A 57,671-nucleotide genomic window follows, 5' to 3' on the forward strand; every position below is an offset into this window, starting at 1 on the left:
GACCAGGGTGCAGTCCCACAAACGCAAGGACCTCTATCAACTTTTACCCAACAACTGGAAAAATACCCGCTAAGTTAAGATGCCATCACCAAAATCAACAGATGGGTTCTTCGGATGGATACGATTAAAGTGAAACAAATACTTATTAAGAAGGAGCACTAAATGATTATGTTGACCTTTCATTTGGCTTTAATGCTTTGTTAGTTTATTGTTGAATATAGGATTGACAAGCCTCATGACATGGTTAGCCCTTACTTTATGTTTATCAGGGTTTTAAAAAAGCTTGAGGGCAGTAGCCGAAATCAAAGACTTCTTTGCTCTCAAATCGCATTTATTTGCAAGCTTCAGTTTGAAACTGAAGCCATATTAGGTTAACTCTATTCAATTTGCTCATTTGATTATAAGAAATGGCTGGAATACATTTTAGTCTAATTTGTAAAATAATTCGACTGCCTTATCCAATTGAGCATTGTACAGATCCAGTTCTTGGTGATATTCCTGCAATCTTTCAGGGCTTAATTTCCTATTCGTGTCTCGGAGAAATTTAAGCCTGTTAAGAATACCGTTACGCTTTACGGTCAAATAATGCATTTGTTCCAACAGATATCTTTCATTGGAAGTAAGTTTAGGTTCCAGGGGAACCTGTTTGATCTTATCGACCACTATTTCAGGGGTTTTGTTTGGCTTCGAAGCGAGTCCCCTGGCACCTTTGACGATCCACCGGCCTAATCCTGCGGTGGCTCCACCCAGCGTCGCTCCCTTTACAATCTTCATGGGATTAAAACCATTATTGTTTAGAAGGTCATCCGTCGCCGTTGCCATAGCTCCGGCCGCCGCCCCTGCCAATACTACCGTCTGAGCTGCTACCGGAACGACAAATGGGGTAGCGGTTCCCGCACTCAATATGATTGCTGTAAAGGTTGCATCCGCCACAGCCCCCACCAAGGCTCCTTTAAGCGCATTATTCCAGTTCCATTCACCATCAGAAAACCCTCCTACAACTCCTCCAATGATAGTGCCTACGAATCTTCCATCAGGGTCTACAAATATGATAGGATTATTGGCATAGGCTAAGTACGGTGAATCAAACTGACCATCGGGATCAATAGTAGTCCACCTGCCAATAACCGGGTCATACTGTCTGGCCTCAAAATTATTCCAACCTGTTTCGTGATCTTTCTCTGAAAATAACCCTTGGTAGCCAAAACGATAATTATCTTCCTGATCCATTACGGCGCTGGACATCACCGAGCCATAGGGGTAGTAGTCTGTGGAGCGCACTAGTCGATCACCCGTCATAATTACATTCATGTCATCAAAAATGGCGTCTATTCCTACAGATTCATTATTAATAAATATGTAGACATATCCGGGCTCGGTCACATGTAACGAGGTCTCTAGCCTGGTCCATTGATCGTCATCAAGCGTAAGAGGATCCACTATAGCTTCTTCACTCATGTATTCATAGCCTGAATTGATCAGATTAAAATCATTGTCCAGTATTATATAATTTAATGAAGCCAGCGCCATGATTTCTTTACCTGCAAAAAATCCTGTAAGAGAAGCAAGCGGTATCGTGCCATGTGATATTACCTGTTCTCCTACTGCATTGATCGTAGTACTATGTAGCATTGAAGCCAATTCGCTAACGGCTAATTTACCTGAGCTACCACCTTCGGGGCCCAATAATTTTCCATAAACAGATAAGCTTATATTATCTCCGGGTTGCACTTTCAACGCAATGGCAGGACCCATCGATTCCTCTACAATGCCATCGCCAGGTAAAAACGCTGACTTGTTTGGCATAGGCACAGCATTACTGGCCGGCGTGCGATTCCATCCGGTCCTGTTGTCTCCAAGCGCTGTTTCCGCTATGTTATCAAAAAAGGCCACCTCTCCTACACGCGGATTAGAATAAACCGCTTGTCCATTGTCTTCCATAGTGGCCGTAAAACTGTTCACAATGCGTTTCATAACTCCTCTTACATTACCCAGATGATCAGTAAGCTCATATGCTACGGAACCATCTTGCTGTGGATAGTATACTCCTAACTTTTTTGCTCCATAAACGGGTATTTCAGTCTGCGTAACAATGCCATCAGGATCCGGCTTTTCATAAATACTGACCAGCTTACCCGAAGCATCACGGACATACCACGTCTCCCATTCCGTTTCGTGGTTTTTCTTTAATATTCTAAACCCACGGTCATCATATTCAAAACTTACTTTAAGGTCAGCTTCGTTATATATCCAACTGCCATCTGAGGTTTGTACAGCCTTTGAATAGATACCTGTTACTTTACCTTCCATGTTATACTTTACATATTTATCTAATGAATCGAGTTCACTGTCCTCATAGATCATCTCACCTATTTCATTGTAGTGATAATGAGAGTGCCCTGCTATATACTGAAGTTGATTATTTTGTTGAATATCAATAGCAGTATTATATTCGTAGCTAAACTTATCCCGGATCACTCCATTGCTATCAGACCTCCACAAATTAGTGATATTACCATTTTTGTCATAGGTTAAGTTATTCACTCTGAACTCATTGCTATTGACTGAGTACTCTTGAAAAACAGGATCAGGTTGCGCCCACTGAGCTCCTTCCAACTGATATTGCTGATCGTAATCAAAGAGGTATACACCTGAAGATGCTGAATTAGGCACTCCCTCCACTTCACGCGTATGCCAGGCAAGAGCTGTGATATTACCGTCATACATCTGTTTTGGCACATAACCAGGGTCAGGAGCGGATTGACTCATCTTTACGCTCACCGGCGCACTGATAATTTCCAGGCCGCTTATCCATGGGTTTACAGCACGATACCTGTAAAGGCCAGTGGCTTCTTCCCCCGCGTCCGATAAGGTATAAACATGATTTTCCGAAGCTTCGTCCGTGTGGGATATGTCTACCCAATCGCTACCGCTTTTTTTCTCCCAGAATACTTCTGTCAGCTGTCCGATATCCTGCGAAGTGATGATAAGCGTGCCACCTTCGTTGAATATCACTTCTCCTTCGGAGTTGATAGGTACGTTCATTTGGCCGTAAAGTGCTAAGAAACCATAAGGATGGGTATCTACATCGGTAAAATTTGGTTCGATAGTACCAAAGCCGATCTGGTTTTGCTGCAGGCCAAGTTGCAGGTTACGTACATTGGAGTGTGTCCGCAGGTTTGGCATTGAAGTTAACTTATTGTCGGCCACATTAAAAAATACTAAGCGACGGATCCGGAGAATTTCATCTGGGATCGGACCACTTAACTGGTTATTAAAGGCACGAAATGACTCCATTGAAGTGAGGTTACCTAAACTGACAGGCAAATTGCCCGTGAGCCTATTTTCTTGCAGGAATATGCTTTTTAGTTGTGAAGCATTGCCTATGTTTTCAGGTATTTCCCCAGTCAATGAGCAACGGCCAAAATAGATAGACCGAAGGTTGGTGAGGTTGGCAAAAAGACATTCAGAAATGGCACCATTAAAGGCTACGTTGTAAAAAGCAATGCTTTCCAGCGCTGTCAAGTTACATAACCATAAAGGAAATCCTTCAGGAAAGCTTAGCCTTGTATTGCCTCCAAAATCAATGGTTCTCAGCTCTTGCAAGTTGCCCAGGGAGGGTGGTAACGTTCCGGTAAGGTTACGACCATACAGGGATATTGAAACAATATCTCCATATTCAACCGTTACTCCTTCCAGGTCTGTCCAAACTCCTTCTTCCAGACTTTCCGGCCACGTTTCCGGCGAAGGCCACGGGGTAGTCCAACCCGCCCCATTAGTGCTGTTATACAGATCTCTTAAAGCAGTCAATTCTACTTCGTCGGAAACAGTGACTGCATCGGACATTATGGCGTGAGCTTCCCGGCTGGTAATGGTAAGGCCTGGAAGCCATGGGTGTGTAGTATGATAGCGGTACATGCCGGCATGAGCCTCATCCGCCCTTTGAATGGTAAAAGTATTCCGGGCGTTATCAGTGTCCAGGCCAGTCACATCTTGCCACGAACCGTCTCCCAAACGCCGCTCCCATTGTATCACTGTCTGAGGGTCCATTTCATGAGCCACAAGCGTAAGATCCTGTCCCTCTAAAAAGGTGAACTCATTTGATGTACCAAACGGAACTTCCTTTTGAGGAGTAAAACCAAAAACTCCGAATGGATGTGTGTCAACACCTGTTGCATTCTTAACCAAACTGTTAAGGTCCAACCGGTTGTTTATAACACTTAACGCTAATATATTAGGACGGTTGTGCGTTGTAAAATCAGGTAATGCGGTTAAGTCATTATTTGCAACATTGAAGGTCACCAGCCTGGGAGCTTGAACAATTTCATCGGGTATGGGTCCGCTCAGTTGATTGGAAAAGGCCCGGAACGATTCGAGCCCGTTTAAGTTTCCTAAACTGGATGGCAAATTTCCTGTTAGCGCGTTTTCCTGTAAAAAGACTGATTTGAGTTCCGTAGCATCTCCTATGTTTTCCGGAATCTCTCCATTTAATGCACATCTGCCAAAATATATCGACCTCAAGCCAGTTAAATTGGTAAAAAAGCAATCCGGAATAACATCTCTGAGTGGAACATTGTAAAAATCAACGACCTCTAAGGAGGCTAAATTGCAAAGCCATGAAGGAAAACCATTCGGAAACCTTAAACCGACATTACCGCCTAAATTAAGTGATGAAAGTGCTGTTAACTCACCTAATACGTCAGGTAGCTCACCACGGAGACCTTTCCCCTGCAAATTAAGCTGCACTATATCACCGTTCAATACGGTTACACCATCTAACTCTTGCCATACCCCATCTTCGAGACTGCCGGCCCAGGTATCAGGTGAAGGCCAGGGGTTTAACCACTGTGTGCCGTCAGCGCTTTGGTACAAATCTCTCAAGGCTGCTATCTCCCTGTCATCAGGCACAATGTTAATCATCACTCTTTCATCCGCGATTGGCACCGGAGTGCTGAACGTGTAAGATACTAATAATGTTAATGTAATGATAGTTAGTATTTTATGCACAAAGCTCATAGTAGCATTAGGTTAAATCAAGCATATATATTGGGCAGGTCATGGAGTCAGTCCTGAAACTTTACAGTGACATCTGAGGCTTTACCGCTTCCGGCATTTCCAGGGAGTCCATGGAAGCGTCCTGTATCCAGCATCTTCGCCGTTGGAGCTTGTGTATTCCGGATCTGGCGCTCATAATAATCTAACAACAGACCAAAAGCGTCTTCCTGGAAAGAGCCATTTTCACCAGTAGGATCACCATCCTGACCAGGGTCTTTCGCAACATTCGGATGATTTATACCTGTAATCCAGCCGTGGATATTGTAAACGAAATCTATTCCCTGTAAATTCTGTGCTAATTCAATACGCTTCAACGGGCCGTGAAGATAGTACTTGTAGGTAGCTTGTAAGTTAAGAACTTCCGAATTGACTATCTCACCATTTTGACCGTACTCCGGAGCCACTTGGCTTGTATAGGCTTTATACAACCGGCCGGTTTTGTCATAGTCAAAATAGTGATAAAACTGATCAAACTTGCCACGTTGGTACGCTACCTCTCTCACGGAACCAAATATGCTGTAACGATATTCCAAGAGTTTATCTCCCAACCCATCAATCTCTTGGAGCATCCAGACTATACGCCCCAGCTCATCATAACTATAAAAAGTAGTTACGTTCTTATTCTTAGTCCAGGAAATTGCGCCATGGGTGAAACGCTGTTCCATAGTGTCTGGCAAACTTTGCACCTGCATGGGTATATCGAAGTGTGTCATGGTTCTATCATTCTTGTTAGGCTTTCCGTTGATCATTTTATCGGGTAAACCTCCATTCTCCGTAGTGATCTCAAGAATGTTTTTCATTGACTGGCTGCCAAAAGTAATGTCTTGTGTATTTAACGGCAGGTATTCTCCCGACTCTATGACACGCCCTATTTCGTCATAATTCGTATAAGAATAACGCCCCCCATTGGCCAGTTGCTTGGTGTTTTGAGAAAACCTGATGCTACCATCATTCCTGTAAATGAATCGGGTTTCACCGGCATCGGGTTCGGCAGACCGTATAAGCCGGCCATGAAAATCATAGTAGTAAGTGGTTTTATCGATATGGTCATATCCCACTTTTTTTTCCGGTTCCTCATTTTCGAATTGCACAACTCCGTTAGGAGAGACTAACACTTTCAACCGACCTACCAGGTCGTAAAATTGGTAGCTTTTAGTAACTACCTTATCCAGGTCATCGAACAGAACTTCTATCAAAGGGTTTTCTGCCTGGTCATAGATCACTTTTGATCGACGCTTGGTAGTTTCACCAGGGGCAGGAATGCTGCCGTTTATATCGGTATTTTCTACGTAGTAAAAATTTCCCTCCAAACTTGCGGGGGTAGGCAACCCTGCCTCTTCCCTCATTTCAAAATACTTTATTAGCAAAGGATCTTCAGCTTCTACCTCACCACGATCCGTGAAGCTTATGTGTCCACTACCCGCACGGTGCTCATCCCCCGGTTTAGTGACACCTTTTACTTCTTCGGTGCCATCATCATGAAACAATGTTCTGAAATAAGGAAATTGTGTTTGCGGCACGTTCGTTTCATTTAGCTCAGCCACACTTGAAGTGCCATTTTTATCACTATAGTACCAGCCGAGGGTATATTCTTGCTTACCAACAGCATCAGGGTTTTCCATTTTATCTAATGAAAAATTGGTGTAGTCATAGGTTTGACCATTTTGATCTTTCACAAAGCCTTCTTCATAGCTAAAATCCACATATTTTACCACGCCGTTCTCGCCATTATCATCTTTGCACTCATCCGTAATCACTTCGATCTCGCTTAGAACCTTTACAGGCGCTTCCAGGGTTTCTATTACAGGCCTGCCATATTCATCGTAAAGCACTTCTTCGGCAAAAATCACTTCGTTGTTAATGTCAACAGTCTGAGTTTGTGTGGGCCTCCCCATATCATCAAAATATTGGCGTTCATGGGCCATTTTTTGATTGAATTCATCAAATGACAGTGTTTCTATAAAGTTCCTGTCTCTACCTGGGCCAAGGTTTTGAGGAGGAGCTACTTCTAAAAATAATTCAGCACCCTGGCTCAACTTTAAGCCTGGTTTTACAACAATCTGCGTTTGACTTTGAATGGTTGCTGCAAAATGTTTAAAGCCATCATTAGTTGGATCATAATCTGGCAGCCCCTCGGGTAGAATAAAATCACACTGCTTGGCATAGGTCTTATCTGATCCTCCTAAAAACAGTTTGGCACTTATGGTTGGACAGTAGCCGGAAGCGCTAAGCAAATAACTGCCAATACTTTTATTGATCCGGATCGTCTGACGGGTATCATCATATGTCACTTCCGGCCCTCCCGGTGGATTAATGGTATAATCTGTAAAATCGGTAATATCACCATCATTATTTAAGTTTATAGGAACAATGGTGTAGAAGACACCACTATCAAGTAAAAAACCACCTTCTTCCTCTATCAGTTGAGTGCCATCGATTTCAGCTAATGTCAATCTAAAATCATCATCTTCACATGCCGGCTTTACTTCCAGAGATAATGTAGGCCTGTTGTTACTCAACCCACATTTCAAACCATCCCCCCAATCCTGGATAAAATCCAGAGCAATCGTATGCCGACCAGGACCAAGTTTTACAGGCACCGTGCTCCCAGGGTTTGTTACTTGCGATTTATACAAGCCGTTTACATATATTTTTATAAGGTTTACGCGATCGCTATTACTGAACCTGGACGCATTCCAATCCACATTTACGGTAATGTCCTGTTGTCCGCTGTTCAGCACTATGGGCGAGGTGTTTTCCACAGATAGCCCACCGGGATGATCCGCTTTGGGAGGGCTACGAAAAAAAAGAAATGTTCTTGACAGATCAGGAATCATATCGTACGGCGGTCTTACATACACTCTTGCGAATGTTTCATCACTATTACGATTCCATGTAAGGGTAAAACTTTGTACGTAGCCATTGTAACCATTGGTAGTTAATGTTGCCCCGGTTCTACTACCTCCTTCTATCCAAACTCTGAGGTTTTTAGTTGTATCTAAAGGATAACCTACCATAATAGGGCCTACGGATCGGTTGTTCTCATCAAAACAGTCTGCAAAATCAACTGCATAGTCATAGTCCTGAGCGCTTAAATTGAACATTACCACAAATAATGCTAAAGCACTCCCTATTATCTTTTTATTGGCGATATTCATCAGTTCCCAATTTGGCTTGTTTTAAAATTGTATATAATAGCTTCGAGCACCTGGTCATCTTTGAATCCTTCTTTTCCTTTGCCAAAGTCGAAGTTAAAGGCTTCCTGACTGGTCCTGATCAGTCTGCCCATCCCATCGTATTCATAATGTGTGTAAAAGTTTTTTTCATCCAGGATATCAGTCACCCGATCTGTTTTTTCATCATAGTTGAAGCAAGCCATAGAAGCATTCATTGGATGCAGCCTGAAATCATCCAGGAAAACACTCCGTACATTAGCGTTATTTTCAACACCAACATAAAGTTCATTAGCACCATCAGGGTAAATGTTTAGATTAAGCTGGTACCAACTTCCAGATTTATTTTTTTGGGGTGTGGCATGCACGCTGTGACCCGTCTCATCTGAATTGGTCTTGTAATAAAGTTTGACCTTTTTCATATTATCGGCCAGCTCCGCATCTCCAGGGTAGTATATCCATACACTCGCTCGATAGGGCTTATTGAGATCTACTGTTGGTCCAACTCTTAACGTATCAAGAAATGCTGTACCATTAGTTAGTTTCAGACATCTTTTCCCCGAATGTGCCCTATTGCTGATAGCCAGTTTTTCAGTAACTTGTTCATCGCCTTTCATGTAAGTATCAAAAACTTCTTTTTCCACTACCACAGGGATACCCTGACCCCAATGTACTCCTCCCTCCCTGAGGTTCAATTCACTTTTCAAACTTTCTACGCCGCTGTAGGCCATCTCCTCATAACTGGCGTTATGGGCATATGCTAGTATCATTTCCTGATCATTCTTGCGAAGAGAATTGTAGTTGCCGTTAATGTCTTTAGTTTCAAGAGCGGTTGAATATACATCGGTGAGGGTGATCTCAACGTTTTTTTGCCATTGGGGATTATCAACTGGTATAGGTGAGTTCCAGTTAAACATGTTTCCCCTGAAATGTGTCATGGGATATAAGCCCGTAACGCTATTAATTAGCTCGTCTCCATTCCAGTAATATGATGTATGCTTTCTCCATATACCTCTATGGTAGTTATCTTCACTTATACCCTCAAATGGAATGTGATCACTCCATGTCTGTATGCTAGATGAAACTAACCCATCATGAGATTCGGAACCAGTCATCACACTTTTGTAAGTGACATTTTGTGCTGATTGTACAAGCATATTTTTCCCTCCGTTTACAGAGAGTCCCATTCCCGGATAAAAATGATAGGCAGGTGTTGACTCGGAAGTGATTTTATTACCATAGCCATCTGAAGTAATTATTTTTGTAGGCTTACCGGAATAAAAATCAAAAGCTATGTTAGTTTCATCGGTAACAATACCTGATTTATAGTTTCTTACAGTACTGCCGGTTTTTACGACAGGAAAAACTTCATGATTGAACATCAAGGCATTTATCTGATCATTTTTTCTTTCGGCATAGCTGAAGGTCTCTTCAAAAAAACCCTGATGACCAAATTTGCTTTCCAAGGTATCACGATAGGTATCGTATTGGAAGAAATATTTACCTGCCAATATCTCATATTTATAATAAGAACCTGATTCAAAATAATGATGGGTGGTTTCGGTAAGCTTATTGTTACCCTGCTCATCGGTAAATCTTACTACGCTCAGAAGGCGCCCCATCTCTGAGGTAAAATCAGTCAAACGTGTGTGAGTCTTTAACGTACCGGGCCCATTATGAATTCTTCCGCTATCTTCTATGGAAATACTTACCATATCTTCTCTTGGTAAGCTGTATTGGTACCTCGTAAACCCTGGTACTGTCCTTACTTGACCTCTGGTGTCTGTTCTGCTCTCCCTCACTTCCACCTGCGTGTACATTACACCAGGTCCCGGCACAAATTTGGCTAACCTGAACAACTCTACCTTTCCGTAGTTAAAACTGATCTTGTACTTATCTCTAAAATGTCGTGAGATAAGCGGCGCAGGCTCTCTTATGATAGGGTCTTCGGAAAAGTGTGTATCCTCTATCGATGCAAAATCGAACGTAAGTTTATTAAAGTCAGGCCTGTAAAAGGTATATCCTGATGATGATCTAATAGATTCGTTGTCTTTGCCTTTTTTCTTCCGGGCATATGAAAAATGTGTAGTACTCGTGAAACCGTTATCCAACTCAACAGATACATCCTTCACTCTAATACCCCCTCCCTGAGATAAGAATTCACGTATGGCTACATGCCCGGCAACAAAGGAATGATCCGTACTATTGCTTTCGACGAGAATGGTCTTTTGTTCAAGATCTACACCCCTGATCTTTAATTTATAGCCGGTAATTTTTGGTTTAACTTTAGGCCTTCTCCATGCCACATAAGGGCTTTTCATTATGGCCAGCAGTGAGATACTGTCATTACATGACTGCAGGTTTTCAAGGTCTATCCTGGGATGCTCTTTCAATTTAATCACCCCTTCTGCTGGTAGATACTTTTCTACAGGAAATTGATAGCTACCATCAAAAATGGTCTCACTGTAATCATCTGGTTCATAATTGATCTTTATGTTCCCTCCTAAAGGATTTTTAATGGTCTTTAATGACCATTGTGTCGGGTCTTCCTTATACAATCCCCATTCATCGGAAATATCTTTTTCATAGGGCAGGTTATCTTTCACAATGGTTAAGTCATAAAATTTCCCATTTTTAATCGGAAAGTAGCCTACTTTTTCCAACAGGTAATAATTGTCAAACTCTTTTGATATGCGCGCATACCTGGTGCTATTGTCTTCATACCGATATTTTATGATGACACCTTGCTCCAATTGCGCTCTTACATCTTGATTTAAATTGCTTTTATGGAGTAAAACTGTGATAGGTCCTCCTTCAGCTGTATTTACCTGTTCGAGTAAAACCGATTCAGGCGCTGAGTAGCTAAAATAAGTTGGAGGGATCAACTTCGATCCATTATACCCAATTTCCTGAATGGAATTTAACGTAAGCTTTCCCCTCGGTGTGTAATCTGATGGACGATAGGATGGGACCGGTCTGTTGACAGCTTTATAAGAAAAGCTATTGGGTGTACCTGGTACCAAAGAATAATCCGTATTGAAAACGAAAGCATTGATAGCGCTGTTTGTTATATCTTTCTGAATAGGTGGGGTGAGATCATGTACATCAAGTACATTGTCTTCCTTGTGCTGATCAAATACCAGATCGGAATAATCGCATGGCGAACAGTCAGGTTGGTTGCCAGTAGTACTGACCTGCCATTGATAAGTACTGTACTGCCTGAAAACATCTCCACGATCTTTATGTACAGCTATGTTGTTAAGATCCTGATTTTTAATCAGCACAATTTGTTTTAAACGCATCGTACTGGTCGGTTTAGCATAATATGATACCTCTCCTGAGTGTATTGTGAAGGGATTTTGTATGGATGCACATTGAGACCTGACCTTAAAAGGTCTGTACCTTCCCGACTTTTCAAGATTCGTCAGTTTATGTTTAGATATTTCACACTCCGTATAGACCCTGTTCCCAAGTATTGGAATACTACTTTTAGCATCGTCTCTTATATCTTTTATAAAAAGAGCGGTATGTGTGGCCGTTCGAATAGCGTCCAGATAATAGAGCTCTTTTGTTCCTGAAGAAAAATTCTCAAAGCTACTGTCATCATCTTTCATAAGCCCGGTTCCAGGATTACGCCAGTAGTATTGATCTGACCATAATCCATATTCAAACTCAACCCAATATCCCCAATCCCGATCGTCAAACCTTCCACTGGTGCCTCTGTCGACATAGTCCGGACCTGTTATTGCAGTTAGGTACCAGGTATAGGCATAAGCGCTCTTTGTTAACTCATTAAAAGTATCTCCCCTCTTATCGTCTCTATTCTCTGAAAAAAAGTATTCTTCTTTATTGTAAGCCGGAAGTGAAAAATGGTAAGTAACGCCAGACTCATTGGTAACCTGAAATGCTCCGATCTGTTCTCCATATTCAATTTTTCTCTCAAAACCTGTGGTGACAGTTTCTTTAAACCCATATTTCAACACCTTCGAACCAGTGTTAATTATGTCGTCGTTTGAAAACCAAACCACGGATTTTGATCCGGCCAAATTGTTTTCCACAAACCCTTCTATCAGACCATCACCTGTGTCCGTATCACCGTTAAAGCTGTATCTAATTGATTTTTTATCATCTTCATTTGTTTCCACGAACGTATCCTGGCTGTCATCATAAATAAGTTTATTGGAGAATTCATTTAAAAACCTGAATGCTACCGGGGCATTCTGAGGGTCTAAATGTATCTGCTCCCCGAATGTGCTTCGAGACACAAGGCTTTGTTTATAAATATGAGGCCGAATAGAGCCTCCGACACCCTGAGCGTTTACTTGATAGGCATCGTAATCAGGACTTATACCTCCAAGCGCAGAAATAGGCAAAAGCCATCGCAATGGTTCATCATAGGCTCTCATGCCAGGAATGCGGTTGGTGTCAAACTCCCTTTTTTCAAAATAGGCATCATCTTTTTTCACCCTAGGGTAATACAGTGAGCCGTTCACCGTAACGCTTTCCAATTCGTCAATCCAATACTTCTCGTACTTCCTACCGATGTTAAAAAAGAGAGGAGTTTTAGGTATCCATATAGGTATGGAAAAACCTCCTTTGGTTCTTGATACGTTCCCACTTTTACTATTCGTCACTTTAAAAGATGGTAAACTGTTAGCTATGCTTGAGAACTTAAGGCCTTGTGACGATGAAAGTGACGCACTGACCAGTGAGTTCTTTTCTTTGAATTTTAATGATGTTGAAAACTTTGAACCGTTAGAACTGCTCAGGTTCGCAGATAATTCGAACTGGTCCAGCGCTTTAACAGACAGCAAGTTAATACTTTGTTTTACACCTACAGAACTATTTCCATAGCCATCCGTCACCGATGAAACCGATACGGATGCTGGTTCCAGACCAAAGCCAAAACCTGTCGACCATCCAATTCCTACGCCTTGATATGTGTCATTAGAAATGGACAATCCATAGTTAACAGAGGCGATGCCTTTTATGCCTACAGAAACCCCGATAGAGGCAGTTGTTCTCTCACCACCTTCCCAAAAAAACCTGTTTGTCTCTTTTGAAATCGCATCATCTGGGAAGCCGCTTACACTTCTGGTTATTGCTCCCGGATTAAGTGTCCATCCTAAACCAACCCAAGAGGCTTCCTCTTCCGGCTGAATGCCGGCATGATAAGACAGCGAAAGTGGGTACCCCCCTCCTGGTCCCGGAACCGCCAGAAGTGGTATGTTATAAACAAGATCTCCGGTCATTAAATTGACCATATCCGTAGTATCCACCGGCTCAAAACTAGTAGCCTCAGGCGCTGTAGGCCCTGAGGTCAGCGCCCAGCTAACGGTAGGTAACACAATGTCCTGCACAAACGTCAGTAACAAAAAGAGGGCAACGCCTCGGGTTATTTTTCTATTTCTAAACATGTATCGAAACGCTTTCTATACTACCTGATTTAACTATTTTCTATTTTCAGTTCAGGTACTTTCTCCAGGTCTTTCACATTAAACCGAAATCGCTGATTTCCTAACCCAAACCCAAATTCATTAAGATTAACCTGGACCCATTTTTTCCCTTTTGCCTTATTTTTATCAAAAACTACCATTAACTGCGTAGATCCACCCATGCCGTAGGTTCTGGGAAAAGCGAAGTCAGCAACAGGTATTGTATCAGCAGTTGAGGTCGTCATAGTTAGATAATCCGGCATCCTGAAAGCCAGGGTTTGAAGTTGTTGGCTAAAAGCATCATAGCTTGCACCGGTATTGTAGAGCAGCTCTTTATTACCCCTGGAAAAACCAATCACAAAGTAGTAATGATGTCCATATTTCTCTTGAAGTTTTTGAAGGGACTCGTACGAAATTTCTTTACCAGCGTCAAGTTCCTGCGCCAGGAGAAGACCTGTAGGACGATTAATTACGCTTATTTTTACGTCATTCCATTCCTTGGTTATCGATACGCCATGATCAACATCCTGAACATAGTTTTGCAGGGCTTCTTTATCAAGGTAAGCAGGAGTGGTGCATGCCATTACCAGCCAAAAAAGAGCCAAAAAAGCTGGATGAGTACGGTAAGTTTTATAGGCCGGCATATATTTTATTCAATCCTTTCAACACTTCTTCCGTAATATCCAGCCCTTCTTCGGCATACGCCAGGTTTCCGAATTCAGTGGCTGCAATAATGATCCTGTATCCTTTCTTTTGACCATAGTCTTTCAAGTACGTATTCACTTGCTCAACCACTTGCGTAGTCATTTTGCTATCTTCCTGTTTCACCTTTTCCTGGATGGCTTTCAGGTAATCTGATAATTGTTGTCGTTTGGTAAGGAGAAGTTTTTGTGAAAGCTTGCGCTCTTTTACTGTCATTTGCTCTTCCTCCTGTTCAAACTTTTGTTGTTCTGACCACAATTCTGCTTCGAGTGTATCTACATTAGATTGCCACAAGGCAGACTTTTCCTGGAATGAATTCCTGGCATCAATCATGCCCTGGTACTTACTCAATAGCTGCGCAGAATCGACATACGCCAGTTTAGCGTCATTCCACTGGAGGTAAAGTAAGCCTGCCAGGGCTATTGTGACCATACTATTGAAAGAAATTTGAAATATATTTTGTCGAGATTTTAACATACGTGTACGGTGCTATTTAGCCCTTCTGATAAAGACGAAAACCTTTCTTGATGCAGTAAAACTATAAAAGGCTAAAAAAGATAAATGGCAGGTTTTTTACCTGGTCAGGCTAGTTTATCAATGAAAACTTTTTATTTATTATTTGTGCCGATAGCATCAAACAAACCAAGTGTATCAAGCAAAGTATCCTTGTATTTTTTTGAGACTGGAAGCTCTTTTTCTCCTTCCAATATCAATGTCCCCCCGTATCTTTTTTCATAGCGTAGCAAGTAGTCAATGTTAATAAGGTGAGATTGATGCACCCTCAGGAAAGGCAGGTCGTTCAATACATTTTCATATTGTTTTAAGGTACGCGCTGATGTAATTGGTTTGGCACTTTTCAGGTGTATCCTGGTGTAGTTGACGTCGGCTTCACAACGAATAATGTCCTTCTTTTTCACCATATGGCAAATACCGGACGTTTTTATGAGTAGTTTATCAACACTTACGGGACGCTTTTGCTCGCTGAAGTCAGGTCCGTGCAACTGAAGAGTATTTAGAATGAACCTTTCAGCTTGTAAAACATCCTCAACAAGCGTATCTTTTTTTATCTGCTTTATAAGACGCTCCCCGGGCGATGATGTTTTTACGGCTTCCAGTAATTGACCATAGTGATTTACAATAAAAACGATTTTACAATGCACATCTTTCATCCTTTTCAGGGCATTAAACACCGATCTTTTATCTGTTCCAGCACCTAAAGAGTCTCTGTCTATATCGGTACTTCTCAACAATGACACCACCTTATCAAATAAACCGGTTTCAGCCATTGTTTTTACATGTGTGCGGGGAACATTATTTTTTTTTAACAACGTTTTTCCAATATAAGCTTCATTTTCAAATACAGTAGTACGCGGTTTGGACATGGGGTAAATGGTTTTAATTCGGTAAAAACTAGTCTGTTTGAAAGTGCCAGGTAGAATAAGATCCTACGCCTACTGCGTGAAAAACAGCGTATTCGCTTTTCTGGATCACACTAACTTTATAGACACCTAACAACGCAAGATCAGGAAGAAACCGTTTTTATAAAATGACCAAGGTTGGTCATTTTTAATGATTTTATAATCTTATTTAATAAGATTATAAACAAATATATCAATGCATAATAATTAAATAATTATATTTTTTTCTTCAAAACTTAGAACAAAACACATAAGATAGCCTCAAAACAAAGGGAGAATTTCTGCTTAGCTTGCAAAAAAAAGTAAATCGGAATGTATAATAATTATTATTAATAAGCAGACTAATAAATAGTTTCATCTAGTAGCAGCATATTTCTAATTTATCCATTTGAATACCATGATGTCGTATTGTTCCGTCAAACCAAAATACATACCGTCACGGGTGCACAAGCTTATATAGTTGATAAGGGAGACCCTAGCTTGTTACAACATGCTTATTTTGCCATGCCCCCTCATCTGCTACTCAACCTTTGATATTAAATCCAATAAACTAAACGGTACATGAAATTTTCCATCTAAGCCTCCCAAACCTTTAAACGGTTCAGTTTTCTTCCGTTCTTCCCACAATCTTCACATCAGCACGACGATGGCCTTCGGGATCTCCCTCTTCATCAGTGATAGAACCATAACCGCGCGCTACCACCCTGTCTTCATTTAATCCATGACCGATGAGATAATCCAATACGATCAAAGCTCTTTTTTGAGATAATTGAAGGTTATAGCGGGGATTACCATCTTTACTGGCGTAGCCGGCTATGTCGATGTGTAAGACATCATATTTATTCAACAGTTGGATAATACTGTCCAACTCCGCCTGATGTTCGTCTTTAATGGAACTTTGGTCTGTGTTAAAGAATATTTTATGGACATGATCCATGATCTTAAGTTCATAATCCTCAAATGTTGTTTGAGTTGCTTCACTCTGTTTACCTGCTTGTGCTTTTGGTGGCTGCTGCGGATCATCGCTTTGCGTATTGACACGTTGGTTATTGGCAGCTATTAATTCTGCCGGTACATTTCCGCTGCCATGGTATTTTACCATAAAAATATCGGTAAACCCCACACCTCCTTCACGTACAGAAGCAAAGTAACCTGTACGTTGATCTTTAGAGGCATGGAAATAAATCTCATTATCAGGAGTATTAACAGGATATCCCAGGTTTTCAGGTTCCGACCAACTTTGTGTGGTACTATCATAAACCGACTTGAAGATATCAAAACCTCCATATCCTTTATGTCCTGAACTGCTGAAGTATAGCGTTTTACCATCATAAGCCAGAAAAGGGCTATCCTCATCATACTTGGTATTGATCACTGGCCCCAGGCTCTTTGACTTATACCATTTCCCTTTGTTATCCTTAATGCACATATAAATATCGCTGCCCCCTTCTCCTCCTGGTCGATTGCTGGTATAAAAAACCACATCACTGTTTAATGTCTCTGTTAATGAGTTTTCACTATAAACCGAAGAATTGATCTTGTTAGTGAGATATTTGGGCTTAGACCACTTCTCTCCATCAAAATCCGAATAATAAATATCCCCGTTATTTTCATCTTTATATAAGTACAAACGTTTACCATCTGCAGATAAGGCAATATTTGAATCGTGATACGCTGTATTTATAGGAGGGCCAATGTTTTTAGCCTTTTGCCATTCACCATTTACTTTGTGGGATATAAAGACATCTTCAAAATAGAAGTTATCTCTATCTACGTTAGGCGAAGTATTGTCTTCCTGACGTCGCGAAGTAAAGATCATGACATTTTCATCCTTATTTAACACCGGCGCATAGTCAGGCCAGACAGAATTAATATTTTCCCCCAGAGCTTGCATAGAATATTGTGCCGGACGTGTTATGATCTCTTTGCCGTTGTTACATTCCATAATGCGACGACTCACTCTAGTCGGGGGCACCCTGTCTTTACCGCGGTAACTGCGCGCGCTCATCACCTTCTTCTTATAACGTTCATAGTAACTTAATGCCTTATCAAAATCCAATCCGTAGTGGTAGGCACGTCCGATGTAGTAATCCAGATCAAACCGATAATTAGGCTTTTGTTCCTTTACACGTAACAGGTAAGTAACCGCAGCATCTTTATTGATAGTTTCCAGGTAAAGTTTACCTGCCATCCAATTAGCCTTCAAATTGGTAACATCAGCATTTGCCGCCTGAATGTAGAGTTCTTTAGCTATCTCGATCGCTTCCTTTTGCTGACGATAGATCTGATCGGCTTGCTCCATGTACTCCTGGGATATCCTGGCAGAATCCACCTGTGACAAGAGCGTACAAGGCACTTCAAAAAGTAATATAAAAATAAGTGAACGCCTCACTTTATATATAGTTAAAAAAATAGATCAGAAAAATAAGAATATTTTACTCCTTTTTCAAATTGCTAAAATTCTAATCCGTAATGTAAGAACCTAAAGTATTACTTTATCCACAGTTTCCAAACCATTAAGAGTCAAAAGATTCGAACTACCTAATTATCAGGCACTAAGAACTTATTTTCGTCAAAACTAAGGGTATACCCCTAGTGAATAGTCCTATTGAACTACAAAATATAACTATTTAATCACATGCTATTATTTGGATTTAATCTAAATAATACAACTCGTATTTTTTATAATTATTTGATAATCAATAATTTATATTAAAAAAAGAAGTGCTTTAATAAAAAAACACACTAAAAAGCATTGATTCATTACATCTTAAAAAAAAGAATAATAAAACAAATCAATACCTTAAATATTACTATTTGTATGATTTATGTAATTCTATAAGACAAAACTTGCTTTACAGATAGGAATTATGATCTCATAAAAACTTAGCAAACGAGCTAACTTCTGTTTAAGAAATTATCACTATGAAAAACCTTTATTAAAATGAAAAAAATTATTCACCAATATATTAAAGGAATATTAATAATGTGGATAATGCCGGAACTAACAGATATTCACAGATATTCTTTACCCCACCCTCATGACCGAATGCGTCGTGTAGCATGGCGAATGACAAAAAAGTAGTTATCAATTACTTGTCCTGAAATCTCTTGATTTTATATCAATACAAGTGACTTGATTGCCAACGCCACCCCTTCCAGTTTAACCACAATAAAAACTTTCACTCATGTGTGACCCTTTAAGGCGTGAAATTTTGACCATTCTATTCTTAGAAAAAGATGAAAATGATTTTGAAAGAATAACGAATGAACTGTCATCATCTTCTCAAACCTTTGACTTAAAACGTGCCAGATCACACAAGGAATTGGTGGAGGCACTTCAAAAAAACAGCCTGGACCTGATCATTTGCGACGACAACATCGATGGCTTATCCTGTGATGAAGCACTTCGAATAACCCGAAAGGTGGATCATTTAATTCCATTCATCGTCTTGTCTAACGATACCGGAGAAGCCGCTGCCGTAGATGCCATGCGATCGGGGGCTAACGATTACGTACTTAAAAGCAATTTGCGACGCTTGTTACCGGCCATCGAGCGCGAAATAAAAGCCGCCAGATTCAAAGTTAAACAAAGGCGGGACCGCAAGCTTCTTGTCTTATCGGAATTAAGGTATCAATTTCTGGCGGAAAGTATCCAGAATATTTTCTTCGCAATAGATTTTAACATGAGTTTCACCTATTGGAATGATGCTGCCCACCAAGAATTTGGTCAAGAAAATGTAATTCGTAAGCACCTTTATCATGTTTTCCCTGAATGGAAAAATGGACGGATGGTCAATCTTATCCAAAAATCTATTGCAAACCATGAGGTGCTACCCATTTCCTTTGCCAGGGGGGTACGTAAAAAAGACTTTTTCGAAGGAGATATTTACCCTTCCACTCAGGGCGTATCCATTCTGGTACGAAAAGTCACTGAACAGAGGAACAATCAAGATAAACTCGTAAGTCTTAATCAGGAGTTGGAAACGTTACTCTATCGCATTTCTCATGATTTAAAAGGTCCTGTAGCATCTGTGACAGGGTTGCTGAATGTTGCCTCAAAAGACCCTGAGTTCGAGAAACGGGATTTGATAGACAAAATGTATGGTAGCATTCATAGGTTAAATGACACATTAGTTGAATTACTCAACGTCACAAATATCAAACTTGGTGAACTAAATATAGAGGGTATAGCGGTACGTTCAACCATTGAAGATATCATGGAAAGTTTTGAATTTGCAGAAGGGTTCAATGAAATAGATAGTGAACTCGTCATGGATGATGATCTAAAGCTGGTCAGTGACCTGTCCCTGGTAAAAAGCATATGGCAAAACCTTATTGAAAACGCTATCCGGTACAGGAAAAAATCCAAAAGAAACAAGATAAAGATCATAGCGATCAGAAGTAAAGGAGGGGTCTTATTTAAAATATCAGATACGGGCCAGGGTATTCCCAGCAACCTTAGGTCTAAGGTATTCGAAATGTTCTTTCGTGGTAACACCGAGTCAGATGGTTCTGGCTTGGGTTTATACATCGTAAAAAATGCTCTTGACAAACTTAATGGGAGTATTCAGATAGACAGGCATTATACCAGGGGTACAATGTTCAAGGTATTCATGCCCAATCTAAAGGAATCAGTGATGTTGGTAGAAGGGTAAATAGAAACTAAAGCAAGTACATGAAACAATTTTAATATCACATCAAATGAACGCGTCCTTAGCGGTAAACATAATTCAACAAAAACAGCTGAAAGTGCTACAGGTACTGGTAGTTGATAATTCAGAGCAAGACTACAACTTGCTGGTTGACAAAATAAGGGATGAAGGTTTCGACATTATCTCACGTCGGGTAGAAACGCAAAACAACTTCAATAAAGCTTTATCAGAACATAGCTGGGACCTCATCATTAGCAACGATCACCTCCCCTCTTTTGACACTTCCAAGGCATTGTCTTTGGTTAGTGAAATCAATCCATCTCTACCCCTCATAGTGGTGTCTCGCTCTCATGTGGAGGGAACCACCGTTAATACCGTATCATCTGGCACTGATGATCATACCCACCAAAGCAATGTAGCCAGGCTGATACCGGTTGTACATCGTGTTATCAAGAATCATGAACATCGTATGGATAAAGGCATCATCCAAAATCAATTACAGAACAATCAAGATAACTACCAGCTATTAGCCAATCATGTACAAGACCTGGTATGTCTTCATGATACAAACGGAGATTATCAGTGGATAAGCCCATCCGTTACAAAAATACTGGGGTATACACCAAATGAATTGATCAAGGCCGGTGCTTTCTATGGAATTCATCCGGAGGACAAGAACCATTTAACCACCAGAATATTCGGCGCTATAGAAAGTGGTAAAGTACGTAATGTACAACGCTTCAATTATCGAAGGAGGCGTAAAGATGGTATTTACATTTATTTGGAGACGCTTGCGGAGCCAGTTTATGAAAAAAACTGCCTTATCAAAATAGTAAGCACCACACGTGATGTTACTGAACAAACTTTATCCAGTCAGCTGTTAGAAGAAAATCAAGCCCGGTATGAGGGAGTGTTAGAGAGCCTTTCAGAAGGCATTGTTTTGATCAATTATGATGGTATTATCATCACATATAATAAAAGTGCTCAAAAAATGTTGGATATTCCTAATCGGGATTACATCGGTATATCGAATGTATTAGAAACAAATTTTCAGCTCCTACAAAAAGACCATAAACCTTTTGACATTAAACACTTTCCTTCAACCATCACAGCCATAACTGGTTTAGGTCAACATAACAAAGTAATCGGTTTAAAAAAGAATGACCAGATACGTTGGGCATCAGTGACCACAGTACCCTATAAACTTTCTGCTTCCAAAAAGGGGGTAGTACTTTCTATCAACGACATCACCCAGGTATATCAGAGTGAAGAAAAAGCTCAAAAGGTGGCTGCTGAACTTGTAAGCCTGATAGAAACGGCCAATGCCCCTATTTTTGGTATTAACTGGTACGGAAAGATCACCGAATGGAACAACTATGCCACCAAAGTAACCGGATTTTCTAAAGAGGAGGTCCTTGGAAAAAGCCTGTTACAGGAGTTCATTGCCGATGGACATCGGGAAATTGTAAAATCACTGTTCAAGAAGATATTACGTGGTAAAAATGCCACAAACTATGAACTCCCAATGGTAACCAGAGGAGGTCAGACAGTAACCATGCTATTCAACGGCACTCCCAGAAGAGACTATGAGAACAGAATAGTGGGAATGTTAGGCGTCGGACAAGACATTACTGAACTGATTGATTACCGGGACAAACTGGAATCAAAAGTGGAAGAACGTACCATCGAGCTTCAGGAAGCATTGAAAAAAGAAAAAGAACTGGTTTCGCTGAAATCAAAATTTGTTTCCATGGCTTCCCACGAATTTAGAACACCTCTAACTACCATACAATTTGCTTCTGACTTCATAAAAAATTACGGAGAGAAAAAAGGGTGGGATGCTGTACACGTTAAGCTAAATAAAGTAGACGAGCAGATCCGCCACATGACACACTTGCTGGATGACGTGCTTGTAATGGGCAAAAGTCAGGCAGGCATGATCAAAGTAAACAGATCGTTACTATCGGTTTCTGAATTTTGTCATAAAATAATAGAAGAAGTATCTTATCAGACTGGTTATACACATACCGTCGAGGACGTAATAATTAGCGATACAGACACTATTTTTTGTGATGAAAAACTCATGAGAAATATTCTGATCAACTTATTGAATAATGCCATAAAGTTTAGCCCAAAAGGTGACAGAGTTCGACTGGAAGTCACATGTAAAAAAGGTGCGCTTCGTGTATTGGTGAAGGACTGGGGATTGGGAATAGAAAAAGAGGAAAGAGAAAAAATATTTGAAGCATTCCATCGCAGTGACAGAGTAAGTGGTATTTACGGTACCGGATTAGGCTTATCTATTGTAAAAAAGGCGGTGGAAATACTAGACGGAACAATCACTGTAGAAAGCGTGGTAAAGAAAGGAACCACTTTTATTGTAACCCTACCTGTAGATTATGAAAAAGAAAATATTAGTAATTGATGATAAACCTGGTTTGCTTGAAGAACTGGAAGACATTCTCGTGATGGAAGGGTATGAGGTGTTCATCGCTTGTAATTTATTACAAGGCATTAAACAATTACATAACAAATCACCTGATCTCATTATTACTGATTTCATGCTGTCTTATCGATCAGGTAATGATCCTGTGGAGGATATTAATGCGCTGAAGGCTGATAAAAATATTCCTATCATACTATTATCCGGTAATACAGATAAAGAAAGTATTAATAAAGCCAAACAGGTCAGTGTTGATCACTTTTTAAAAAAACCCTCCTCCTCTAACCAACTGGTAAAAACAGTTTATACAACAATCTACAAAGACCATGAACAACCTCAGATTAATTCTTGTCGATGACCACCAGCTCCTGCTGGAAGGAGTTGCTTCTATGTTACAAAACATAGAATATGTCAAAATCATAGCCAAGGCTTCCAGTGGTGAAGAAGCCATTAACCTGGCAGGTGAGCTAAAACCTGACATTATATTAATGGATATTATGATGCAGGGGATGAATGGTATTGAAGCGACAAGATGGATCAAAGAACAAAATGACACCGTCAAGATCATACTCCTATCGAGTGAAGTAAATGAAGAATTTGTGACTACGGCTGTTAAGGCGGGTGTCGATGGGTATCTACCAAAAAACGCAAATAAAAACATGCTACTTCAAGCCATTAACACAGTAAAAACAGGGGAAAAATTCTTTTCACAAAGTATTACTAATATTATTCTGGAATCATTTTACAAACAACAGTCCGGCAAAGGATCTAAGACGACAGGCAAAAGTGACCTTACCCATCGCGAAAAAGAAGTATTAGAACACGTGGCACTGGGCAAATCAAACCAGGAAGTGGCAGATGACTTATTCATCAGTGTTAAAACTGTAGAGACACATAAAACAAATATTTTGTCCAAGTTAGGACTCCGCAATACTGCTGAATTGGTAAAGTATGCGATCAAAAACAAATTCATTGAAATTTGAACCTCCATCACGCATAGTTCGATAATGAGTATGAGAACCGGCATGGACCTTTCTAAAAATCAGAACAAACCCTTAGTACATTTGGCATTCCCTGAAATGAGAATAGATTATAAATCGTGTAATTCATCTCAATGCATTACTATTCTTTGTTCACGCACTACTATACAGGGGTAAAACCTGCACAGGTAAATCAGTATTTCCCCTATAAGTTACATTTATTTTTTTTCTTTCTTCATAAAAGATTTCCTGGCTGTTGTAGAGCCATAACAGAAATCATCAAACAGGAAAAGTCTGTAGGATATATAGAACCTTCAGAGGTGAGCATGCGAAAGAATTAAGTAATGAAAGAAATGAAGCGGGAGAGAGAAGAATACAAGGAAAGTATTTTCAATACGGAAAAGACTAATCACATAAAGAAGGGGCAAGGTGTAACGGGCACTTTCATCGACAGCTATCCAACATCCGATGAAATCAATAAACACCTATCTGCAAAAACAACCCATTGGAATACACATCGCATAGACTTCTATAACTTAATACATACTGCGCTTCACGCGGCGATGAGATATAGAAAAACTGTAGACATAGACTGGGACATACAAATAAACCAACCCTCTGTCTTTTTCTCAGATCGTTTCAGACTTCTGATCCTATTGAACTTTATTTTGAAAAACGTTATCAACACATTGAACTCTGATAAAGAAGAGCAGTTAGTTTCAATTGAAGTAACTGCAACATCAAAAGAAGTCGGTATACAAATTACAGATAATGGAGAAGGCGCTTCAAAAGCTGTAAAGAACTGCATTTATGCTTTGTTCGAACGTGTTGTGAAAAGCTCTCAAGGTTTTGATATGGGATACCATTTGTTCAATGACGGCATAGAATACATTCAAGGGAGTATCAATATTTATTCCTCTCCGGGCATAGGGACACAATACAACATTAAACTCCCAAATAAGCTACCGCAGGAAGGTAATCTTACAATTTAGGCATATCGGCTTACCTGCAGGTCCTGGAAACCCTTTACCCCTCTGTCCGTACATTAAAAACCTAAGTGTATTCCCTTACAAGGGTAACTTGTATTCCCTGGGAAACAATCACGATTTCCAATCACCTAAACCTTTGATAATCAAAAAAACAAGCATTTAAGGATGTTTAACACCATTTTATAAGAGGATTTCCTTAGCCTGTATTTCAGCCTTTTCCTGAGAAAGAAGACCCATTGAATTTTCAACTTTAAGTTATTGGAAGAGAAGAAAATTATGCGCTGATGAAAAAACCAATTTATACCGTTCTGTTACTCTTTATATTGTCAGTTCCGAATAGCCATGCACAAGAACCCAGGTTTTCACAATTTTATGCTAACCCGGTCTTCCTGAATCCCGCCCTGGCAGGTATTGCGAAAAAGGACAGGTTTATTGTAGCTCACCGACAGTTAGGTGCTGATTCCAATCTTTTTACGACATCTTCTGTATCTATGGACGGAACCTTGGGCACCAGTTCAGGCTGGGGAGCACAGGTACTACGCGATAGCCAATTCGGTGGATTGATGAACACCACATCCTATAACATTTCACTCGCTCACAGGATAAAACTGGGTAAAAATAATGAACTGGGTCTAGGCCTTAAAATGGGTATCTATCAAAAGACACTGGATTGGGGTCGACTTACTTTTGAGGACCAATTCGACGAACGTATGGGCCTGACCAATTCGACAAACGAAGCCTTCGGTCGTAATAGTGTGTCTAACGGTGACATATCAGTCGGGCTGCTTTATACCTCAGAACATTTTTTTGGAGGTTATTCCATTAGTCACATCAACCGGCCTAAAGAAGATTTCTTCACGGAATCCGATCAACGGTTAAGTGCAAAATACACCTTGCATGCCGGTGGAATTATAAACCTCAAACACCATAGAAAAGAAGGTCACAAACTTTCACCTAATTTTATTTACGAACGTATCGGCCAATTTGAGCATTTGAACCTGGGCATGTACTATGGGGCTGATATATGGACAGTGGGTACCTGGTACAGGTGGGATGACGCACTGGTCTTTTCGCTGGGAATGAATCTGAATAGTGTCAAACTGGGATATAGTATTGACAAACCTCTATCCGACAGCACAAATACACTGAATACCGCCCATGAAATAACATTTGCCTATTCTTTTACACTGGTAAAAAAGCAAAAGGTTAAAAACACCTATAAAGGTAAATGCCCCTCTTTCCAAAAGTTACTTTTCTAATGCCACTTTTTGAAAATCACACCATGAAAACCATTATTCCAATACTTCTGACCCTCTTATCAGGATTGCATAGCTTCACAACACTGGCGCAAGATGCAACACCGATCATTTATCGTATAGTGGCTGTAAGTGATGCCGACAGTACTGTTCAAAGTATTTCCAATGATATTAACCTGTATCTGCCACTAAAGATTTACCTGCCTACGGCTTTTTCTCCAAATGGTGACGGCCTGAATGACACATTCGGCGCAGTAGGTGAAGGTATTGATAACTACAAGCTTACAGTCTACAACCGTTGGGGTGAGATCCTTTTTTCCTCACAACAACTCGCTCACAAATGGGATGGTCTGTACAAAGGCGCTCCCGTACCTTTCGGAACTTACACTTACGAAGTGCAGGCCCGGGGAAGTGAATTTGGAAAAATATATAAGACCGGCAATGTCACCGTACTCAACTAGATCAGTCTTTCTAACCCATCGTCATCGTGAAAAATTTCTTTGCTCTATTACTATCCGGCTTTTGCTGCTCTGTTTTCGCACAATCCAATACTATAGAAGCCAGTACGGCAGGTGGGTGCTTACCTTTGACCGTATCTTTTCAGTTTTCTTCCCCTGAAGTTCAAAGCTACTCGTGGGACTTTGGCAACGGAAGTTCCTCTAATATAGCAGCGCCTAATGTACTCTATGATGTCGCCGGAGAATATGAAGTGACTTTAACGGTCACTAATACGAATAATCAAACTGAAACTTACAGAATAGAGCATCCCATTACTGTAGTTAACAAACCTACTGCTGATTTCACCTTATCTTCCAATATAGTTTGTAATAACGATATCGTTACATTCCATAACAATTCTTTAGATGCCGATAATTACCGGTGGGATTTTGGTGACGGCACTACCTCTTCAGAAGAAAATCCTACACATCGCTATGAAAAAGCAGGAAGCTATAGCATCACATTAATAGCTACCAGCGCCTTCGGATGTTCAGGTGTAAAAGTATTAAGTAATGCCGTAACTATAAATGATATAGCAGGATTAGGTTTCGAGGCTGACATTACATCTAGCTGTGAAAATGCCCCGGTTATCATGTTCAATTCTGAGGGAGCGCATACTTCGCAGCTCTGGGATTTTGGTGACGGCAACACAACCTACGGCACAACAGTACAACACACTTACGCATCGCCAGGTATTTACACGGTAAGTTTATCTGTAGAAAATAGTGACGGCTGCCAGGCTACAATAGTAAAATCTGACTACATAGAGATATTCAACGCAGCCGGTGGGATTATCACCTATTCGGACTCTATAATATGTGCGGGTAATGAGGTCACTTTCCTTGACGAATCATCCGAACTCACCAGTATTACCTGGACATTTAATGATGGATTCACTTCCACTGAAAATCCTTTGACACGAAGCTTCCGAACATCAGGCACCTATAGCTTCAGTGCTGTCACTACGGATACCAGGGGATGTTCTTCAGTACAAGAATTCACAGAAGCCATACGGGTGGCCAGTGCTTTAACACCTGATATTCAAACATCCACCCTGGAAGGGTGTGCGCCTCACACGATAACATTTAATAATACAACTGCCGATGGGGCTCTTTTTTCCTGGGAGATCGATGGATTGAGTTTTCAGGGAGCCTCGGCCAATTACAAATTCACACGGCCCGGGGTTTATTCGTTTTCAGCAAAAACCATACATACTTCAGGATGTGAAAATATCATAGCATATGACAGTACCATTATCATTCATGATACGGACATTAACATATCCGCCTCAGCCCATTCCGGGTGTGTTCCGTTGGTCACTTCTTTAGCGCTCAATACCTCAAATGTAACCGATGTGAGCTGGGATTTTGGAAATGGGAATATATCAACCGAGCTCGCTCCTAAGGCTTACTTTTCAAATCCGGGGAGATACAATATACAAGTCAGTTTTATTAATGAATATGGGTGTCCCACCACTCTGGCGCTACCTGATCCAATAATCGTATTAGATACTGTTATCCGGTATACTGCCCCACCTCCTATCCAGACCTGTAAATCCGTCAATGTATTTTTTAAAGGGGGTATGGGGCGTGATTCCTGGCATTGGGATTTTGGTGATGGCAATACTTCCTCCGAAACTGATCCGATACATATCTACAACGAACCTGGTATCTATAATGTGTCGTTAACCACAAATAACAGAAACGGGTGCCGTACTACTATCCCTGATTATAATCAGATCATTGTCAATGACCTGCATGCAGCGTTTCAGGCTACGGTAGTTGACACTACCGAACAATGTCCAAATTTTTCTATCCGGTTTCAAAACCTGGTTCCGGAAGCATCGCATTATCTATGGACTTTTGGTGATTATACAACATCAACGGAGGCCAACCCACTCCATAAATACACCAGCACCTCGCAAGTGAATGTGACACTCCAGGTCTGGAATGCAGCAGGATGTCAGGCGTCTACTATCAACATTGTATCCCCTCCCAGGTCTGTATGCACCCTTCCCGAAGATCCGGATACTCCTATGGAGGGGGAAAGTACCATTGATGTTATCAGTAACTATGGACAGGTCCTTAAATTCTGCACTGCCCCCGCCAGCATCCTGATGGCTAACCCCAGGCCTGGCGCTATAAGCTGGTTATGGAGCTTTGGTGATGGAAATACATCCACCCTGAAAAACCCGGATCACACTTTTTTTGCAGAAGGTTCCTACCCTATTGACGTTATCTCTTTTTATGCCGATGGCGACATAGACACACTCAAAGCATACAATACAGTAGTTATTAAGAAGCCGGAAATTGACTTCGAATATTCAAAAAGGTCCGGTTGTAATGGCACAGAATTAACCTTCAACAATACTTCCACATTATTAAACACCTCCTTTTGGGAATTTGGTAATGGTGAAAGTTCTACAGAGACAAACGCAAAAGTAACTTACACCTCCTCCGGAGTATACCAGGTAGCGCTGACGGCATCTGATACGTTGGGATGTGAATCTAAAATTGTAAAGAATATCATCATTGGGAACCCCTACCTCCAATACAACTACCCGAATAACGTCTGTAGTGACGAGCCTGTACACATCACACATAATATTGAAGGGTTTAAAGGCTTTGAATGGGATTTTGGCGATGGCACCTCAAGTTCAGATACCTATCCTACACATGTATACACCAATGCCGGCAGACATAAAGTAAAGGTCGATGCCATAGATATCAATGATTGCAGCACTACATTTATACTCCCATACGCTATCACGGTAAACGACCCTGTGGCGGACTTCGAGGTGTTAGGAGACACCTTAGGATGCAACTTATTAAGCGTTTCCTTCGATAATTTATCATCTGATACAGAAAAGTTCTTTTGGAGTTTTGGCGAAGGGATCTCCTCTTCAGAACCTGATCCGCAAAAAGTCTTTACCAGCGGCACATACTCTATTACTCTTGTAGCTGCTAAAAATGGCTGCAGTGATACATTGAGTATAAAAGACTTTATACAGGTGGATGAAGTAATAGCGGACTTTGCATACTCACAGGACCAGCTTTGCTTGCCCATCACCATAAGCTTTACAGATAAAAGCACCGGTGCCATAAACTGGGACTGGGATTTTGGTGATGGCATGCGTTCTACGGAGCAGAACCCTGTGCATACTTATTATGATTTTCCGGAAAATGATATCACCCTGAAAATTGGAAATGAGAATGGCTGTGCACAAAGTGTCACCAAATCAACACAACATTTTTTTAGAGTGGCATTTTCAGCCAGTACAACGCAGGGCTGTGAACCACTTCCCATAGACTTCACCAGTGATATACGTGATGCCGTAGAATGGTTTTGGGACTTCGGGGATGGTGGCGGCTCTACGGAACAAAGTCCAAATTATGTGTACGATAAAATAGGAGACTACACGGTAACCCTGATCAGTAAATCAGCAACCGGATGTTATGACACTCTCGTTAGACCGGATTATATACACGTCACTAAAGTGGTGGCCGGGTTCTCGGCTGATATCAACGAGATAACGTGCTCGCCTTTATTAGTAAATTTTCAAAACAGTTCCGTCGGGGCCACTAAATACCAATGGGATTTTGGCGATGACGCAGCCTCTTCCAACCTCACTCCTTTTCACACCTATACCTCAGTAGGTCAATTTGATGTAAGGCTGATCGCTGAAAATGACCTGGGTTGTCGTGATACGCTGTCCATGAATAATTTTGTAACTACGGTAGGTCCGGATGCTGGTTTTAGCCTATCAGATTCTACGGTATGTCATCCGCAGCAAATCCAGTTTAAAGATCTGTCTGTGGCCGCAGTGCAATGGGAATGGTTTTTTGGCGATGGCAACAGCTCCAATGAACCGCACCCTTCGTATACCTATGAACAGCCCGGTAGCTATACTGTATCGCTACTGGCTACCGGTACACAAGGGTGCAAACAGTTGGTCAAATATGAAAACCTGAACGTCTTTCCAAAACCAGAGGCAGGGTTCCGGATTGACGATTACACAAACTGTATGCCAGTGACTGTATCAGTGACTAATACCTCCCAAAACTTACAAAACGCTACCTACTCATGGAACCTCGGAAACGGCAATCAATCGGCGGCTTTTGAGCCTGAAATCCTATACACTGAACCAGGTATGTTCCCATTGTCACTTACCGTAGTAAATGAGTTTACCTGCTCAGACACCTATACTCTGGACAGAGAGATCATCGTTTACGATACTACTTTCGTACCTGAGCCAGATGTATCTCAACTGTCTGTAATGGAAAACAGTAGAATTGAAGCGTCCTACGCGCCCTTTTCCTGGAACCATCTCAAATTTCATGTAGTATTCAAAGAGGGTAGTAACGGCTTTGTGGTATATGATACCCTTTATGCCAATGCTTCCACTACCTACAGTGACACTGCTGTAAACCCGGTAGAAAGCGCCTATGCTTACCGTTTTCAAACACATACTTTTTGTCAGCCTTCGGTCAATTTAGCGGATCTCACTAATTACAGGTCAATTCAAATGACGGCCACCGCTTATGAAAATGACATCCGGCTACGCTGGACTCCCTATGAAGGTCATGATTTCAATCAATATGTCATCGTAAGGAAACCGGAAAATGGCCATTGGAATGAGATTGCACGTGTACCAGGAAACCAGCGTACCTTTTCTGACCGGGAAAATCTTTGTCCTTCTACCTACACCTACCTGGTCAAAGCCGTTGACCTGGATGGGTCAACACATTATTCATCGAGCAACACCGCAAAAGCCACCCCGGTAAAGAATGTATTCCTCGAACAGCAAGTGGAAATAATTCGTAGTACGGTAAAAGAAAACACGTTTGTTTATACGGAATGGAAAGCACCTGAAATCGGGCCGGATAAGGTATCTCATTACGAAGTACTGAGGTCCACTGATGCCATAAATTTCAACATTATAGAAGAAGTACCGTCAGGCATAACCAGTTATTTTGACGAGCAGGTAGACGTCGCTGCTCAAAATTATATTTACAAGATAAATGTGGTCAACACCTGTGACATAGGGGCGAAAGAAAGTAACACAGGCTCAAGTATACTACTCCAAAAAAAGACCCGGCAATATCAAAACTTACTATTCTGGAATCCTTACACCGGCTGGACATCGGATGTTAAACATTACTTACTTCAGCGTAAGGATAGCTACGGTACCTGGGAAACCTTACAAGTACTGGACAATGACCAAAACAGTTTTAATGTAGATCTGAATAATGGGGAGAATTAAGGTGAGACCAATTTCTGTTACAATAGTAAAGTACTCGCTTCCTGCCCTGTCAGTAAATAAATAATTGAACTAAATCAAAAAAAACTGTCATGGGAAAACTATATCACTTAGTCTATTCAAGTAAACGAGCTCCCCACTGCTCAGACGAAGAAATTAAAAAAATACTCGCGTCTTGCAAAAAAAACAATCCACTGGAAAACGTTACGGGGATCTTAATACACTCTGATAATAGATTCATACAATATATAGAAGGCGATAAAAACATACTCAAACTATATGACAAAATCAAAGAGGATGATCGTCATTACAACGTCAGGTTACTTGGATATCGCACCATAAAAAATCGAATTTTTCCAAGTTGGCAAATGGGGTTTAAAAACATCGAAAAATTAGGCTTTAACACTGACATTAGTAAAGAAGATATTGTAATTTTTAACAATATGATCAATGGGGACACACCAGAACAAAACATTGGAATATCTCTTTTGAAACGTTTCTTTGAAAAAGCTTAACAATGTCACCAAAGCAATATTTAATTCTTCACACAATTATCTTCACCTGGTATCCAAACACAGGAGGCTGTGTTTCCCATCGTAAATACACCCTGGCAGAAGGGCAATCCTCCAAAAATTGCAATATCTTCGCATAGACCGTGAAAAAAATGGTCCGGAGCATTAAATGCGAGATCAGGAGTTAAAACATTCTACTGATTGTCCGGGATAACCCAGGCTTTTGCACTTTAGCTTTAAACCAAAAGACATTTAAAGACAAATCATTCCAAATTATAATCGTTATGAAAAAATCCCCGTTATGTATCGTGTTTTTTATGCTCAGTTTGTCGCTAATGGCCACCGAAACAAAGGTGACGGTAAGGGCCAAAGCTAAAGACGCAAAATTTATTGGATCATCCATAGGTGGCGCTTACATCATTATTAGAAATACCTTGACTGATGAAATATTGGCCCAGGGAAAAACAGAAGGTTCCACCGGGAATACCACGCTGATCATGAAAACGGACAGAAAAAGAGGTGTGCCAATTTCGGATGAACATTCTGCCAAATTCCTGGCTACGATTGATATTGAAGAGCCCGTATTTGTGAAAATTGAAGCACATGCCCCTCTTAATCGTAAACAGGCCACTGCTGTTGCAAGCACTGAATTATGGCTCATTCCGGGAAAACATCTTTCAGGAGATGGGGTAATTCTGGAGGTCCCGGGTTTTGTCGTAGACATCTTAAACCCAAGAACACATCAATATATAAAACTTGATGATGTTAAGAACACTCCTTTTAACATTCAGGCAAACGTAGTAATGATGTGTGGCTGTACGATCAGTTCAGGGGGGACATGGAACTCCGATGACATGGAGGTTAGCGCTATTGTAAAAAAGGACGGAGTGCTTTTCAATGAACTTCCATTGGCGCTGGCTTCCGTTAATTTGTTTGAAGGGAGCATTAGAATAACCGAACCCGGTCATTACGAAGTGATCGTTTATGCGTATAACGAAAAAAGCGGAAATACAGGAGTCGATAAAGTCAACTACGTGATCTCACAATAAGCATGAGCGGATGAATAACATGGTTACCCAAATCGTGCTTCATTCCTCAAAAGGAAATCGACTTGGATATTACTACTAACACATCAATACTTATTTAAAATGAATTCAATACCGGCATCAATCACGTTGTTCCAGGACTTTCTCAGGGCAGCATCATATTTTCGATCATATATTTCTACTGTATCAAGTAACGCACTTTTCCAAATGGGATAAAGTTTTGGATCAACATTTAGCCCCATCCTGGAATGAGATTCAGCGATACGTTCTAACCCTGATTCTCCTGAGTTGCTACCATCTGCAAACATTATGATAAGACTAATAGCATGTCGCAATGCTTTGTACTGGGCACCAAAATCAGTGGTGATAAATTTTTCAGCAACCTGCACATTACTGGACAGGAATCTATCATAAAATGAAATGACAAAATCACCACTTGCCAGACAACGCCGGTAGCTACTTTGAACATTTAACACCTGATCTTCAGCCAACTTGTGTTTCTTCATTATTTATAACTTTAAATTTGCAAACATACAGATCAGATTAAAAGCAAGATATGAGCCGAATCAAACAATCCATTGATATCAGTCAGACTATTTCCTAGTATGCAAAACACACAAAACGATACGATTGTAGCACTTTCTACGGCACCCGGCGTAGGGGCCATTGCTGTTATACGTCTTTCTGGTAATGAGGCCATTACACTTACCAATAAAGTGTTTCATGGAAAAGACCTGGAAACACAGGAAAGCCATACTATTCACTTCGGTACCATCCGACAGGAGGACCGGGTAATTGATGAGGTATTGGTCTCTCTTTTCATAGCACCAAAGTCATTTACGAAGGAAAATGTAGTGGAAATATCTTGCCACGGATCTCCCTACATTGTTAAGGAAGTGATCAAAGTGCTACTAACTACAGGTGCACGACTGGCCAGGCCCGGAGAGTTCACTCAACGTGCCTTTCTAAATGGTCAGTTTGACCTGGCACAGGCAGAAGCCGTAGCAGACCTGATCAACGCGGACTCAGCCGCGTCACATGAAGCAGCTATTAAGCAAATGCGTGGTGGCTTTTCAGAAAAGATCAAACAACTACGTGAAGAGTTGATCCATTTTGCTTCTATGATAGAGCTGGAGCTGGACTTTGGCGAAGAGGATGTAGAGTTTGCTGACCGTAACGACCTAAAAGCGCTTATCAACAACCTGCAAAGCGCCATTGGTCACCTGATCTCCAGCTTTGACCTGGGTAATGTCATTAAAAATGGTGTACCCACCGTAATTGCCGGAAAGCCTAATGCAGGGAAATCCACATTGCTCAATGCCTTGCTGAATGAAGAAAAAGCCATTGTCTCTGACATTGCAGGTACTACCCGGGATGTGATCGAAGACGAGATTAATATTGAAGGGATCACCTTCCGCTTTATTGATACAGCCGGATTACGTGAAACATCCGATACAATTGAAGCCATTGGAGTGGAACGGACGAAAGAACAAATGAAAAAAGCCTCCCTGATCATTTACCTGGTCGATCTGGCTGCCGACAACATAGTAGATGTTAACCGTGAAGTAAACCGACTCGAAAACCTGGACATCCCCTTCCTGCTTGTAGGCAACAAAACGGATAAAGCCAACCCCGAACTACTGGCAAGTATCAAAAAAATGGACGGCACCCTGCTTATTTCTGCCTTTCTAAAGGAAAACCTGGACGTTTTGAAAGATCGCCTGCTGCAGATCGTCAACCTGGACAGTTTTAAAACGGGAGATACCATTGTCACCAATATCCGCCACTTCGATAACCTGGTAAAAACACGCGATGCCCTACAAGATGTACTCAATGGCCTGGCCAATAACGTAACGGGAGATTTCCTGGCCATGGATATCCGGCAGGCATTGCATTACCTTGGGGAGATTACAGGAGAGATTACTACAGATGATCTGCTGGCGAATATTTTTTCCAAGTTTTGTATCGGAAAGTAATTACTTTTCAGATAGTACGCTAAATACTTCTTTTACTTGCTTTTAGAGGGTTTTTCCTTCTCTTTCTTGTTGCTAATTTTCCCATATTTTCGTATCTTTCGTTACTAATTTGTTGCTAATAGCTCTGATTTTGTTGTTAGCAACAAATATTTGAAGGACTGGGGAGATTATGTTACATACAGATACATCCTGATACAAAGGGATACACTCTGATACATAATCAAGCCTCCAACGGAAACATCATGAGTAGCAACATTCGAGTTCCAAAAATCTGTCAGCACTGCGGTAACGAGTTTATCGCAAAGACTACTGTTACTAAATACTGCAGTGACACCTGTGCCAAGCGTGCCTACAAAAAACGCAAGAGAGATGAGAAGGTACAGGAAGTAGCCCCTACTGTAATTCAGAAAAAGGAATACAATCAGGTACAAGTCAAAGACAAAGAGTTTCTCAGCATTGCAGAAACCTGCAAGCTACTTGGAGCAAGCCGAATGACCCTTTACCGTCAGATCAAAGACGGCAAGATCAATGCAGCTAAGATTGGTAGCCGTACCATCATCAAGAGAGAAGAAATCGAAAAACTGTTTCAGGCATGAAAGTAACACTCAGAAAACGCAATCAGGGAGGCAAGACAAGTTTATACCTTGACTACTACTACAAAGGGAAGCGTAAAACCGAATACCTCAAACTCTACCTTGACCCTAAAGCCAAGACCAGAGAAGAAAAGGACGTCAATAAGAAGACGTTGCAACTAGCAGAGACTATCCGAGCACAGCGACAAATTGAAATCCAAAACGGGGTTTATGGATTCCGAGACAATGAGAAAATGAAAGGCAGCTTTCTGGCTTACATTGAAATGTTGGCAAACCAAAGACAGGACAGCCCAGGCAATTACGGCAATTGGACAAGCATGCTCAAACACCTAAAGGCGTTTTGCACTTATGAGGTTACTTTCTCTGATGTAGACAGGCAGTTTATTCAGGATTTCAAATACTTCCTTGACAAAAAAGCCATAGCACACGGCAATCAGAAACTATCTCAAAACTCCAAGTACTCCTACTTCAATAAACTGCGAGCAGCATTAAAGCAAGCAGTCAAAGACGGAATCCTACCTACCAATCCGAGTGAAGGAGTTGACGCTTTTAAGCAAGGCGAACCAGAAAGAGAATTTTTGACAATGGAAGAGCTGCAAGCAGCCGCCAATACAGAATGTGAAATCCCACAGATGAAAACGGCATTCATATTTTCATGCCTCACTGGTCTGAGGTGGTCAGACATTAATAAGCTACTTTGGTCAGAGGTGCAGCATTCAAATGATAACGGGTATTACATCCGATTTAGGCAGAAAAAGACCAAAGGAGCAGAAACCCTCCCTATCTCAGAGCAAGCCTTCGGACTATTAGGAGATAGAACCGAACCAGAGGACAGGATATTTGTAGGATTGAAGTATTCAGCCTGGCACAACCTGAAACTACAACAATGGATGATGAAAGCTGGAATTACCAAGACGATTACTTTCCATTGTGCCAGACACACCTACGCTACATTACAGCTTTCAGCAGGCACGGACATTTACACGGTTTCCAAACTCTTAGGACACAAAGAGCTAAAGACAACACAGGTCTATGCAAAAATCATAGATGAGAAAAAGAAAGAAGCAGCCAATAAAATCCAACTCGACTTATGAGCAACCAAACCAAAATACTTGATGACATTCTCTACCAGAAGCTACGCCCCTGGTTAGATCAAAACAGCTTGGATCAAAAGTTTGCCTCTAAGATTTCCACCGTCAGATCGGTGAGCACGGATTATCCTTTCAAATATGAAATAGACTTTCTCCGACCTACGGACAACAAGACCAAGTATTACAACAAACTTATCCTGAACAATACCAAAGAGGAATGCACCAAAATCGTTAATCTGATTCAGGAGGATGATAACGAGAAATTGATCAAGTATTGGTTGGAAGACACACTCAACAAACGCATTAAAACCCGATTAAAAGACATTGGAAAGCTCATTAAAGAAAAGGACTATGCACTAACGTACATAGATCCGAAAAAAGCATCCTTTGAATTAGATCAAACCCACAAGGCTAATACATTCATCATCCAACTATTGAAGCTCGCATACATGCAGCTATACTTGGAGATTCAGGCAGCGTTCGGTAGCTATATTGAAGACAAACTCATTGAACAGGATTTCTATACCCAGCTACTTTTTGAACCCGTACCAGATGAAACGTTCATCAAAGAGATTCAGGTAATTGAAATAGAAGCCAAACCAGAACCTAAGACAAAACGGCAACAGTCCAAAACTCCAAGTGCTGTTCATTCATTTACCTATACGCAGCTGAACACGAACCCCGACAAACTTACTGATCTTTGGGACAGCTTGAAACTCAACAACCTTATCAGTAAGCACACCACGCTGGTAAACTTCAAAAAAGTATTCTCAGGCAGTGAGATTAAAACCCCGGTACAATGGACAGGAAATATCAGTGAGCTATTCTATTTCATTAAATTGATGTACTCAGATCACAAGCTGGTGGAAGACCTCAAGCAAAAGCAATGGGAAGTGACTTGCCAATGTTTTGTTGATGCTGACGGCAACACCTTCGAAAGGTCAAAGTTCAGGTCACTAAAGCGACCTAACCTAACAGGTGACACGATTGAAAAGGTAGTAGCCCACCTCATTTGATCCACTCTGCACTATACTCCTGTTGTCTTTTTTCTGTTTTTCTTTAGTCCTCTTTTTCCCAAAAAGTGGACTTTCTCTTTTTGTCTCCCACTCTGCACTCTGCACTCTACACTGCACCACGTTTCAAAGCCTAATAACGGCCTTTTCACCCTTCTACTTTAGCATCGTATTCGACAATCGGATATGACTTTTGGCCAAGAGTCCATTCATTAATTCTTAACAGAATAAATCATGGACGAAATATTAGAACGTCTTGATAATCTCCAACGCATGATTGAAAGCCAGGGGATTTACACGAAAGAAGTTTTGAACTTCAATGAGGCTTGCCAGTATCTGGAGCTTTCACAATCTCACTTGTACAAGCTCACCAGTGCAGGGAATATTCCACACTACAAGCCCAACGGGAAAAAGCTCTATTTCAAGCGAACGGAGTTAGAAAGCTGGTTGCTTCGCAACCGCAATTCCACTCAGGAAGAAATAGACCGAAGAGCAGCAGATTACCTAATCAAGAAAGGGAGGGTAAAGCTATGATTGAGGTATTAGACATGCTCCTGAAACTCTCTCAGGACGTAAAGACGATCAAGGCTTACCTCCTCAATTCTCATCGTTCCAGATTGGAACAATTCAATGATGAGTGGATTGATGGACAAGATGTAATGCAAACGTTGCATATCAGCAAACGCACCTTGCAATCCCTTCGGGATAGCGGCACACTCCCATATAGCCGAATTAATGGAAAGTTCTATTACAAGGTTTCCGATATGGAAGCTCTGTTGGACTCTAACTACTCACCTTCAAAATCAAAGCATTATGGAGATCAGTAGAGAGGCCATATTGAGTAAGACACACTACGGGCTGAACATTTATGCCTTTGTGTTGCGACAATACTATCAAGGTGAAACAGTCCTTTCCCTTTCGGGAAGGGTCTGTAAACCTGCCAAGAACCCATTCAATGAAGACAAGCCAACATTGATGGTCAAGATAGTTGACAATATGGCAAGCCACACAGACGAAGAAGGTGCAATCCATGAAGGCAATGTCTTCGACTTTGCTTCATTGCATTTCAAGCTCGAAGGGCAAGCCCTTCTCGATAAGATCAATGAAGAGCTGTATTTGATAATTGGCAAAGAGAGAGGCTTTTATGATCGGGAAGAGTCACAACCTACGGTTGTTGTCCAGGAGATCAAAAAACCTACACCACCAGTTTTCAGCTATTTTCAAAAGCCTGTTACCAATATCAAACCCACTCGTCAAGTCTCATTAATTGAGGTGTACCACCTCATTAAAGGCAATGACTTTGCTACGTGTACAAGTACACTTCGTAGCATGAGTGAGGTCAAAGAAGCAAGGAAATACAAGGCATTCAATTTCGATTACGTGACCTTTTCAGGTACTTTCTCCAAGAGGAATGACGCAAACCTCCAGAAGCATTCTGGTTTGCTCACAATCGATTTTGACCACATTCAGGACATTGCCACTCTCAAAGCATCATTGCTCAATGACCATTATTTTGAAACGGAGCTATTGTTTATCTCTCCTTCAGGTGATGGGTTGAAATGGGTGATCCCTATTGACTTGACTCAGGCAAAACATCAGGACTATTTCAAGGCAGTGGCAAACTACGTTTTCCACACCTACCAGATCGAAATAGACCAATCGGGCAAGGACATTTCCAGAGCATGTTTCCTACCCCACGACAAAGACATATTCATCAACCCTAAATACATATAGGTTATGGAGCGAAAAACATTCAATCCGCTGGAATGGCTGGATAAGCCAGAGCAGCAAACAAAAGTTACAGAGCAAACACATATCGAGATAACTACTTCAATGGAAGAAGTAGAAAGAATCATACAATACATAGAATCCAACAGCACAGATATTACCTCCGCTTACAGCGATTGGGTAAACATCGGCTTTGCCTTCGCAGATGAATTTGGTGAATCAGGAAGAAACCTTTTTCACCGAATCAGTCAATTCTACCCTGACTATTCCTCACAAGAATGCGACAAGCAGTTTGACAACTGCCTAAAGGCCAATGGTCAGGGTGTTTCATTGAAAACCTTCTTTTATCATGCCAAGCAAGCTGGCATTCCTTTGGCTTCTCCAAGAGCAGAGCCACAGATCAGGAAGCACACCAATAGCTCGGTAGGTCGAGAACCATCCAATGACCAAATAACAGAGGTTAAAAACGAACCTGAGCAAATGCCTACCTTTCCTAAATCCCTATTTCCTGAACTTCCTGAGTTTCTGCAAAAGGTGGTGCAGGTTGACAGTTCTGATGAGGAAAGAGATATACTATTGCTTGGATCACTTGCAGCGATCAGTGCATGCTTACCAAAAGTATCAGGCATCTATGATGGCAAAAGAGTTTACGCCAATCTGTTTCTATTCATTACCGCCCAGGCATCCGCAGGGAAAGGTCGTTTGGTACATTGTAGGCAATTGGTCAACCCTGTTCACAAAGAGTTTCGGGAACAAGCCAAAGCACACAAACAACACTATGAATTAGAATTAGCGGAGTACAATGCCAACAAAGGCAAAGTTGAAGGAATTGAGAAACCAGCCAAGCCACCTGAAAAAATGCTCTTTATCCCTGCAAACAACAGTTCTACGGGAGCGTATCAGCTTTTAGGTGATAGTGATGGCAAAGGACTCATCTTTGAAACAGAGGGCGACACATTAGCTCATGCCTTCAAGAGTGATTATGGCAATTACAGTGACGGCTTTAGGAAAGCCTTTCATCATGAAACCATCTCCTACTATCGTAGGACTGATCGTGAATATGTGGACATAGAAAGTCCTTGCCTTTCTACAGTTTTGTCAGGCACACCCAAGCAGGTATCAGCACTCATTCCGAATGCTGAAAACGGGCTTTTCAGCCGTTTTATCTTCTATTACATGAATGTTCGCCCTGTGTGGAAGAACGTATTTGCTTCGCAAACTACGAACGGGTTGGATGACTACTTTGATGCTCTGGGCAATGACTTCTTTACCCTTTACAGTTCATTGAAGATGAGTCAAGACGTTCAGTTCTTTCTTACAGCCGATCAACAGGATCAATTCAATGCGTTCTTTGGTGAGGTACAGGATAAGTACATGAGTATTCAGGGTATTGACTACATGGCTACCATCCGAAGGTTAGGGCTTATTGCCTATCGCTTCTGCATGATATTCTCCGCTTTGCGGATCATGGAGACAGGCGAAACATCATCCAAGATGATCTGTGAAGAAAGAGATTTTCAAACTGCACTGGCCATGATTCGGGTGTTAATCAAACATTCCAGCAAAGTGTTTAGTGAATTACCAGAGGACGCACCCAAACCGAAACGGCTAAACAGGAAAGAGAAGTTTCTGTCTCAGTTACCCAAACGCTTCAACAGACAGAAGTATTTAGAGACAGCTACCAGCCTCAATATCCCTCACAAAACAGCCGAAGGATACATTACCGATTTCTGCAAGTCTGGTCTCATACACCGTGAATCTCAGGATAACTACATCAACACCTCTATTGAGGATGTTGAGGATATTAAGGAAATCAAGGAAGACAAAGCCTGATAGGCTTTTCTTCCGAAGATTCGACCACACCTATAAAATTAAACTCATGTGGTCATTCTAAGGAAGGCTGATCCTTGGCATCCTTAGTTTCCTGAGAATCCTTGGTTGTAATTAATGGTTTTATTTTCTCTTTCTAACCTTTTGATTGCTTATATTTGACAGAAATTGACAAGTCAATAAAAAGATAATGAACTATCTCGGCACAAGACTTAGAGAGCTACGTGAATCACAAGGCTTATTACTCAGACAGGTAGCAGCCCAGATTGATGTAGACACTGCTCTAATGAGCAAGTTGGAACGTGGAGAAAGAAGAGCACAGCGAGAGCATATCATAAGGATTGCCACTGTACTAAATGCCAATGAAAAGGATCTCATAGTCCTATGGTTGGCTGATAGAATAAAAGATGTGATACAAGATGAGCCTTTGGCAGAGGAGGCATTGAAACTGATAAATAAGACATTATAGCACAAAGATGAAGCTAACAGAGATATTAAAAGACTCTAACTACAATCTGGCTCAGTTCAAGCAAGAACAGATTGACCGTTTAGAAAAAGGAATTGACGTGAAAGAAGTAAGAGGCAAGCAAACCCCTTACATCACCTGCTTGGTGCGAGACAAAAGCATTAAGCTCACGCCTGAGGAAGCCGTAAGACAACTCTACCTAATGGTATTGATTGATGAATACGATTACCCTGTCTCTCGAATGGAATTAGAGTATGGGGTAAGTTTTGGAAGGGAAACCAAACGGGCAGATATTGTCATTTTCGATAAAGATCACGTCACCTCACCTTACATCATAGTAGAACTTAAAAAACCAAAGCTCAAAGACGGTAAAGAGCAGTTGAAATCTTACTGCAATGCCACTGGTGCTCCTATGGGAGTTTGGAGTAATGGTGGTCAGATTTCCTATTACCACCGCAAAGACCCCAATTACTTTGAACCCATTCCCCACATTCCCAAGGTCAGTGAAAAGCTTTCGGATGTATTGACCGAACGCTGGTACATGGCTGACTTAGTGGAAAATGACATTCTCATAAAAGAGAAAAAATCACTGAAAGGCATCATTGAGGAAATGGAAGATGAAGTACTCGCCAATGCAGGAGTAGATGTATTCGAGGAAGTATTTAAACTCATTTTTACCAAGCTCTATGATGAAATGGAGTCTGGCAGAAATGACAGTAGGCATTTGGAGTTTCGCAACTACGGAGATACCGAAAGTGAGCTAAAAGAGAAAATCCAAAAGCTATTTGATAAAGCACGAAATAAATGGGAAGGCGTATTTAGTACTGACGCACGGATCATGCTTACCCCATCTCATCTATCCGTATGTGTGTCCTCCCTGCAAGGCTTGAAACTCTTCAACTCCAATCTGGACGTAGTAGATGAAGCCTTTGAGTACTTGATAAACAAGAGTAGTAAAGGTGAAAAAGGACAATACTTTACCCCACGCTATGCCATAGATATGTGTGTAAAAATGCTCAATCCACAGGAGCATGAAACAATGATTGATACGGCCTCTGGTAGCTGTGGTTTCCCCGTGCATACGATTTTCAAGGTATGGCGGGATATACTCAAAGATGAAGGCAAAGAAGAAAGCCACCTGTTTACTACTGAAAAGAAAGGCGGACGCTATGAAGACTATGTAGTCAATAACATTTTTGCCATTGACTTTGATGAAAAAGCCGTGAGGGTTTCCAGAACATTGAACCTCATAGCTGGTGATGGACAATCCAATGTACTACACCTCAACACGCTGGATTGGGAACGCTGGGATGATAAAATTAAAGAAGATGAGGACTGGCAGGATGTTTACTTTGAAGGGTGGAAAAAGCTCAAAAAACTAAGAAGAGGCAAAGACAACCGTGAGTTTGATTTTGATGTATTGATGGCGAACCCACCCTTTGCAGGAGACATCAAAGAAAGTAGAATACTTGCCAAATACGAATTAGGCAAAAAGCCAAACGGAAAATACCAAACTAAAGTAGGACGTGATATTCTATTCATAGAAAGAAACCTCGACTTTCTAAAACCAGGGGGACGAATGGCAGTAGTACTGCCCCAAGGAAGGTTCAACAACAGCAGCGACAAACACATCAGAGATTACATCGCTGAACATTGTAGAATTTTAGGTGTAGTAGGCTTACATGGCAATGTATTCAAGCCCCATACTGGGACTAAAACATCTGTTCTGCTGGTACAAAAATGGGATAATGAGCTTTGTCCGAAAGTAGAAGACTACCCCATTTTCTTTGCCACCATGCAGGAAACAAGCAAGGATAACAGTGGAGAAAAAATCTTTGTACGCAAAAAAGACATAGCACCTGACAAACAGGATGAAGTAGCTACAGAAGATACACCCTCTATGGTGCAAGACCCTGCAGAAACCTATAGTCAGCCAGACAGCTATCTGGATGAATATGTACTGGACTCACACGGACACCTGATTGTAAAGCATGATCTGTTCAACCATGATGGACTGACCCAAGATGGTATAGCAGAAGCATTCTTAGAATTTGCCAAAAAAGAGAACCTCTCCTTCGTGGGAAAGGGCTAAGCCCTTTTAATGAATCCCGATACAGGGAATTGTTAGAAGGGCTGGAAATCAGTATTAAAAACCTAAGTGAGGTTTATTTTGACAACCCAACTTTGAGGTACGACAGTGAATATTTTAAGAAAGAGTACACAACCATAATTGGTACTATTCTTAGCAATGAATGTGAAAAAGTAGACGACTTATCAAGCTGGGTTACGCAAGGGCCAAATCCTATATTTAATGAGGATGGCAATATTCCTTGCCTGACAGGCAGGAATATCAATAATGGCACTGTCAATTACAACAATCCAGACTATGTAGATTCAAATGAGTATGGTTCATTAAAGAGGTTTCAGTTAAAAAAAGGTGATACACTGATAACTCTTAAAGGAAAGGGATCTATTGGTAAAATAGGATATGTCACTGATGAAAGACCTGCAATATTTAGTAGAGATGTTGGAATAATTAGACCCAATGCAATTAACTCAGGATATGTAAATGCTTACATTCTTTCGGAATATGGGAAAAAAGTAATTGAAAGAGGTGAAACAGGCGGTACGGGTCAGAGTACATTGACAACATCTTACTTAAAAAACATTGACATACCACGATTCTCTATTGAATCAAATATTGGTGATCTGGTAGAGCTTTCTGAGGAAATATTAAAAAAGTCTCAAGACACGTACCAACAAGCCGAACAGCTCCTATTGCAAGAAATAGACTTACAGGATTTCATCCCAAGCCAAGAACCCGTCAATGTAAAGTCTTTTCAGGAAAGCTTTGGTAAATCAGGCCGTTTGGATGCTGAATATTATCAAGTGAAATATGAAGAAATGGTCAGTGAAATCACTCGACAGAACCATGATAAATTGCACAACCTTGTTGAAATATCTAAATCCATTGAACCAGGCTCTGCGAACTACGAAGAATATGGACTGCCATTCATCCGAGTTTCAGACTACAGCAAATTTGGGGTTACGACACCAGACAAATACTTGTCTGACAGCTTTGTTTTGCAAAACAAGGAACTAATCAAAAGCCTTAAACCTAAAAAGGGTACAATATTATTTTCTAAAGATGGTAGCGTTGGTACTGCATACCACCTCAGAGAAGATAAAAGTTTTATCACTTCTGGGGCTATTCTTCATCTAAAAGTGAAAGATGAATCAAAAATTATCCCGGAATACCTAACGCTTGCATTAAACTCCAAGGTGGTAAAAATGCAAGCAGAAAGAGATGCAGGTGGATCAATCATATTGCACTGGAGAGTTGGTGAAATAGAAAACATTGTGGTTCCAATCATTCCTACCAATAAACAAAGAGAGATTGCAGAATTAATCGAGCAAAGCTTCTCCCTCAAAAAACAGAGCGAACACCTTTTAGAAATAGCCAAGCAAGCAGTAGAAATGGCGATAGAGTATAATGAGACAGCAACTATGGAGTGGCTGAAGGAGCGAACTAAGGATATTATTTAAATACAAGAAAATGAATAAAACCATCATAGGTCTTAAAGGCACAGCCAATGTAGGTAAGTCAATGACACTATCCCGTTTGGGCAGACAGCTTAGAAATGCTGGAGGTGTTACCCAAGACGACATAGATCGCAATGAATATTGGGCAGTATTTGACTATCAGGGAATAAAGGTTGGTATCCAAACCTATGGAGACCATGTAAATGATGTATCCGCAGGTATTGCAGGTTTTTTAGATCGCCAGTGTGAGATTATTGTGACGGCCTCTAAGACCACAGGAGATACAGTAGACCATTTAAATCAGGTAGCCCAAACAAACGAGTATCGTATGATTTGGGCAAGACCTTATGAAGTAAGGGATAACAGCATACCATTAGAGACAATCAAAGATTACGGAGCAAGTCACTTGCTACTAATGATCAATGACATCATATCAGGAACATTATAATCAAACAGCTATGCCAACAGCACTATACTTTAAGGATAAACGATTTGTAGAAAAGACCTTTTCAAAAGAAAAAGACTTTGAAAGCTTGGCTTTTACACATTCCAAAACGCTGTTTGGGCAACATAGCATTATCATAGACGCTAAGAAGAAAATTGACAACCAGGCACTGGGCGGCATCATACCTGATGCCTTTTTATTTGACCTCAACGATCCTAATAATCCTGAGTTTTATTTGATAGAAGTAGAACTGGCAAAACACAGCTTCTACAATCATATTTTTCCTCAAATCACCAAGTTCTTTGCCTTTTTCAAAAACCTTGAAAGTCAAAACGAACTGGTTGGGAAAATATACAATACCGTCACTACGGATGCCAATCTTAAAAAAGAGTTTGTAGACAAAATAGGCAATCAGGAGCTTTTCAAGTTTATCAAAGACACTATAGAAAATAGTCAAAACATCCTGCTGATTCTGGATAATGATAAAAAGGAACTTCCTGAAATAATCAGCACCTATACAGACACTTGGGGTAAGATGGTCAAGCTGTCCCTGCTCAAACAATACGAACACAATGGTGACTACATTTTGAGCCTAACACCAGAATTTGAAAACATTGACACCATTGACATTGCCAGCAATGAACAAGATGAAAACAAAACCAATGTTTATACGGAAGATTACCACCTCGAAGGAGTCTCTCAGGAAATAAAAGACACCTATCATGCCTTAAAACAGGCATTGATTGAAAAAATACCGACACTCAAAATCAACCCACAACGTTACTACATCTCATTCCGCAAGAAGCGGAACTTCGCTTTTCTCCAAATTAGAAAGAAAAAGATAGGTTTAGTCGCCTTAGAAAATGAGGAGGTAATCAAGCAAAAAGTATCGGGATATAGTGTAAGTACATTGGGTGAAAGTGTCCAGAGGTTTTATAATGGTGAATGTGCTCGCATCAATATTGATAATGCCGACAACATAGATCAAGTCATTAACCTGTTGGTAGAAATTCAAAAGTAACTGGAAGCTATGCAAGAAAACCTCTCTCCCAATCAGTCAGAATTTTTGCTTTACACTTCCCAGAACGGAGAAGTAAAAGTAGATGTATTGCTACAGGATGAAACCGTATGGCTCACACAGAAGGGTATGCAGGAACTCTTTGATAAGGCAAAATCTACGGTGAGTGAGCATATCAAAAATGTATTTGAAGAAGGAGAATTAGACCAGAAACTGGTTGTTCGGAAATTCCGAACAACCACTCCACACGGTGCTATGCCTGATAAAACCCAAGAAAACTGGGTCAACTACTACAATCTGGATGTCATCATCTCAGTAGGCTATCGGGTAAAGTCCCAAAGAGGTACACAGTTTCGTATCTGGGCGACCAAGATACTTCGGGAGTACATCATCAAAGGCTTTGCCATGGATGATGACCGCCTCAAACAAGGCTCTGCCCTATTCGGAAAAGACTACTTTGATGAGTTGCTGGAGCGCATCCGAGAGATCCGAGCCAGTGAAAGACGGTTCTATCAGAAGATCACGGACATCTACGCTCAGTGTAGCATAGACTATGACCCCAAAGCAAACATTACCCAAACGTTCTACAAGACTGTCCAAAACAAATTGCATTGGGCTATAACAGGTCATACCGCAGCAGAGATCATCAAAGAAAGAGCCAATGCCTCCAAACCTCACATGGGATTGACCACATGGAAGCATGCCCCTGAAGGCAAAGTACTAAAGACGGATGTATCGGTAGCCAAAAACTACCTCAGTGAAAAAGAGCTGAAAGATCTCAACCGCATTGTAACCATGTACCTCGACTTTGCCGAGCTACAGGCAGAAAGGCAAAACGCCATGAAAATGAACGATTGGGTAAGTAAACTGGATGGCTTCTTACAGTTCAATGACTACAAGGTGCTGAAAGATGCAGGAAAAATATCGGCAACCATCGCCAAACAATTGGCAGAACAAGAGTACCAGAAATTCAGAACAGAACAAGACAAAGCCTTTGAGTCAGACTTTGACAAAGAGGTGAAAAAAATCACGCAAAAAGGAAAAGACAAACGATGATGCACCATGCCTAACCTGTCATTCAACATACTTACATTCAATCATCCACAAGAAGAACAAGTTTTCTTCTTTACGGATCAGGAACAGGAGAACCTTACAAGGATTCACAAAACCTTAGTTCCCAAAGAAGTGATTGAAAAGTATGGAGAGCAAGAGCATTATTATACTTCATTTACAGAGGAAAGACCTGATTTTTTAGCAGTACTCAAACCCACATCACCAGAATATCAGACCATAGTAGCTGAAGATGGAGAAGAAAGAAGGAAACCAGTAGACAACTCTACTTTTTCATCATCAGTCCTAAAACGCTATTACAACTCGCTAATCCACAATCATTTTAAATCAAAAGGGTTTCTGGTAAAGCCCAACTTCATAAGTGACACGGAAGTTTGGTTAGCAAGTGACAAGCAGGACACCACAGGCGTTTACAAAATCTTTGATCGCTTCTCTCTCAAAGTACAGTTCAAAAGCGTTTCAGGAAGTTTAGAGCTATTGGTAGCATTTGAGGGGAAATCCAAAATATTCAAGACTTCCGTCTCAGAGTTTTTGGAAGAAGTACCGATTCAGGCATTCAATTGGGTGGTTTACAATAAAGGACTTTACCGATTTGATGAGTTGCCAGATGATGGACGAAGAGAATACGATAAGGTTTATCCTGTTTGGAATTTTGACATCAGAGATGCCCTACTCCAGGAAACAGAAGCACCTGACAAGTCAAATCGATACAAGAAGTTCAAAACAGCCATTGACAAGTTTTACAGAAACTACCTGAATACGAATGAGTTCAAAAGCATTATTCCGATAGATGCTAAAGGATTCATTTCTGTAGATAAAAAGAGAATTGGAGAAGTCTATAAGAGCAGCAATCAACTCGTATTCGGCAAAAAGCAGACAGGTAAAATCCCAATGTATGGGATTAGAGACAATGGGCCATTTGATTTAAGTACGGCTGTCAAAATCAATTTCTTTTTCATTCTGCATGAAGACGATCAGGAAGTAGGTGCGAAAATGCACCGATATTTCAATGGCACTCAATCAGGTTTCAAAGGACTTGAAAAGTTTGTTCACCTTCCCTATCAGCCCAATAAAGAACATGCAATAGTCTTCAAAGACAGAGAGAATCCATGGCCAGAAATCTATCAGGCTATCATTGATCAGGACTTTGATACAGACATTCAGTACTTAGCCATCTACATTACTCCAATCTCCAAGCATGTATCAGACCGATCAAGACGACAGGTTTATTATAAGCTCAAAGAACTATTATTGCAGAAAGGAGTATCCTCTCAGGTAATTGATCCAGAGAAAGTCTTGTCCAACGATAAGTATCACTTTAGCCTACCCAATATCGCTATTGCCATTCTGGCAAAGCTCAACGGTACACCTTGGAAATTGAGTACCAAGCTGAAAAGTGAGTTAATCGTAGGAGTTGGAGCCTTCAAGCATACAGATGTAGATGTCCAATACATAGGCAGTGCATTTAGTTTCTCAAATACTGGCAAATTCAATCGGTTTGAGTGTTTCCAAAAAGATCAGACAGATGAATTAGCAGGTTCGATCATTCGGGCAGTAAAAGATTATGTCAATATCAATTCCAATATCAGACGGTTGGTAATCCATTTCTTCAAGAGCATGAGCAGAGAAGAAATTGAGCCTATTGAGTACGGATTGAAAGAGCTTGATTTAGAAATACCAGTCTTCATTGTATCAATCAACAAAACTGAATCTTCTGATATTGTGGCATTTGACCAAGACTGGAATGAACTCATGCCGATTAGTGGCACGTTTATCAAATTGGGCTACAATCGTTTCTTGCTTTTCAACAATACCAGGTACTCAAAAACAGAGTTCAACTTCCATGATGGTTTCTCATTTCCGATCAAGCTAAAAATTGAATGTACCGTACCCGAATTGGTAAATGACTATAGAACCGTCAAAGACTTGATTGATCAGGTTTACCAGTTCAGCAGAATGTACTGGAAATCAGTAAGACAACAGAACCTACCTGTTACAATCAAATACCCTGAAATGGTTGCAGAAATGCTACCTTATTTTGAAGGGAATGAAATCCCAGAATATGGCAAAGACAATCTTTGGTTTTTGTAGGTAGTGCAAGGAAGCCCACGCACATTTGCCCTCCCTGACCTATGTGCTTACAGTCGGTTCTTTTCATTCGTTCGTACCTCTCTCTTTTCATTCACCCACTTCCAGCACCGCACAGCAAGAGTACTCCCTCATTCCTTTTCGTTGCACTTCAATCCATTCAGCCACACACTTGCTTTTTCCCACCCTATCCCCAACGCAGGTAAAGCGGTGTTCGTCAGTCTTTCCGTTTTGTTCCGCAAAAACATATCTGCAAGGGTGAAATACACTCCCTACGGTCGCCCTTGCATATAGCGTTCACTTACCAGGTGGTTTGTGCTCCAGTAGGTGCTCACCACCTGCCGTTCACTTGTTTTGCTACACACACTTCTCTCCATCCTCACTTGCAGCTACTTCATCCCCCCAAACCCCAATTAGGTGTTCGCTGTACTCACTTCAATATTAAATTGGGGGTCTGTCGCTGCATGTGTTTTTGCTCGCCTGCGGGTCGCTGCGGGCTGATCGGGCTGTCATGCTTTTTGCATTTGATCCAGTGCCTACAGTCGCTTCATTTCAGTCTCTCGTTCCTCTTTCCCTGCATTCAGCCACTTTCAGCACCCCACACAAGAGTAGCTCATTCATTACACTCCACATTTCATCACTACAATTCGATTACTATTGATGCTCATACTGAAAACCCACATTTGGTTGAAAATGAAAATACCAAATGCTACACCTCCACTTCAATACAATTATCTGTTAAGAAACCGTTCTTCAATATTCCGCTTCATTCAATCGCTACACTTGCCTTTCCCCTCTTAAGGCAAAAAATCACGCCAGCCCTGTGTAGTTCCTACATAGCTGTAGTCGCCTTATCAGGCTTTTTCTACAGCACCCTTGCTCCACTCGCAGGCGGCTCGCATTAAAAGCTACGCCTTTGGTTTACCTGCGTTTCGCTCAACAACCCAACACACAGATCCCGACCCATTGATGATTGATGTACAGTTAATGAAATAAGTACCAGTAAATCCAGACCATTCAAAAAAAAGAGACAAGCAAAGTTAGGCGGGTTCGCACAAGCCCAACGCACAACCGGGATGTCAAGGTCAAGCCCTTCGGGTTTTGAAAAAAATCTCCACCCTACGGGTAGTATTTTTCTCAAAAACCTTGTCAACCCTGCCACACCCGCCTTTTCAAGAGCTTTCTCTTTTCTTTTTTTCCCTTTTTTCTTTTCTCTTTTGAAAATGTCTGTGCGAAGCAGAGCGAGCATAATTCTAATGGCTTGCTATATGAAAACCTTTCGCTTGAAAACCTACAGACCAGAAACCCGATACGAAGAACCCCACTTCTTTATCCTGAATAAAGGATTGAACAGTGGGAAACCATTGAACGACCCTTGCCCGAATTGCTTTGTCTGCCTGACACTCAATGATGAGGATAGGGAATTTATGTACTGGCTATGTTTTGGATTGTGGAGGTCAAAATCATTCCATTGCTATCTGAAAGGCTCAGTTATTCCATTTGTCACCATTGATGAAACCAGAAAGCTGATCCGACAAAGTGAAGCAGAAGCCAGTACCAAACAACAAGCATTTGATAAGGCGATTCAAGCACTCAGATTATTGGAAATACAAGAGGAAAAAATCAAAGTCTCTATTAAGATGATCGAGACTGCAAGGCAAGCAATCTTTCACCAGTTGATGAAAGGAACATACTCAGGATAAAGCAGTAACCTGACAAAAGAACAGGGCAACAAAAGCAAAATAAAGCACAGTCAAGCAACAACACCTCAGCATGAATCTTCGCTTATTTCTTGTAGTATTTTAGATGGTATAGGGAAAGTCCATGGAAAGTCCGTGTCAAGTCCAAGTATTTGTTTAACCCCGTAAAATTTAAAAAGCAATGGGAAAAATTTCACAAGGTGTATTAGGCGGCTTCTCCGGCAAGGTCGGAAATGTCGTAGGTGGTACATGGAAAGGCATTGACTACATGAGGATCAAGCCTGCCAATGTTTCCAACCCAAGAACAGAAGGTCAGGTAGACCAACGTTCCAAATTCTCAACAGTTCTAAGGTTCTTGCAGCCAATGACTGACTTCCTGAGAGTAGGCTTCAAATTGTATGCAAACAAGATGACACAGTTCAACGCTGCTATGTCATATAACCTGAATAATGCAATTACAGGAGCTTATCCAAGTTTCACGATTGACTATGCCAGCGCATTGGTAACTCGTGGAAACCTCACAGTAGCAGCAGGTGGTGCAGCTTCATCTCCAAGTGCAGGAGATGTGCAAGTAACCTGGACAGATAATTCAGGCAGTGGATCAGCACTTGCCACTGACAAAGCCCTGATTGTTCTGATCAACACTTCGAGAGATGAGGCAGTATTTACTACTGCAGGTGCAGACAGATCAGCCGGTACAGAAACGATTTCAGTGCCTTCTGAGTACTCTGGAGAAGATGTTGAAGCCTTCCTTGGTTTCATCTCAGAAGATGGCTCCAAGGTTGCCAACAGCGTTTATTTAGGCTCTGTAACAGTTGCGTAAAGCGATTGATGTTTTCGATAAAAACCGCTTCCTTTGTGAGGCGGTTTTTTTATGCCCACTCCCTTCATTTTTCCTTTACTTATCCCTTATTTAGCTGATAGTCAGTGATTTTTGTTGCTAATTCGTTTCTACCACCTAAGCAACATATTGATTAACAACGAGTTACATTTAACTCAAATATTTTGTATCGGGAAGTAATTGGTTCGGATTTGGATAAATTACTAAATCTCTTAAAGTGCCTTTTTTAGTTTGGGTCAGTAGTCTGTTCAAATTTATTTATTTTGCAGTCTGACCTATATTGCCTCAAACTTATAGCTATGAAATTCGGTCTATAGTTGAGTTTGGAAGCCGTTACATTTGCAGCCTGAACTGTACTTTTACTAATTCCGGGTTTTTGATTCAAAACCTTGGAAACGGTAGAAGAGGAAATTTTTAACGGTAGCTGGCACCAGGTAGTTTTTTTGATATACTATTCACTTCCCCTATTCTAAATGCTTCGCAAAATCACCCACTTTTTCACAACATACCTGCTCCATCACCTGCTGAAGTTGAGTTTTAAGGATAGAAATGGCATGATTACCCCCCTTACTGCCAAGTGCCGCCACGCTATACATAAACGTCCTTCCGAGGAAAGTAAATTCTGCTCCGGTAGCCAAGGTTCTTGCTATATCCGGTCCCGATCTGATACCGCTATCCATCATCACTTTTATCTGGTTTCCATACTTTTTAGCTATTGATTGAAGTGGTTTTATGGTGGACTGTCCGGCATCAAGTTGTCTGCCTCCATGATTCGAAACAATAATTCCATCCAAACCGAGTTTAACAGCCCTTTCAGCATCTTCTTCACTGGCTACACCTTTTAGTACAATCTTACCCTTCCACATGTCTCTTATGGGAGCTATTTTTTCCTCGTTTAGGCGACCGGAAAATGTTTGGTTCATAAACATCCCTAACTGCTTAAGGTCAAGTCCTTTAGGCATATAAGGTTTAAGGGTTTCAAAATTAGGCTGACCGCTAATTAATGTGCGTAAGGCCCAGTTCGGACATCCCATAATTTGCAGGATGTTTGACAGTGACATTTTGGGTGGCATGGCCAATCCATTTCTAATATCTCTGGGACGGAATCCAAAAGTAGGCACATCACATAGTAATACTAATACAGGACATTCCGCTGCTTCGGCTCTTCTAATGATGTCATCTCGTAACTTATCTTCGGCCGGATGGTACAATTGAAACCAGGCCCTTCCTTCAGTGATCTCGCTGGCTTCTTCAATACTCATGGTAGTAACCGTACTGAGTATAAACGGAATGTTATGATCAAAAGCAGATTTTGCCAATATTTCAGAAGCTTTTGGCCACATAAGTCCTTGTAGACCAACCGGGGCAATACCGAAAGGTGCATCATACATATGCCCAAATAGCTCAGTTCTCATATCCGACTGAGTATGCTTTAAAAGGTATTGCGGAATCAGCTGCACCTGCCTTAGTTCTCTGGTATTTCTATCCAGATTCACGTCTTCGTTACAACCTCCATCCAAATACTCAAAGGCAAAACGTGGAATTCTACGTTTCGCTTTATTCCTTAGATCATCTATTCCCGGATAGCGGCTGTCATATTTCCATTCACTCATAATTCAAATATCTTATCCATCAAAAGCCACTTTTCATTGGGTCTGGAAAATGGCAAACGTTGCTGATAAGTATCCATCATCTGTTCCCATTCCTGCACTTTTTCATTGGTTGCATCTGCTAGTCTCTTTTTATCAAAACTAAATGATGCATCCACCTCAATAATCATAAACAGGCGTGTGTGAATATTATAAATCTCCATACTCAAGATGCCTGATTCAACTATACTATCCTTAATTTCAGGCCACACATTTTTATGGTGTTGTTTATAACGAGCAATAAGTAGCGGATCGTTCTTTAAATCAAGTGTCAAACAATATCTCATTTTCTTTAAGTACTATGATTAGAAAAAACACGCTTACCATACCACGCTATCCACATGAAACATAGTAATGGAAGCACAAAAGAGAAATTAACCTCAGACACTCCCAGAATTAGTGTGTCGGCGTAGCCAGTGCCACCAATATCCATTATCATACCCTGCAATGTGGGCATCAGTGCACCTCCTACAATAGCCATCACTAAGCCGGCTGCTCCAATTTTGGATTCATCTTCTGACAGACCTTCTAAGGCAACACCATAAATGGTCGGAAACATTAATGACATACAAAAAGAAATAGCTACCAGACAGTAAAGTCCGGCAAAGCCTGTGATGAATATTGTACCCAACGTAAACATTATGGCAAGCGTTGAGAGAATCATCAGGAGCTTTCCCGAATCGATATACTTCAATAAGAAGGTGCATATAAAGCGGCCAAGAAAGAAAACAACAAATGCTGTAAATTGATAATTACCTGCCGTTTCAGCATTGATGCCAATGGCTTCCGCATACTGATAAATGTAGGTCCAACACATAATCTGTGCACCTACATAAAAGGTCTGTGTCAATACGCCCTGGGCATATTTCGCTTTACCAGTTAAGTTCTTGATAATTGACCAGGTACTTTGAGTGCTATCTTTATCTTTACTCTCGGGCATTTTGTTTATAACGATCAACACGAGGATGCCGATTACCACCAAACCCAACATCACATAAGGGTTTCTGATGACCATCAAATCTGCCTGCGTAATGGTGGCTTTTGCCGAATCAGATAGTGATGCAAAATCCACATCATCAGATTGTAATTTTTTCAACACAAACTGCTGCGCCACCAACAGGCCTCCTATCAACCCAACAGGATTGAAGGCTTGTGCCAGGTTCAACCTTTGTGTTGCGGTTAGCTGAGTTCCCATAGAAAGTATATAGGGGTTGGCTGTGGTTTCCAAAAACGCCAAACCAAAAGTCAGTATATAAAGCCCTATTAGAAATACCCAAAACTGCTCGGTAATGGCCGCTGGATAGAACAATAATGCGCCCGAGGCATAGAGTACCAGGCCAATGATAATGCCTACTTTATACGAATACCTTCGTATAAACAGAGCGGCTGGCAAGGCCATCGTGAAGTATCCACCATAAAAAGCCATTTGCACAAGTGACGCCTGAAAGTTATCCAGTTCGAGTACTTTTTTAAATGCTGTCACCATAGGGTCTGTGACTGCATTGGCAAAGCCCCACAGCGCAAATAGAGAGGTTATTAAAATGAAAGGAAGTAGAACTTCCTTTGAAACAACTGGTATGTTTTTCATGATTTAGCTTATTACGTTATAGCTCGATCTAAATGAACATACCCTCCATCCACAAATACCCATTGACCCGTAGTATGAGAACTGCGATCTGATAGCAGAAAAAGGGTCATCGAAGCTATTTCCTCACTGGTAGTCATTCGTTTGGCTAGTGGGATACGTTTCGTTATTTCTGCCAGACTGCGCTCCGAATCATCAAAAGAGTTGATCCACTTTTCGTACTGTGGGGTCATTACCTCAGCTGGTACTACCGCATTGACCCGGATACCATGGGGGGCAAGCTCCACCGCCCACTCTCTGGTCAATGCCAATTGAGCTCCTTTGCTGGCTGCATAACCAGAAGTACCTCCCTGGCCGGTAAGTGCTGTTTTAGAACTAATATTGACAATAGCTCCTTTAGTTACTTTTAAATGTTCCATGCCATAGTGTACCAAATCATAATAATGTGTCAGGTTGGCCAACACGGAATTTTTAAACTGCTCAGGGCTTCCCTCAATTAATCCGACCCCGTCATTGGTCCCGGCATTGTTTACAATACCATCAATCTGACCAAATTCGGCTATTGTTTTATCGATAATGCTTTTGCAAACATCTTCCAGCCCCAGTTCGATAGTAATTACCAAACATCGATTGCCTCCCGCTCTGATCCCGGCGGCCAATTGTTTGGCCACTCCATTCGATCTCCCGACTATCACCGGAATAGCCCCTTCTTTAACAAGTTCCAGCGTAATCGCCTCGCCTATGCCTTTCGCTCCACCTGTTACTATAAATACTTTGTCTTTAAGTTTTAAATCCATTTTAGATCAGTTCATAAAATTTAACAGCTGTTTTGCCCATAATCTGGCCTTGTTCAGCTGGAGACAATTCCTCGATGCATTCTTTAAGCGAATTAATCACCTGGCTATAGGTTCCCGCCAACAATGAGACTGGCCAATCGGAACCAAACATTAACCTTTCAGGTTTGAAATTTTCAAGACAGACATCAACATAGGGCTGGAATTCCGTTGCAGTCCAGCTACTCCAATTCGTTTCTGTTACCATCCCCGAGAGTTTTACATGAACATGGTCATATGTGCTGATTTGCTTCATATAACCTGCCCAGTGATCAAATGACTGATTTTTAATGTCCGGTTTACTGATATGATCTATCACAAGCTTCATTTCCGGCAGTTTTTTAATTAATTCCAGTACCTCAGAAAGCTGATCTTCCCGGCTTAATATATCATAAGTAAGATTGAGCTTACCTACTTCTTCTACACCTTTAATAAATATTGGGTTGGTCATGAAGCCGTCCGGTTCAGCTTGCAAAATGTGCCTTACCCCTTTGAGGAGTGAGAACCCTCTATAATAATCTAACCGTTCTTTTAAGCCTTCATCTAATAGGTTTATCCAGCCTACTACCCCTTTCACCCAGCTATTGTTATCAGCTATGTCAAGTAAAAAATTTGTTTCTTTTTCTGATTGGTCTGCCTGCACTACCACACACCCATCAATAGCATATTCATCAAGTATGGGTTTCAAATCATTTGGCATAAAATCCTGCCTGATCACATGCATATCCTCAGTGATCCAGGCATCACGCTCCGGATGATATTGCCAAAAATGCTGGTGG

The 57,671-nt window shown here is 41.1% G+C and carries 42 protein-coding genes (1 of these 42 running past the window's edge); 27 read left to right on the forward strand and 15 right to left on the reverse strand.

The window, feature by feature from the left end:
• Positions 1–423: 423 nt before the first annotated feature.
• From FNH22_RS23160 to FNH22_RS23190, 7 genes are all read right to left on the reverse strand, one after another.
• Positions 424–5,016: an RHS repeat-associated core domain-containing protein gene (locus FNH22_RS23160; protein WP_143400839.1), complete on the reverse strand. Its 4,593-nt coding sequence runs from the start codon at positions 5,014–5,016 to the stop codon at positions 424–426.
• A 47-nt stretch (positions 5,017–5,063) separates the two neighbouring features.
• Positions 5,064–8,213, reverse strand: coding sequence for a hypothetical protein (locus tag FNH22_RS23165; protein ID WP_143400840.1), 3,150 nt, complete (start codon positions 8,211–8,213; stop codon positions 5,064–5,066).
• Positions 8,213–13,645, reverse strand: a complete 5,433-nt coding sequence (locus tag FNH22_RS23170) for a hypothetical protein (RefSeq protein ID WP_143400841.1) — start codon at positions 13,643–13,645, stop codon at positions 8,213–8,215. The genes FNH22_RS23165 and FNH22_RS23170 overlap by 1 nt, the downstream gene beginning before the upstream one ends.
• Positions 13,646–13,674: 29 nt before the next feature.
• Entirely contained in the window at positions 13,675–14,307 is a 633-nt protein-coding gene (locus tag FNH22_RS23175) for a hypothetical protein (RefSeq protein ID WP_143400842.1), read from the reverse strand.
• On the reverse strand, positions 14,294–14,797 hold the full coding sequence (locus FNH22_RS23180) for an OmpH family outer membrane protein (RefSeq protein WP_143400843.1): 504 nt from the start codon (positions 14,795–14,797) through the stop codon (positions 14,294–14,296). Before FNH22_RS23180 ends, FNH22_RS23175 begins: the two co-directional genes overlap by 14 nt.
• Positions 14,798–14,973: 176 nt before the next feature.
• The gene (locus FNH22_RS23185; RefSeq protein WP_143400844.1) at positions 14,974–15,747 is read right to left on the reverse strand and encodes a LytTR family DNA-binding domain-containing protein; all 774 of its coding nucleotides are present in this window, start codon (positions 15,745–15,747) and stop codon (positions 14,974–14,976) included.
• A 637-nt stretch (positions 15,748–16,384) separates the two neighbouring features.
• Positions 16,385–18,175, reverse strand: a complete 1,791-nt coding sequence (locus FNH22_RS23190) for an OmpA family protein (RefSeq protein WP_143400845.1) — start codon at positions 18,173–18,175, stop codon at positions 16,385–16,387.
• Between the two features lie 796 nt (positions 18,176–18,971).
• Between FNH22_RS23190 and FNH22_RS23195 the strand changes: the two genes are divergently transcribed.
• The 10 genes from FNH22_RS23195 (at position 18,972) to FNH22_RS23265 (ending at position 33,425) form a co-directional block, all read left to right on the forward strand.
• Complete coding sequence (locus tag FNH22_RS23195; RefSeq protein WP_143400846.1) at positions 18,972–20,441, forward strand: ATP-binding protein; 1,470 nt, start codon at positions 18,972–18,974, stop codon at positions 20,439–20,441.
• A gap of 46 nt (positions 20,442–20,487) precedes the next feature.
• Positions 20,488–22,863: a PAS domain S-box protein gene (locus FNH22_RS23200; protein WP_143400847.1), complete on the forward strand. Its 2,376-nt coding sequence runs from the start codon at positions 20,488–20,490 to the stop codon at positions 22,861–22,863.
• Positions 22,838–23,239, forward strand: a complete 402-nt coding sequence (locus FNH22_RS23205) for a PleD family two-component system response regulator (protein ID WP_143400848.1) — start codon at positions 22,838–22,840, stop codon at positions 23,237–23,239. The genes FNH22_RS23200 and FNH22_RS23205 overlap by 26 nt, the downstream gene beginning before the upstream one ends.
• On the forward strand, positions 23,208–23,864 hold the full coding sequence (locus tag FNH22_RS23210) for a response regulator transcription factor (protein ID WP_143400849.1): 657 nt from the start codon (positions 23,208–23,210) through the stop codon (positions 23,862–23,864). The genes FNH22_RS23205 and FNH22_RS23210 overlap by 32 nt, the downstream gene beginning before the upstream one ends.
• Positions 23,865–24,214: 350 nt before the next feature.
• A complete protein-coding gene (locus FNH22_RS23215; protein WP_185154370.1) occupies positions 24,215–24,853 on the forward strand; it encodes an ATP-binding protein in 639 nt (212 codons plus the stop codon).
• A 281-nt stretch (positions 24,854–25,134) separates the two neighbouring features.
• On the forward strand, positions 25,135–26,109 hold the full coding sequence (locus tag FNH22_RS23220) for a PorP/SprF family type IX secretion system membrane protein (protein ID WP_143400851.1): 975 nt from the start codon (positions 25,135–25,137) through the stop codon (positions 26,107–26,109).
• A gap of 23 nt (positions 26,110–26,132) precedes the next feature.
• Complete coding sequence (locus FNH22_RS23225; protein ID WP_185154371.1) at positions 26,133–26,567, forward strand: gliding motility-associated C-terminal domain-containing protein; 435 nt, start codon at positions 26,133–26,135, stop codon at positions 26,565–26,567.
• A gap of 26 nt (positions 26,568–26,593) precedes the next feature.
• Complete coding sequence (locus tag FNH22_RS32450) at positions 26,594–31,867, forward strand: PKD domain-containing protein (RefSeq protein ID WP_221420335.1); 5,274 nt, start codon at positions 26,594–26,596, stop codon at positions 31,865–31,867.
• 89 nt (positions 31,868–31,956) lie between these two features.
• Positions 31,957–32,379 (forward strand): BLUF domain-containing protein, encoded by a 423-nt coding sequence (locus FNH22_RS23260; protein WP_143400853.1) that lies wholly within the window; start codon positions 31,957–31,959, stop codon positions 32,377–32,379.
• A gap of 281 nt (positions 32,380–32,660) precedes the next feature.
• Complete coding sequence (locus FNH22_RS23265) at positions 32,661–33,425, forward strand: hypothetical protein (protein WP_143400854.1); 765 nt, start codon at positions 32,661–32,663, stop codon at positions 33,423–33,425.
• Between the two features lie 83 nt (positions 33,426–33,508).
• On the opposite strand, the gene FNH22_RS23270 is transcribed toward FNH22_RS23265, so the two are convergent.
• Positions 33,509–33,928, reverse strand: a complete 420-nt coding sequence (locus FNH22_RS23270) for a globin (protein ID WP_143400855.1) — start codon at positions 33,926–33,928, stop codon at positions 33,509–33,511.
• A 99-nt stretch (positions 33,929–34,027) separates the two neighbouring features.
• Between FNH22_RS23270 and mnmE the strand changes: the two genes are divergently transcribed.
• From mnmE to FNH22_RS23345, 15 genes are all read left to right on the forward strand, one after another.
• On the forward strand, positions 34,028–35,398 hold the full coding sequence (gene mnmE, locus FNH22_RS23275) for a tRNA uridine-5-carboxymethylaminomethyl(34) synthesis GTPase MnmE (protein WP_143400856.1): 1,371 nt from the start codon (positions 34,028–34,030) through the stop codon (positions 35,396–35,398).
• Positions 35,399–35,640: 242 nt separating this feature from the next.
• On the forward strand, positions 35,641–35,994 hold the full coding sequence (locus tag FNH22_RS23280; protein WP_143400857.1) for a helix-turn-helix domain-containing protein: 354 nt from the start codon (positions 35,641–35,643) through the stop codon (positions 35,992–35,994).
• Positions 35,991–37,085, forward strand: coding sequence for a site-specific integrase (locus FNH22_RS23285; protein WP_143400858.1), 1,095 nt, complete (start codon positions 35,991–35,993; stop codon positions 37,083–37,085). Before FNH22_RS23280 ends, FNH22_RS23285 begins: the two co-directional genes overlap by 4 nt.
• Complete coding sequence (locus tag FNH22_RS23290; protein ID WP_143400859.1) at positions 37,082–38,098, forward strand: DUF6617 family protein; 1,017 nt, start codon at positions 37,082–37,084, stop codon at positions 38,096–38,098. The genes FNH22_RS23285 and FNH22_RS23290 overlap by 4 nt, the downstream gene beginning before the upstream one ends.
• Before the next feature lie 231 nt (positions 38,099–38,329).
• Positions 38,330–38,629 carry a helix-turn-helix domain-containing protein gene (locus FNH22_RS23295; protein ID WP_143400860.1) on the forward strand — a complete coding sequence of 100 codons (300 nt, stop codon included), beginning with the start codon at positions 38,330–38,332 and terminating at the stop codon, positions 38,627–38,629.
• Positions 38,626–38,922, forward strand: a complete 297-nt coding sequence (locus FNH22_RS23300; protein WP_143400861.1) for a helix-turn-helix domain-containing protein — start codon at positions 38,626–38,628, stop codon at positions 38,920–38,922. The genes FNH22_RS23295 and FNH22_RS23300 overlap by 4 nt, the downstream gene beginning before the upstream one ends.
• Entirely contained in the window at positions 38,909–39,829 is a 921-nt protein-coding gene (locus FNH22_RS32455) for a BT4734/BF3469 family protein (RefSeq protein ID WP_143400862.1), read from the forward strand. The genes FNH22_RS23300 and FNH22_RS32455 overlap by 14 nt, the downstream gene beginning before the upstream one ends.
• A gap of 3 nt (positions 39,830–39,832) precedes the next feature.
• Entirely contained in the window at positions 39,833–41,656 is a 1,824-nt protein-coding gene (locus FNH22_RS23310; RefSeq protein WP_143400863.1) for a DUF3987 domain-containing protein, read from the forward strand.
• A 187-nt stretch (positions 41,657–41,843) separates the two neighbouring features.
• Positions 41,844–42,122, forward strand: a complete 279-nt coding sequence (locus FNH22_RS23315) for a helix-turn-helix domain-containing protein (RefSeq protein ID WP_143400864.1) — start codon at positions 41,844–41,846, stop codon at positions 42,120–42,122.
• A gap of 7 nt (positions 42,123–42,129) precedes the next feature.
• Positions 42,130–44,211, forward strand: coding sequence for a type I restriction enzyme HsdR N-terminal domain-containing protein (locus FNH22_RS23320; RefSeq protein ID WP_143400865.1), 2,082 nt, complete (start codon positions 42,130–42,132; stop codon positions 44,209–44,211).
• A gap of 29 nt (positions 44,212–44,240) precedes the next feature.
• Positions 44,241–45,665: a restriction endonuclease subunit S gene (locus FNH22_RS23325; protein ID WP_185154372.1), complete on the forward strand. Its 1,425-nt coding sequence runs from the start codon at positions 44,241–44,243 to the stop codon at positions 45,663–45,665.
• 10 nt (positions 45,666–45,675) lie between these two features.
• Entirely contained in the window at positions 45,676–46,110 is a 435-nt protein-coding gene (locus tag FNH22_RS23330) for a hypothetical protein (protein ID WP_143400867.1), read from the forward strand.
• A 10-nt stretch (positions 46,111–46,120) separates the two neighbouring features.
• Positions 46,121–47,128, forward strand: a complete 1,008-nt coding sequence (locus FNH22_RS23335; protein WP_143400868.1) for a DUF5655 domain-containing protein — start codon at positions 46,121–46,123, stop codon at positions 47,126–47,128.
• A 9-nt stretch (positions 47,129–47,137) separates the two neighbouring features.
• The gene (locus FNH22_RS23340) at positions 47,138–48,181 is read left to right on the forward strand and encodes a virulence RhuM family protein (protein WP_143400869.1); all 1,044 of its coding nucleotides are present in this window, start codon (positions 47,138–47,140) and stop codon (positions 48,179–48,181) included.
• Between the two features lie 6 nt (positions 48,182–48,187).
• Complete coding sequence (locus FNH22_RS23345) at positions 48,188–50,287, forward strand: Piwi domain-containing protein (protein WP_143400870.1); 2,100 nt, start codon at positions 48,188–48,190, stop codon at positions 50,285–50,287.
• Between the two features lie 898 nt (positions 50,288–51,185).
• Here FNH22_RS23345 and FNH22_RS23350 read toward each other — a convergent pair.
• Positions 51,186–51,533 carry a hypothetical protein gene (locus FNH22_RS23350; RefSeq protein WP_143400871.1) on the reverse strand — a complete coding sequence of 116 codons (348 nt, stop codon included), beginning with the start codon at positions 51,531–51,533 and terminating at the stop codon, positions 51,186–51,188.
• Positions 51,534–51,552: 19 nt separating this feature from the next.
• Here FNH22_RS23350 and FNH22_RS23355 point away from each other — a divergent pair, with 19 nt between their 5' ends.
• Positions 51,553–51,987: a hypothetical protein gene (locus tag FNH22_RS23355; protein WP_143400872.1), complete on the forward strand. Its 435-nt coding sequence runs from the start codon at positions 51,553–51,555 to the stop codon at positions 51,985–51,987.
• A 178-nt stretch (positions 51,988–52,165) separates the two neighbouring features.
• Positions 52,166–52,807, forward strand: a complete 642-nt coding sequence (locus FNH22_RS23360; RefSeq protein WP_143400873.1) for a DUF6266 family protein — start codon at positions 52,166–52,168, stop codon at positions 52,805–52,807.
• Between the two features lie 244 nt (positions 52,808–53,051).
• Here FNH22_RS23360 and FNH22_RS32975 read toward each other — a convergent pair whose 3' ends face one another.
• The 6 genes in view from FNH22_RS32975 to FNH22_RS23390 are tightly spaced (at most 17 nt apart) and all read right to left on the reverse strand, a layout consistent with a single transcriptional unit that may run on beyond the window.
• On the reverse strand, positions 53,052–53,273 hold the full coding sequence (locus tag FNH22_RS32975) for a LacI family DNA-binding transcriptional regulator (protein WP_143400893.1): 222 nt from the start codon (positions 53,271–53,273) through the stop codon (positions 53,052–53,054).
• A 16-nt stretch (positions 53,274–53,289) separates the two neighbouring features.
• Entirely contained in the window at positions 53,290–54,438 is a 1,149-nt protein-coding gene (locus tag FNH22_RS23370) for an alpha-hydroxy acid oxidase (protein WP_143400874.1), read from the reverse strand.
• Positions 54,435–54,749 carry an L-rhamnose mutarotase gene (locus tag FNH22_RS23375; RefSeq protein WP_370513194.1) on the reverse strand — a complete coding sequence of 105 codons (315 nt, stop codon included), beginning with the start codon at positions 54,747–54,749 and terminating at the stop codon, positions 54,435–54,437. The genes FNH22_RS23370 and FNH22_RS23375 overlap by 4 nt, the downstream gene beginning before the upstream one ends.
• 17 nt (positions 54,750–54,766) lie before the next feature.
• Positions 54,767–56,062, reverse strand: a complete 1,296-nt coding sequence (fucP, locus tag FNH22_RS23380) for an L-fucose:H+ symporter permease (RefSeq protein ID WP_143400876.1) — start codon at positions 56,060–56,062, stop codon at positions 54,767–54,769.
• Between the two features lie 11 nt (positions 56,063–56,073).
• Positions 56,074–56,856, reverse strand: a complete 783-nt coding sequence (locus FNH22_RS23385; protein WP_143400877.1) for an SDR family oxidoreductase — start codon at positions 56,854–56,856, stop codon at positions 56,074–56,076.
• A 1-nt stretch (position 56,857) separates the two neighbouring features.
• A protein-coding gene (locus FNH22_RS23390) for an amidohydrolase (RefSeq protein ID WP_143400878.1) crosses the window boundary here: on the reverse strand, positions 56,858–57,671 show its 3' portion. It continues 14 nt past the right edge of the window; 814 of the gene's 828 nt are visible here — the last part of the coding sequence; the start codon falls outside the window, past its right edge — the gene reads right to left on this strand; it ends in the stop codon at positions 56,858–56,860.

It is taken from the genome of Fulvivirga sp. M361, from assembly GCF_007097395.1.
Taxonomy (GTDB): Bacteria; Bacteroidota; Bacteroidia; order Cytophagales; family Cyclobacteriaceae; genus Fulvivirga.

Bases quoted from the DNA above. Each gene is read 5' to 3' on its own strand.
- FNH22_RS23195 (WP_143400846.1), top strand. From the start codon at position 18,972: ATGTGTGACCCTTTAAGGCGTGAAATTTTGACCATTCTATTCTTAGAA.
- FNH22_RS23355 (WP_143400872.1), top strand. From the start codon at position 51,553: ATGAAAACCTTTCGCTTGAAAACCTACAGACCAGAAACCCGATACGAA.
- FNH22_RS23360 (WP_143400873.1), top strand. From the start codon at position 52,166: ATGGGAAAAATTTCACAAGGTGTATTAGGCGGCTTCTCCGGCAAGGTC.
- FNH22_RS23370 (WP_143400874.1), bottom strand. From the start codon at position 54,438: ATGAGTGAATGGAAATATGACAGCCGCTATCCGGGAATAGATGATCTA.
- FNH22_RS23270 (WP_143400855.1), bottom strand. From the start codon at position 33,928: ATGAAGAAACACAAGTTGGCTGAAGATCAGGTGTTAAATGTTCAAAGT.
- FNH22_RS23350 (WP_143400871.1), bottom strand. From the start codon at position 51,533: ATGCTCGCTCTGCTTCGCACAGACATTTTCAAAAGAGAAAAGAAAAAA.
- FNH22_RS23180 (WP_143400843.1), bottom strand. From the start codon at position 14,797: ATGGTCACAATAGCCCTGGCAGGCTTACTTTACCTCCAGTGGAATGAC.
- FNH22_RS23210 (WP_143400849.1), top strand. From the start codon at position 23,208: ATGAACAACCTCAGATTAATTCTTGTCGATGACCACCAGCTCCTGCTG.
- FNH22_RS23185 (WP_143400844.1), bottom strand. From the start codon at position 15,747: ATGTCCAAACCGCGTACTACTGTATTTGAAAATGAAGCTTATATTGGA.
- fucP (WP_143400876.1), bottom strand. From the start codon at position 56,062: ATGAAAAACATACCAGTTGTTTCAAAGGAAGTTCTACTTCCTTTCATT.
- FNH22_RS23285 (WP_143400858.1), top strand. From the start codon at position 35,991: ATGAAAGTAACACTCAGAAAACGCAATCAGGGAGGCAAGACAAGTTTA.
- FNH22_RS23165 (WP_143400840.1), bottom strand. From the start codon at position 8,213: ATGAATATCGCCAATAAAAAGATAATAGGGAGTGCTTTAGCATTATTT.
- FNH22_RS23335 (WP_143400868.1), top strand. From the start codon at position 46,121: ATGCCAACAGCACTATACTTTAAGGATAAACGATTTGTAGAAAAGACC.
- FNH22_RS23215 (WP_185154370.1), top strand. From the start codon at position 24,215: ATGAAGCGGGAGAGAGAAGAATACAAGGAAAGTATTTTCAATACGGAA.
- FNH22_RS23260 (WP_143400853.1), top strand. From the start codon at position 31,957: ATGGGAAAACTATATCACTTAGTCTATTCAAGTAAACGAGCTCCCCAC.
- FNH22_RS23175 (WP_143400842.1), bottom strand. From the start codon at position 14,307: ATGCCGGCCTATAAAACTTACCGTACTCATCCAGCTTTTTTGGCTCTT.
- FNH22_RS23200 (WP_143400847.1), top strand. From the start codon at position 20,488: ATGAACGCGTCCTTAGCGGTAAACATAATTCAACAAAAACAGCTGAAA.
- FNH22_RS23345 (WP_143400870.1), top strand. From the start codon at position 48,188: ATGCCTAACCTGTCATTCAACATACTTACATTCAATCATCCACAAGAA.
- FNH22_RS23300 (WP_143400861.1), top strand. From the start codon at position 38,626: ATGATTGAGGTATTAGACATGCTCCTGAAACTCTCTCAGGACGTAAAG.
- FNH22_RS23220 (WP_143400851.1), top strand. From the start codon at position 25,135: ATGAAAAAACCAATTTATACCGTTCTGTTACTCTTTATATTGTCAGTT.
- FNH22_RS23290 (WP_143400859.1), top strand. From the start codon at position 37,082: ATGAGCAACCAAACCAAAATACTTGATGACATTCTCTACCAGAAGCTA.
- FNH22_RS23280 (WP_143400857.1), top strand. From the start codon at position 35,641: ATGAGTAGCAACATTCGAGTTCCAAAAATCTGTCAGCACTGCGGTAAC.
- FNH22_RS23265 (WP_143400854.1), top strand. From the start codon at position 32,661: ATGAAAAAATCCCCGTTATGTATCGTGTTTTTTATGCTCAGTTTGTCG.
- FNH22_RS23160 (WP_143400839.1), bottom strand. From the start codon at position 5,016: ATGAGCTTTGTGCATAAAATACTAACTATCATTACATTAACATTATTA.
- FNH22_RS23170 (WP_143400841.1), bottom strand. From the start codon at position 13,645: ATGTTTAGAAATAGAAAAATAACCCGAGGCGTTGCCCTCTTTTTGTTA.
- FNH22_RS23315 (WP_143400864.1), top strand. From the start codon at position 41,844: ATGAACTATCTCGGCACAAGACTTAGAGAGCTACGTGAATCACAAGGC.
- FNH22_RS32455 (WP_143400862.1), top strand. From the start codon at position 38,909: ATGGAGATCAGTAGAGAGGCCATATTGAGTAAGACACACTACGGGCTG.
- FNH22_RS23295 (WP_143400860.1), top strand. From the start codon at position 38,330: ATGGACGAAATATTAGAACGTCTTGATAATCTCCAACGCATGATTGAA.
- FNH22_RS23330 (WP_143400867.1), top strand. From the start codon at position 45,676: ATGAATAAAACCATCATAGGTCTTAAAGGCACAGCCAATGTAGGTAAG.
- FNH22_RS23385 (WP_143400877.1), bottom strand. From the start codon at position 56,856: ATGGATTTAAAACTTAAAGACAAAGTATTTATAGTAACAGGTGGAGCG.
- FNH22_RS23225 (WP_185154371.1), top strand. From the start codon at position 26,133: ATGAAAACCATTATTCCAATACTTCTGACCCTCTTATCAGGATTGCAT.
- FNH22_RS23205 (WP_143400848.1), top strand. From the start codon at position 22,838: ATGAAAAAGAAAATATTAGTAATTGATGATAAACCTGGTTTGCTTGAA.
- FNH22_RS23320 (WP_143400865.1), top strand. From the start codon at position 42,130: ATGAAGCTAACAGAGATATTAAAAGACTCTAACTACAATCTGGCTCAG.
- FNH22_RS23310 (WP_143400863.1), top strand. From the start codon at position 39,833: ATGGAGCGAAAAACATTCAATCCGCTGGAATGGCTGGATAAGCCAGAG.
- mnmE (WP_143400856.1), top strand. From the start codon at position 34,028: ATGCAAAACACACAAAACGATACGATTGTAGCACTTTCTACGGCACCC.
- FNH22_RS23340 (WP_143400869.1), top strand. From the start codon at position 47,138: ATGCAAGAAAACCTCTCTCCCAATCAGTCAGAATTTTTGCTTTACACT.